Origin of the sequence: Arsukibacterium sp. UBA5043 (genome assembly GCA_002415085.1) — a bacterium.
Taxonomy (GTDB): domain Bacteria; phylum Pseudomonadota; class Gammaproteobacteria; order Enterobacterales; family Alteromonadaceae; genus Alishewanella.
In genome coordinates this window covers 1-57671 of sequence record DIBV01000011.1, presented here as the reverse complement: position 1 = coordinate 57671, position 57671 = coordinate 1, and the positions used below count along the sequence as shown (strand labels likewise).

At 47.3% G+C, this 57671-nt stretch carries 48 protein-coding genes (1 of these 48 running past the window's edge); 19 read left to right on the top strand and 29 right to left on the bottom strand.

Annotated features, from left to right (window positions below; all coding sequences use genetic code 11):
- The 11 genes from zapD to B2Q61_RS10635 all read right to left on the bottom strand — a co-directional run.
- On the bottom strand, positions 1-489 hold the 5' portion of the coding sequence (gene zapD / locus B2Q61_RS10685; RefSeq protein WP_290615407.1) for a cell division protein ZapD. 267 nt of this gene lie to the left of the window's left edge; the window shows 489 of its 756 coding nt (coding positions 1-489); it begins with the start codon at positions 487-489; the stop codon falls past the left edge of the window.
- Between the two features lie 30 nt (positions 490-519).
- Positions 520-1197, bottom strand: a complete 678-nt coding sequence (coaE, locus tag B2Q61_RS10680; RefSeq protein ID WP_290615408.1) for a dephospho-CoA kinase — start codon at positions 1195-1197, stop codon at positions 520-522.
- Between the two features lie 4 nt (positions 1198-1201).
- Positions 1202-2122, bottom strand: a complete 921-nt coding sequence (locus B2Q61_RS10675; protein WP_290615409.1) for a prepilin peptidase — start codon at positions 2120-2122, stop codon at positions 1202-1204.
- A complete protein-coding gene (locus B2Q61_RS10670; RefSeq protein WP_290615410.1) occupies positions 2122-3351 on the bottom strand; it encodes a type II secretion system F family protein in 1230 nt (409 codons plus the stop codon). The genes B2Q61_RS10675 and B2Q61_RS10670 overlap by 1 nt, the downstream gene beginning before the upstream one ends.
- Positions 3352-3422: 71 nt before the next feature.
- Complete coding sequence (gene pilB, locus B2Q61_RS10665; RefSeq protein WP_290615411.1) at positions 3423-5117, bottom strand: type IV-A pilus assembly ATPase PilB; 1695 nt, start codon at positions 5115-5117, stop codon at positions 3423-3425.
- A 223-nt stretch (positions 5118-5340) separates the two neighbouring features.
- Entirely contained in the window at positions 5341-5781 is a 441-nt protein-coding gene (locus B2Q61_RS10660) for a pilin (protein WP_290615412.1), read from the bottom strand.
- 448 nt (positions 5782-6229) lie between these two features.
- Positions 6230-7096 carry an aminotransferase class IV gene (locus B2Q61_RS10655; RefSeq protein ID WP_290615413.1) on the bottom strand — a complete coding sequence of 289 codons (867 nt, stop codon included), beginning with the start codon at positions 7094-7096 and terminating at the stop codon, positions 6230-6232.
- 121 nt (positions 7097-7217) lie between these two features.
- Complete coding sequence (locus B2Q61_RS10650) at positions 7218-8090, bottom strand: glutamate cyclase domain-containing protein (protein ID WP_290615414.1); 873 nt, start codon at positions 8088-8090, stop codon at positions 7218-7220.
- On the bottom strand, positions 8077-9108 hold the full coding sequence (locus tag B2Q61_RS10645; protein ID WP_290615415.1) for a biotin-dependent carboxyltransferase family protein: 1032 nt from the start codon (positions 9106-9108) through the stop codon (positions 8077-8079). The genes B2Q61_RS10650 and B2Q61_RS10645 overlap by 14 nt, the downstream gene beginning before the upstream one ends.
- On the bottom strand, positions 9105-9827 hold the full coding sequence (pxpB, locus tag B2Q61_RS10640; protein WP_290615416.1) for a 5-oxoprolinase subunit PxpB: 723 nt from the start codon (positions 9825-9827) through the stop codon (positions 9105-9107). Before pxpB ends, B2Q61_RS10645 begins: the two co-directional genes overlap by 4 nt.
- Positions 9828-9829: 2 nt before the next feature.
- A complete protein-coding gene (locus B2Q61_RS10635) occupies positions 9830-10564 on the bottom strand; it encodes a 5-oxoprolinase subunit PxpA (RefSeq protein ID WP_290615417.1) in 735 nt (244 codons plus the stop codon).
- 168 nt (positions 10565-10732) lie between these two features.
- Between B2Q61_RS10635 and B2Q61_RS10630 the strand changes: the two genes are divergently transcribed.
- Positions 10733-14785, top strand: coding sequence for a hypothetical protein (locus B2Q61_RS10630; RefSeq protein WP_290615418.1), 4053 nt, complete (start codon positions 10733-10735; stop codon positions 14783-14785).
- A 36-nt stretch (positions 14786-14821) separates the two neighbouring features.
- Here B2Q61_RS10630 and B2Q61_RS10625 read toward each other — a convergent pair whose 3' ends face one another.
- From B2Q61_RS10625 to B2Q61_RS10590, 8 genes are all read right to left on the bottom strand, one after another.
- The gene (locus tag B2Q61_RS10625) at positions 14822-15607 is read right to left on the bottom strand and encodes a putative hydro-lyase (protein ID WP_290615419.1); all 786 of its coding nucleotides are present in this window, start codon (positions 15605-15607) and stop codon (positions 14822-14824) included.
- Between the two features lie 84 nt (positions 15608-15691).
- Entirely contained in the window at positions 15692-17794 is a 2103-nt protein-coding gene (gene recG, locus B2Q61_RS10620; RefSeq protein WP_290615420.1) for an ATP-dependent DNA helicase RecG, read from the bottom strand.
- A gap of 66 nt (positions 17795-17860) precedes the next feature.
- On the bottom strand, positions 17861-18727 hold the full coding sequence (locus B2Q61_RS10615; protein WP_290615421.1) for a substrate-binding periplasmic protein: 867 nt from the start codon (positions 18725-18727) through the stop codon (positions 17861-17863).
- On the bottom strand, positions 18727-19119 hold the full coding sequence (locus tag B2Q61_RS10610) for a RidA family protein (RefSeq protein WP_290615422.1): 393 nt from the start codon (positions 19117-19119) through the stop codon (positions 18727-18729). Before B2Q61_RS10610 ends, B2Q61_RS10615 begins: the two co-directional genes overlap by 1 nt.
- 4 nt (positions 19120-19123) lie before the next feature.
- On the bottom strand, positions 19124-21244 hold the full coding sequence (spoT, locus tag B2Q61_RS10605) for a bifunctional GTP diphosphokinase/guanosine-3',5'-bis pyrophosphate 3'-pyrophosphohydrolase (RefSeq protein WP_290615423.1): 2121 nt from the start codon (positions 21242-21244) through the stop codon (positions 19124-19126).
- 116 nt (positions 21245-21360) lie between these two features.
- On the bottom strand, positions 21361-21636 hold the full coding sequence (gene rpoZ, locus B2Q61_RS10600) for a DNA-directed RNA polymerase subunit omega (protein ID WP_290610230.1): 276 nt from the start codon (positions 21634-21636) through the stop codon (positions 21361-21363).
- A gap of 48 nt (positions 21637-21684) precedes the next feature.
- Complete coding sequence (gmk, locus tag B2Q61_RS10595) at positions 21685-22317, bottom strand: guanylate kinase (protein WP_290615424.1); 633 nt, start codon at positions 22315-22317, stop codon at positions 21685-21687.
- A gap of 94 nt (positions 22318-22411) precedes the next feature.
- Positions 22412-22888, bottom strand: coding sequence for a DUF4442 domain-containing protein (locus B2Q61_RS10590; RefSeq protein WP_290615425.1), 477 nt, complete (start codon positions 22886-22888; stop codon positions 22412-22414).
- A gap of 178 nt (positions 22889-23066) precedes the next feature.
- On the opposite strand from B2Q61_RS10590, the gene B2Q61_RS10585 reads away from it, so the two are divergent.
- Positions 23067-26027 (top strand): diguanylate cyclase, encoded by a 2961-nt coding sequence (locus tag B2Q61_RS10585; protein WP_290615426.1) that lies wholly within the window; start codon positions 23067-23069, stop codon positions 26025-26027.
- A gap of 102 nt (positions 26028-26129) precedes the next feature.
- On the opposite strand, the gene B2Q61_RS10580 is transcribed toward B2Q61_RS10585, so the two are convergent.
- Positions 26130-29402 carry a VPS10 domain-containing protein gene (locus B2Q61_RS10580; protein ID WP_290615427.1) on the bottom strand — a complete coding sequence of 1091 codons (3273 nt, stop codon included), beginning with the start codon at positions 29400-29402 and terminating at the stop codon, positions 26130-26132.
- Positions 29403-29593: 191 nt separating this feature from the next.
- On the opposite strand from B2Q61_RS10580, the gene B2Q61_RS10575 reads away from it, so the two are divergent.
- Both B2Q61_RS10575 and B2Q61_RS10570 read left to right on the top strand, forming a co-directional pair.
- Entirely contained in the window at positions 29594-31522 is a 1929-nt protein-coding gene (locus B2Q61_RS10575) for a TonB-dependent receptor domain-containing protein (protein ID WP_290615428.1), read from the top strand.
- Between the two features lie 103 nt (positions 31523-31625).
- Positions 31626-32156: a PepSY-associated TM helix domain-containing protein gene (locus B2Q61_RS10570; protein ID WP_290615429.1), complete on the top strand. Its 531-nt coding sequence runs from the start codon at positions 31626-31628 to the stop codon at positions 32154-32156.
- A 42-nt stretch (positions 32157-32198) separates the two neighbouring features.
- Here the strand turns inward: B2Q61_RS10570 and B2Q61_RS10565 are convergent, their stop codons facing one another.
- Complete coding sequence (locus B2Q61_RS10565; protein WP_290615430.1) at positions 32199-33119, bottom strand: M14 family metallopeptidase; 921 nt, start codon at positions 33117-33119, stop codon at positions 32199-32201.
- Positions 33120-33576: 457 nt separating this feature from the next.
- Between B2Q61_RS10565 and B2Q61_RS10560 the strand changes: the two genes are divergently transcribed.
- Positions 33577-34695, top strand: coding sequence for a Fic family protein (locus tag B2Q61_RS10560; RefSeq protein ID WP_290615431.1), 1119 nt, complete (start codon positions 33577-33579; stop codon positions 34693-34695).
- Positions 34696-34864: 169 nt separating this feature from the next.
- On the opposite strand, the gene B2Q61_RS10555 is transcribed toward B2Q61_RS10560, so the two are convergent.
- The gene (locus tag B2Q61_RS10555) at positions 34865-35794 is read right to left on the bottom strand and encodes a hypothetical protein (RefSeq protein WP_290615432.1); all 930 of its coding nucleotides are present in this window, start codon (positions 35792-35794) and stop codon (positions 34865-34867) included.
- Positions 35795-36179: 385 nt separating this feature from the next.
- Here B2Q61_RS10555 and B2Q61_RS10550 point away from each other — a divergent pair, with 385 nt between their 5' ends.
- Positions 36180-36824 carry an inovirus Gp2 family protein gene (locus tag B2Q61_RS10550; RefSeq protein ID WP_290615453.1) on the top strand — a complete coding sequence of 215 codons (645 nt, stop codon included), beginning with the start codon at positions 36180-36182 and terminating at the stop codon, positions 36822-36824.
- Positions 36825-37101: 277 nt separating this feature from the next.
- Positions 37102-38190, top strand: a complete 1089-nt coding sequence (locus tag B2Q61_RS10545) for a hypothetical protein (RefSeq protein ID WP_290615433.1) — start codon at positions 37102-37104, stop codon at positions 38188-38190.
- 45 nt (positions 38191-38235) lie between these two features.
- Here B2Q61_RS10545 and B2Q61_RS10540 read toward each other — a convergent pair whose 3' ends face one another.
- Positions 38236-38796, bottom strand: coding sequence for a tyrosine-type recombinase/integrase (locus tag B2Q61_RS10540; RefSeq protein WP_290615434.1), 561 nt, complete (start codon positions 38794-38796; stop codon positions 38236-38238).
- 163 nt (positions 38797-38959) lie between these two features.
- Positions 38960-39436, bottom strand: a complete 477-nt coding sequence (radC, locus tag B2Q61_RS10535; protein ID WP_290615435.1) for a RadC family protein — start codon at positions 39434-39436, stop codon at positions 38960-38962.
- 153 nt (positions 39437-39589) lie between these two features.
- Between radC and B2Q61_RS10530 the strand changes: the two genes are divergently transcribed.
- The 4 genes from B2Q61_RS10530 to B2Q61_RS10515 all read left to right on the top strand — a co-directional run bounded on the left by B2Q61_RS10530 (position 39590) and on the right by B2Q61_RS10515 (position 41016).
- The gene (locus B2Q61_RS10530; protein ID WP_290615436.1) at positions 39590-39784 is read left to right on the top strand and encodes an AlpA family transcriptional regulator; all 195 of its coding nucleotides are present in this window, start codon (positions 39590-39592) and stop codon (positions 39782-39784) included.
- 131 nt (positions 39785-39915) lie between these two features.
- Complete coding sequence (locus tag B2Q61_RS10525) at positions 39916-40263, top strand: hypothetical protein (protein WP_290615437.1); 348 nt, start codon at positions 39916-39918, stop codon at positions 40261-40263.
- A gap of 98 nt (positions 40264-40361) precedes the next feature.
- Positions 40362-40643 carry a hypothetical protein gene (locus tag B2Q61_RS10520; RefSeq protein ID WP_290615438.1) on the top strand — a complete coding sequence of 94 codons (282 nt, stop codon included), beginning with the start codon at positions 40362-40364 and terminating at the stop codon, positions 40641-40643.
- Between the two features lie 22 nt (positions 40644-40665).
- Positions 40666-41016, top strand: a complete 351-nt coding sequence (locus tag B2Q61_RS10515; protein WP_290615439.1) for a hypothetical protein — start codon at positions 40666-40668, stop codon at positions 41014-41016.
- A gap of 67 nt (positions 41017-41083) precedes the next feature.
- On the opposite strand, the gene B2Q61_RS10510 is transcribed toward B2Q61_RS10515, so the two are convergent.
- Both B2Q61_RS10510 and B2Q61_RS10505 read right to left on the bottom strand, forming a co-directional pair.
- Positions 41084-41974 (bottom strand): helix-turn-helix transcriptional regulator, encoded by an 891-nt coding sequence (locus tag B2Q61_RS10510; RefSeq protein WP_290615440.1) that lies wholly within the window; start codon positions 41972-41974, stop codon positions 41084-41086.
- 72 nt (positions 41975-42046) lie between these two features.
- Positions 42047-42325 (bottom strand): hypothetical protein, encoded by a 279-nt coding sequence (locus B2Q61_RS10505; RefSeq protein ID WP_290615441.1) that lies wholly within the window; start codon positions 42323-42325, stop codon positions 42047-42049.
- A 439-nt stretch (positions 42326-42764) separates the two neighbouring features.
- On the opposite strand from B2Q61_RS10505, the gene B2Q61_RS10500 reads away from it, so the two are divergent.
- The 8 genes from B2Q61_RS10500 to B2Q61_RS10465 all read left to right on the top strand — a co-directional run bounded on the left by B2Q61_RS10500 (position 42765) and on the right by B2Q61_RS10465 (position 55625).
- A complete protein-coding gene (locus B2Q61_RS10500) occupies positions 42765-43076 on the top strand; it encodes a hypothetical protein (protein WP_290615442.1) in 312 nt (103 codons plus the stop codon).
- Positions 43077-43247: 171 nt separating this feature from the next.
- Positions 43248-44075: a restriction endonuclease gene (locus B2Q61_RS10495; RefSeq protein ID WP_290615443.1), complete on the top strand. Its 828-nt coding sequence runs from the start codon at positions 43248-43250 to the stop codon at positions 44073-44075.
- Positions 44076-44182: 107 nt separating this feature from the next.
- Positions 44183-44899, top strand: a complete 717-nt coding sequence (locus B2Q61_RS10490; protein ID WP_290615444.1) for a hypothetical protein — start codon at positions 44183-44185, stop codon at positions 44897-44899.
- Between the two features lie 27 nt (positions 44900-44926).
- Positions 44927-46570: a type I restriction-modification system subunit M gene (locus B2Q61_RS10485; RefSeq protein ID WP_290615445.1), complete on the top strand. Its 1644-nt coding sequence runs from the start codon at positions 44927-44929 to the stop codon at positions 46568-46570.
- Positions 46567-47754 carry a restriction endonuclease subunit S gene (locus B2Q61_RS10480; RefSeq protein ID WP_290615446.1) on the top strand — a complete coding sequence of 396 codons (1188 nt, stop codon included), beginning with the start codon at positions 46567-46569 and terminating at the stop codon, positions 47752-47754. Before B2Q61_RS10485 ends, B2Q61_RS10480 begins: the two co-directional genes overlap by 4 nt.
- 280 nt (positions 47755-48034) lie before the next feature.
- The gene (locus tag B2Q61_RS10475) at positions 48035-51970 is read left to right on the top strand and encodes a DEAD/DEAH box helicase family protein (RefSeq protein ID WP_290615447.1); all 3936 of its coding nucleotides are present in this window, start codon (positions 48035-48037) and stop codon (positions 51968-51970) included.
- 189 nt (positions 51971-52159) lie between these two features.
- On the top strand, positions 52160-54367 hold the full coding sequence (locus B2Q61_RS10470) for an McrB family protein (RefSeq protein WP_290615448.1): 2208 nt from the start codon (positions 52160-52162) through the stop codon (positions 54365-54367).
- Positions 54348-55625: an McrC family protein gene (locus B2Q61_RS10465; RefSeq protein ID WP_290615454.1), complete on the top strand. Its 1278-nt coding sequence runs from the start codon at positions 54348-54350 to the stop codon at positions 55623-55625. The genes B2Q61_RS10470 and B2Q61_RS10465 overlap by 20 nt, the downstream gene beginning before the upstream one ends.
- Positions 55626-55720: 95 nt before the next feature.
- On the opposite strand, the gene B2Q61_RS10460 is transcribed toward B2Q61_RS10465, so the two are convergent.
- The 3 genes from B2Q61_RS10460 to B2Q61_RS10450 form a co-directional block, all read right to left on the bottom strand.
- Complete coding sequence (locus B2Q61_RS10460) at positions 55721-56254, bottom strand: macro domain-containing protein (protein ID WP_290615449.1); 534 nt, start codon at positions 56252-56254, stop codon at positions 55721-55723.
- The gene (locus B2Q61_RS10455) at positions 56247-56777 is read right to left on the bottom strand and encodes a hypothetical protein (RefSeq protein WP_290615450.1); all 531 of its coding nucleotides are present in this window, start codon (positions 56775-56777) and stop codon (positions 56247-56249) included. Before B2Q61_RS10455 ends, B2Q61_RS10460 begins: the two co-directional genes overlap by 8 nt.
- A gap of 430 nt (positions 56778-57207) precedes the next feature.
- Positions 57208-57671 (bottom strand): hypothetical protein (locus tag B2Q61_RS10450; RefSeq protein ID WP_290622481.1); only part of this gene is annotated, 464 nt, incomplete at its 5' end.

Below are 57671 nucleotides of genomic sequence, written 5' to 3'. Positions count from 1 at the left end.
AATCTGCTGCAGCCAGTCTTCGGCCTGGGCCTGACGTTCGCTCAATGGCAAACTAAACCAGTATTGCAGCTGCGGCATATCAAAGTAGCAGCAGCCGCCAGGAATACTAAAGCGCTGGCGCAGTGGCGCTAAAAAGTTATCGTCTTTTAAGGCACCAAGCAACTTACCACTGCGTAATAGTTCAGATTGCATCCGCACGGCAGCTTGCAGCATAGTTTGTAATTTTGAGTCAGACACTGATGGATGTTGTGACCAGATCACCAGTTGGCTTTCGCAACGCTCAATATCTTTAATTAAATCTGGCCGCACATCATTGCGATCCATCACTTCAATTAGCGCAAACAGGTTGGTAAAAAAGCTTTGTTGCTGGTTCTCATCGGCCAGAGCCAGCTGGTTTTGCACCTGCTGAAACAAGAACTCCAGGCGCAAATAAGTACGAATCTTCTCATTTAGCGGGTGTTCGTAAATAATGTCGGTGGTATCCGTCATACTGTCCGTCATAATAATATTTGGCCTGTTTTAAACGTTTGCCGCCAGCGTTTTATAGCGGTGGTGTAATTGCTGTACCTGTTGCTGCAGCGAAGCGGCGTCGTTATGTTTAGTATCGCGTTCAACCGCGTGATCAACATTGTGATCAATATTATTATCAATAATATCATCAGCTAATGCTAAGCGTTCCGGCCGGCTAATCTGGCTGGCAATAATCGCCTGCACCTGCTTTGCATCGCTACCGGAAACCACAGCATCCCGGTTTAGAGTACGCGCCAACTGATTTTGTTCAGTAATATCTACTACCAACACCCGGTCAACCAGAGTCTGCAGGTTATTCTCCAGCAACAGCGGTGCTATCAGTAGCACATAAGGTGCTGCTGGCAACTGCTGCAGTTGTGTCAGCATTGCCGCCCGGATCGCCGGATGCATTAAGTTGTCCAGCCACTTTTTGGCAGCCGGGTCATTAAAAATTAACTGCCTTAATAAAGCCCGGTTCAAGCCGTTATCCGCGGTTAAAAGCTGCGGCCCAAAATGCTCAGTTATTTTTGTCAGTAGCGGGCTGCCAGGGGCAACCACTTCGCGGGCTACAATATCGGCATCTACCGCCGGTATACCCAGCTGATTAAACAGCCTGGCTACGGTCGATTTACCACTGCCAATACCACCGGTTAAACCAACAATAAAACGGCCTTTGTCAAAAACCATGGCATTAGCCACCAAGATAACTTAGGTAAGCGTTGGTAAGCTGTTCACCCCATAACAGGGCAATAAAACCGGCTGCGGCAATATAAGGGCCGAACGGAATAGGCGTGGCTTTATCACGACCCTGGATCGCCAGCATAGTCGCGCCAATAACAGCGCCTACCAGCGACGATAATAAAATAATCAGTGGCAGCTGTTGCCAGCCCAGCAGAGCGCCAAATATCGCCAGTAATTTAAAATCACCATAGCCCATGCCTTCCTTACCGGTTAATAGTTTAAAGCCCCAATACACCAGCCATAAACTCAGGTAACCGGCAGCGGCGCCAATAATGGCCTGGGCCGGATTAACTAACGCTGAACCGCTCAGGCTAAATACTAAGGCCAGCCATAGCAAGGGCAGGGTAAGGCTGTCGGGTAACAGCATAGTATCGATATCAATAAAGCTCAGCGCTATTAAGCCCCAGGTCACAAAAATCAGTACCAGTGCCAGTGTACCAAAGCCATATTGCCAGGCGACTAATGCCGACATTATTGCCGTTGACGCTTCCACCGCCGGGTAACGGCTACTTATCGGCGCTTTACAGTGACGACAGCGGCCTTTTAACAAAAGCCAGCTTAATACCGGAATATTATCGCGCGCTGCAATAGGGGTATTGCACTTCGGGCAGCGCGATCGCGGCACTGCCAGGTTAAAGCGCTCAGGTTTATCATTAGCAGCGGGTGCATTAGCAGCGCCTGCTTTATTAGTAGAAGCAACAGCATCTGGCTGAAAATAGGCCTGATATTCCTGCTGCCACTCCCGTTCCATCATTTTTGGCAGCCGGTACACCAGCACGTTTAAAAAGCTGCCAATCAGTAAACTAATTGCAGCCACAAGGGTAATAAAAAGCCAGCTATGCTGGCTTAAATAACTGGCAAATTCTGTCATTAAACTACAGAACCCATAGCGAAAATTGGCAGATACATGGCAATAATTAAGCCGCCAATTACCACACCCAGTACCGCCATAATCATTGGTTCCAGTAGCGCGGTTAAACCATCGACCGCATCATCCACTTCTTGCTCGTAAATATTGGCTACTTTTTCCAGCATACCATCCAGGGCGCCGGATTCTTCCCCAATCGACACCATCTGAATCACCATTTCCGGAAACTGGTCAGTTTGCTTCATCGCTAAATACATCTGGGTACCGGATGAAACTTCTTCCCTGACATGCATAATGGCATTGCGGTATATTTCATTACCCGAGGCGCCGGCAGCCGATTCCAACGCCTCAATTAATGGCACGCCTGCTGCAAAGGTTGTGGAAAGCGTGCGGGCAAAACGCGCTACTGCTGCTTTATTCAAAATATTACCCACAACCGGCGCTTTTAAAATCCAGCCATCTGCTAAAGTCCGAAACTTCAAATTATGACCGTAAGCTTTATTAACAACATAGCCAAAGGCAATAACACCGAATAAAACTACCCACCAATATTCTTGCATCATCTCAGAAATACCCAGTACAAACAGGGTAAAGGCCGGTAACTGAGCACCAAAGCCGGCAAAAATCTCAGCAAATTGCGGCACTACAAAAATTAATAAAATAGAAGTCACTATACCCGCCACTACTAGTACAGCAGCAGGGTAAAACATAGCTTTTTTAATTTTTGATTTTAGCGCTTCGGCTTTTTCTTTATAAATCGCGATGCGGTCAAATATCCGATCCAAGGCACCGGATTGCTCACCCGATTTGACTAAATCGCAATATAGCTCATCAAAGTATTTTGGGTGCTCGCGCAACACTTCTGATAGTGGCAAACCCGATTGAATTTTTACAGAAATTTTCTGCATTAAGGTACCGAGGCTTTTATTGTCTGAACCATTGGCAATTAAGTCGATACTTTGCACCAATGGCACGCCGGCGCCGAGCATAGTGGCGATTTGCCGAGTTACCACTGCAATATCGGCGGCGGTAATTTTACGCTCGCCACTAAATAATGATTTCGGTTTACGTTTTACCTTTGACGGGGTAATACCTTGCTGCCGCAATAAGGCTTTCACTTCGGCAATGCTCGCGCCCTTTAACTCGCCATCGGCTTTTTTACCGCGGCGGTTAACCCCTTTATATTGGTAAATTTCCAGCTCTTTAATTTTAAATTTTTGTGCCTGAGCCATTATTTTTATCCTGTTACTGCGCCACGGCGCTGGATTTATTAGTATTTATCATTTGTCTCTCTTTAAGCATGTTAGCCTTTAGTTACCCGGTTAACTTCGGCCAGGCTGGTGACTCCGGCGGCGGCTTTTATTAAGCCCGACTGGCGTAAGCTGTGAATACCTTCTATTTGTGCCTGGTTGGCAATATCCAACGAGTTACCATCGGCCATAATAATATCGGCCATTTTACCGCTTATCGGCATCACCTCATAAATACCGACCCGGCCTTTATAGCCGTTGGTACAGTTTTCACAGCCCACCGGTTTAAATATGGTAATACTACCCAGTTGCTCTTGGGTAAAGCCCTGACGCAGTAACTCCGGCTCGGGTAACTGCTCCGGTGCTTTACATTTCGGGCAGAGCCGCCGCGCCAGGCGCTGGGCAATAATTAAACTGACTGAACTGGCAACGTTATAAGCCGGTACGCCCATATTCAGCAGTCGGGTTAAAGTCTCCGGGGCCGAGTTGGTATGCAGGGTAGAGAGTACTAAGTGACCGGTCTGGGCCGCTTTAATGGCTATTTCGGCAGTTTCCAAATCCCGGATCTCACCGACCATGACCACATCAGGGTCTTGCCGCAAAAATGATTTAAGGGCAGTAGCAAAGGTTAAGCCGGCGCGCGGGTTAACCTGCACCTGGTTAATGCCGGTGAGGTTAATCTCGACCGGATCTTCGGCGGTAGAGATATTGGTTTCGCTGGTATTTAGTATTGCCAGGCCGGTATACAGTGATACTGTTTTACCGCTACCAGTGGGGCCGGTAACTAAAATCATGCCTTGCGGCTGTGCTAAAGCGGCTAAATAGCGCTGCTTTTGCACATCTTCATAGCCTAAAACATCAATTCCGAGCATGGCGCTGTCGGAATCAAGTATCCGCATTACAATTTTCTCGCCCCACAAGGTGGGCAGGCTACTTACCCGGAAGTCGATCGATTTTTTGGCAGAGAGTTTTAATTTAATCCGGCCATCTTGTGGTACCCGTTTCTCCGCAATATCTAAACGTGACATAACCTTTAACCGCGCCGATAACCGGCTGGCCAGCGCGACTGGCGGGTTGGCCACTTCATTTAAAATGCCATCTATCCGAAAGCGGATCCGGTACAATTTTTCATAGGGTTCAAAGTGCAAGTCCGAGGCGCCTTTACGAATCGCATCCAGCAGCATTTTATTAATAAAAGCGATAATCGGCTGGTCTTCTTTATCGGTACTTACCCCGCCTTCTTCTTCAACTTCTTCGGTAATGCCGAGCGAGCCTAAATCCCAGTCGCCGGCATCGCCAGCCAGGTTAAAGCTGCTATCAAACAGCTTTTCAATTAGTTTTTGCAATTTATCGAATTCAACCACGACCACTTCGGCATTGAGGCCAGTGTTAAATTCAAAGTCTTCAATCGCGGCAATATTGGTGGGGTCAATCACTGCCAGGTACATATTACGGCCGCGCTTGGCCAGTGGCAGCATATCGTTTTTACGAATTAATTTTTCGTTACGTAAATCTTCCGGCACCGACACCAGGTCGTAGTAATCAAGGTCAATACTCAGGGCATGGCTAACCTGGGTGGCCATTTCTGCCAGCCGGGCTGAGCCTATCAATTTTTCATTAATTAACAGTTCCGGCAATGTACGGTAATTGCCGCTTTTTTCGCTAATGGCTTTAGTGGCCTTATCGCTATCGATAATGCCTTGCTGCAATAAGCGTTTTAATAAAGTGGAGTTCGCATTAACCGCCATACAGCGTGGGTATCCTGATGATGCATTAAATAATTTGTGAATGCTTTGATTATGCCAACATTTAGCGGTTATTCAAGTTTTAGTAGCTCGGTGTTGAATATGTTGTAAAAATTAGTATTTATTTCAATAAATTACTTATCAAATACAAACTATGCAATGCTTAATAATATAAAAAGGCCAGCTTATGAGCTGGCCTTTCCAAACTATTCTTGGGTTACCATTATTATGGGCAATCGCCTGCACCAGAACGGAAACCACGAGTAGCATCGCAGCTTGTACCAGTGTTAGTCCAAACCATGTTGGCACCACCAACAGCTACTGTAGGAGTATTTACTATAGTTAAGCCTGTGCCTGAAGTATCGGTAGCACCGGTAGTAAGTGTAATAACACCGTCAGTTACAGATGTAACAGCAGTGATATTCTTAGTAACACCAATTGTCGGGATCCCACGAACACCAGCATTACAACCAGCAAATGTACCTGTTTCTTGGTGGCACATTGCTATCGCTGAACGGGTAGATGCCATTTCAGCTGCAGCACCTGAAGCATAAGCGCGTGAGGTATAATTGCTATATTGTGGGATAGCAATAGCAGCCAAGATACCGATAATCGCTACAACGATCATTAATTCAATTAAGGTAAAACCTTGTTGTGTACGTTTCATTTTTACATCTCCTGAGGATTCAATTAGCCTTGGGGGCTGACGTCTATTTTGGTGATTTTTCAGGCCAGCGCAAGCTAATTGTTAATAAATAAACGAAAAATAGCTAAATTATTATTTTTATTGGATAAATAGTTCTTTTAGATCGCTAATACCAGAAATTCATATAGTACAAAGGTATTAGTTATAAAATTTATTTTTTAAGTTTTTTATCAGTGTTTTGCGAAATCAGGCTGATTTTGATCGCAGGATCCTGTGATTTGACCGCTGCGAATCCCAAAAGAGCACAGTAAATTTGCTCGCTCGTCATACGTATAGTCGGTAAAGTGAATAAATTAGGGACAGGGCGCAATTAACTGGCCTGATATCAACGCCAATGCCCCTGTGGTTCCCCTTTGCTAAAGGGGGACGGATGAGTTTCCTCTTTTAACAAAGATGGGGTAGTAGGAATTCACTCATCATACTTATGAGCGCTAAATAGCTGTTGTGCCGCCAGCCAGATATCGCCGACTTCGCCGGTGCCTACCGTGTGTTCATTGACTTTTAGTACTGGCGCTATTTCCTTGCTGGAGCTGGTTAGCCAGATTTCGTCGGCGGCGAATACTTCCTGCTCAGAAATATCGCGCTCTTCTACTTTGACGCTGCTGTGTTTGCGCAGAATATTTAACAGCAATAAGCGGGTGATACCGGGCAGTAATTTAGTGGTTAGCGGCGGGGTGGCGATAACGCCGTCTTTTATAACAAACACATTTACTGCCGCGCCTTCGGTTAAGTTGCCATCTTTGTCAAACAGCAGTATTTCCTGGGCGCCGCTGGCGTAGCCTTGCTGGTAGTGCAACACATTACCCAGCAATGAGGTGGATTTTATATGGCAGCGCTGCCAGCGTAAGTCCTGGCCGGTTACCACATTAAAAGTAGTGGCTTTGCTTTTATCGGCGATGGGCTCTGGCGCAATGGCAAACGCATAGGCAAACACCGTGGCTTTAATATTGGCCGGAAACGCATGGTTGCGTTTGCTGTCGGTGCCGCGGCTAACCTGAATATACACCGCCTGATTATCGCCATTGATTTGCTGATTCTCGCTTAGCAGGCGCTGACAAATACGCTGCCAGTCGGCGAGGCTAAGCGTCGGATCTATCGACAGCTGGCTAAGGCCATCCTGCATACGGGCAATATGCGGCTTAAAGCCAACAAAGCGGCCACCGTAGCTGGGAATAACTTCGTAAATGCCGTCGCCAAATAAAAAACCGCGATCCATTGGCGAGATTTTTGCCTCTGCGGCCGGGATAAAATCACCATTTAAATACACTATGCTCATGCTGTTCTCACTTTAAAAACGGTTGTGCTGAACCTGATACAAACTATTGAAAACGAATCGATTTGCCCTCAGCCAACCGTTGAAGCCCTGGACGGGCGGAAACGAGCCTACAGGGATGTATTTACGGCGCGTTGGCGTGGGCAACTCGATTTAGTTTTTGCACCAGATCACGCAATTCAGTAATTAGCTGTTCTCCCTCGGTGTGGGGCAAACCATCTTCTGTCAAAGTATTTAACCGGGTAACGCCATCGACACTGCCGTGGGCCGATAAAAACTTAAGGATCTGCAGTGGGTTTGCGCTGGTTAGTAAATCACGGCCCTGCAACACTGACACCATAGCGATAATACCCCAGGTGGCCCAGTTAGACACGTCGGCTACCACCAGTTCGTCGCATTCGGTGACGGCCGGGGTAATATTTAGCTGATCTAAGAATGCGGCCATATTGCCCATACCTATTTCATTGCCGCCATCACCAATGCCAATAGTCGGGCAGCGGGCCAGATTTAAAAAGTGGTCGAAACTGGCGCAGCGCTCGGTAATATCCTCGCCGCGCATATTGGCGTAGCGGGCAGTAGCAGTAAAGCCGGGTCTTTCGATAGAAATAACCAGTTGTGGTTGCAGTTCGGTCAGCGCCTGGCTGGCAATAACCGGCAGGTTTTGCTGCTGGTTTACGCTGATTTGATAAGTACGGTAACGACTGGAAAGCACCGCACAGAGCGGATTGCCACTTACCAGCATTGGCCTGGCGCCAAGTTGCTCTAACAGCTGATACAAGGCAATAGCGCCAACCGGGCCGTCGGTTTCAAAGGTATCCAGTACCGGAAAACCGGTGCCAATTAATACCGTGCCCCGGCATTGGTTAATTAGCCTTGCGGCGCGCAGAATATAGCCCGGGCGCAGCTGTTGTTGCAGCAATTGCATGCCGCGCAGGTTGCGCTTCACCAGCTGTTGTTCTATCAGCCGGCTAACCTGCAGCAAATCAGCTGTTGTCATTGTTTGCTCCAGTGCGGCTATTTGGGGCTATGATGTTTACCTCTGCTAGCAGCCGTTGAAACCGGGCCTGGGCCAGTAACAGCGCATTATGAGCCTGCTGTGGGTCAATTTGTTCAAACCTCAGCACGGTACCGGCCGGTGCCTGGGCCAGTTGCCAGCAATCGAGCGACAGTACACTACCTATTTTTGGATAACCGCCCAGGGTCTGACGGTCATTTAGCAGCACGATTGGCTGACCGTCGGGCGGTATTTGCACCGCGCCATAGCAAATACCTTCAGATAACAGGCTTTGACTGGTGCAACTAATAGCCGGGCCGCTAAGCTTTACGCCCATCCGATCGGCTTTGGGTGTCACGGTGTAGTGGTTAAGGTAAAAGCGCTGGCGCGCAACGTTACTGAATAACTGGTGCTGATAGCCTTCAACTATCCGCAGGCTAAGGCCGTGCCTAACATTGTTGGAACAGACATCGCGGTTATCGCTGTGGTTGAAATTAAAGCCGGGCTGCTGCGCCGGCGTTAACCGGCGCAGTGGCAAGGGGGCACTGGCGAGCATCGGCAGTTTATCACCGGGTTGCAGCTTGGCACCGTTTTGGTAAAGGCCGCCAATGCCCTCGCGCATTACTGTGGCACTACTGCCAAAATGTGCCGTAATTTTTAAGCCTCCGGCTACTGCTAAATATGCACGCAGCCCCTGGTTTGCCATACCAAGTTCGATGGTAGCGCCTGCCTGGATACTATGGCTATGCCACATTGCCTTTTCCTGACCATTTATGGTCAGGCTAAGGCTGGCACCGGTTACACAAATAGTCGTAGCGCAGCGGGCTTTAAGTTGCAGGCCACCAATGCTGCATTCAATGAGGCTGGCATTCAGGGCATTGCCAACTAAGGCATTGGCCCAGCGGGCCGAGCCGGCGTCGAGCGGGCCGCCATTGGTTAAGCCCAGTGCGCCCTGGCCAAAGCGGCCCTGATCCTGAATAAGACTAAGCACGCCGGGGTTAATCACCTCAAAATAGCTCATGGTTTTTCACCTGACTGCTGAAGCAATGGTTTATCTAACTGGCCGCCGAGCTTAATAAACTCGCTTTTACTGATCGCGACAAATTGCACTTCATCACCTACCGCCACGGGCATGGCCGGTTCGTTATCCGGCTGAAACATTGGGGTGGGGCACAGGCCAATGATATTCCAGCCTCCGGGAGATACTGCCGGGTACACTGCTGTTTGCCGATCGGCAATGGCTACTGCGCCGCGCGGTACGTTGGCCCTTGGCGTAGCAAGACGTGGCATCGTCAGTTGTTCGGCCACTTCGCCAAGATAAGCAAAACCGGGGGCAAAGCCGATGGCATACACCCGGTATACCTGCTGCTGATGCAATTGTATTACTTCATTAATTGTCAGTTGCTTGGTTTTAGCAATCAGCGCTAAGTCGGGGCCGCTTTGTTCGCTGTAATACACCGGTAGTTCAATGCGCCGGCCAGCTGTAGCTTGCCCAATGTGAAGCTTGGCTAACGCGCCGTTAAGCAGGGTATTAAGGGTGAAATGATCACAACTGAAAGGGTTAAATACCACCAGCAGCGAAGCATAAGAGGGGAGCAGTTCTACCAAATGATTGGCCAGTGCCTGGCGAATAAGTGGTATGGCTTGCTGCACTAACCCGGCAATCTCAGCAGCCATTTTCTGCTCAAAATACACCATAACCGCGTTTTCGCTGGCAAGAGTAAGGCGATATAGCGGCATGCTCACAGACCGGCTTGCAGCAATTGCCGGATTTGCGCGACCTGCGCGACCGCTGCCGGGTTGTCACCATGCACGCAGAGGGTATCTGCTTGCAGCGCCAGCCGCTGGCCTGTGGCGGTGGTAACGCTGCCATCGTTGAGTAATTCTGTAACCTGGGTCAATACTTCTGCATCATGCAACACGGCACCGCTCTGGTTGCGTGGCGTGAGCTTGCCCTCGTCGGTATAACGGCGATCGGCAAAAGCTTCAAACAACAACTCCACTTTAAGCTCAGCAGCGTGCTGCTGATAAGTATGGCGGTTGTTGTCGGCCAGCAGCATCAGCTTTAACGGTTTATGGTAGCTGGCAATGGCCTGCACTACCGCCTGCCATACTGCTGGTTTGCTCATCATATCGTTATATAGCGCGCCGTGCGGCTTTACATAGCTCAGTTGCAGCCCCTGACACTGCGCCAGGCCGTCCAGAGCCGAAATTTGATAATGCATCAGGTTGATAATTTCATTGTGCGAGCACTGCATGCTGCGCCGGCCAAAACCATTCAGATCAGGATAGGCCGGGTGCGCGCCAATGGTCACGCCATGTTGTTTAGCCAGTTGCAGGGTGCGCTGCATGACATCCGGATCGCCGGCATGAAAACCACAGGCAATATTCGCCTGATCGATATAGGGCATAACCTGATTATCGAGGCCCATGTTCCAGCTGCCGAAGCTTTCGCCTAAATCGCAATTGAGTAGCATGCTGCCTCCGGGGTCCTTAGTGCTGCTGAGGAATAAATTATTCATGTTGTGCGACCAATAAGCAAGTGTTGTCACAATAGATCAAGCTGAACCGGGTTGGCTGGGCTGCCGGTTTGCAATTTGCCGAGATTGCGTTATTACTTAATTGTTAATATTCAGGCGAGCAACATGAGCAACAACCCCGCGCCAGAACAACGCAAGAGCAGAGCCGGCCCGAAACGGATTGCCGGGTTGCTTATGCTGATGGCGGCGTTACTGGCGTTGATGGTGTTCGGTTACTACCGCTACGCTCAGGCCCGCAGTAGTGTAATAAATCAGGATTATTTCAGGGTATTGGCGGAAGCCAGTAATACCTTTACTGAAAATCTGATTAAACTGCAAAGTTTGTATGATTATCAGGAAAGCGAAACCGCTATCAGGGCGTTATTTCCAAGTTATAAAGTAACCCACCGCCAACAGTTGCCCAAAGAATGCCCGCAGGCGCAGGAGACCGGCAATACCGGGCCTTGCCTAAGCTACCGCAATCGCTACTGGCTAACCCAGGATAAAGTGCAGCTGCGCTGGTATCAGCAGAATGACAATGACACCGTGAATTACCTTGAGGCGGAAATTCAGCATGCCGACTTTTTACCTGAACCAGAACGGGGTTTCAGTCAGTTGTTATTTGTCACTGAAGACAGCCAGGTACTGGCCAGTACCGGTGGCGAAACGACCATTTCTTTTGTTAATTTAACCAGCGTAACCGAAGCGTTAAGTAAGCAGCAGTACAATGACTTTTTCAGTGAAGTAACCGACAGTAGCCCGCCACCAGAGCCGCGACTGCCCAGTTACAGTGTGCACCTGGATATGAAGTTGTCTTATGGTGACTACCGGCTGTTTATTTATCCAATGCGACTGGCCGCCGGGCTGGTCGCAATAAACAATAACGCAGACGAACAGGCGGTATCACAGTTGTATCTGGTAGGCCTGCTGCCACAGCAACAGCTGGCAGAGCAGGGCAGTGGCTACTGGAATATACCTCTGCTATTTGCCACTTTGGTGAGTTTAACCTTTGTCTGGTCGGTACTACGGATGTATTTGCAGCCGAAAAATCAGTCGGTAAACCGGCTGTATGCCAGCTTTTGCTATCTGGTGGCCTATGGATTTTTTTCGGTATTGCTGGCGCTTATTTTCAGTTACATGACCGTGACCGTATGGCAGCAAAGCCGGCACCAGCAGGCACAAAATTATATTGAACAAATCCGGGCTGATTTAACGGCTGATATTCTTGCCGTATTTACCCAGCTGCAAAGCTATAGCAACTATTATCAGCAGCACTGGCAAGGAGGATTAATTGATACCCGTTTTTTGCCGGGGGCGGCCACGCTAAATCAAATTAATTATCAGCAATTATTTGCGCCCTGTCCGCAGACAGAGCTGGCGTTTGATTTTTATCCGCAGCAAATGCAGGTAGTGGCGGATGCAGAGTGCACCATGCAAACTTACTATCGTCAGCACAGTGCAAAGCCGCCTGGTAAGTTGTTATCGGTAAGCATGTTGGATGCAGCTGGCCGCTCCCGTTTCCCGTCAATTTATTTTCTGGAAAATAATGCCGCACCTAAGGTGTATGATTTATCACATCGGGATTATTTTAAACGGGTGCGCAATGGTAATGGCTGGCAGCTGACGCTGCAAGATCAGGGTTTTGAGAATGTTTACATTCAGCGCTTGCTTAATGTTAATAACGGCACTCGCGGTAGCACCATCGCGATGCCATTAACAGCGGAGCAACGCGACGGCGGGAGCGGTGATGCCGGTTTTGTGCTGGTAGCCGATGTCGTGTTTCCGTCGGTGAGCCTGGCGCCGCCTCCTGCTAACGGCCTGCAGTTTATGGTGGTGGAGCGTCGAACCGGTAAAGTGTTGTATCACAATGATAACAGCCGCACTTTTGTTGAGAATATTTACTATATTGGTAGTGAAAATAATCTGCTTAGTCAGACAATCAGATCCGGTGAGCCAACCGGCAGTACTGTCAGAACCGGCCTGGCCGGCTTTTATCATGGACAGCCGGGTAATTTTATTCTGGCCGGCTCGCCGGTGGATGAGTGGGCGTTGGTAGTGTTTTATCCGCAAGACCATGTCGATGCGATTATGAGCAATCAGTTTCTGATTTTCAGCGTCAGTATGATCGTATTCTTTTTGTTGCTGATCTCGGTATTGCAGCTGCTGCGACGACTGATTAACAGCAAGCTGGTAAAAAACCGGCTGGGGATCCCTCTTGGTTTTGACAGCCGGCGCCTGTTGCTGCTGGTGTCGCTGGTCTGGGGCCTGGTTTATGGTTTTTTTGCGCTGCGTACCGCACTGCAACTTACTATTCCGTCTACTCAGTTCAGTCCGTTATTGCCGTGGCTAAACGCGGTATTGTTTGTGCTGATTATTGGTTGTGTCAGCCTGTTTTTACGTCAGCGCAAACCACAGGCTCCGGTGATCAAACCTGCTGCCAAACTGATGATTGCCGGCAGTGTCGCCTTAATCAGTTTGCTACCTTTCAGTTATTTGTCTTATATCAGTAAGGTTCCACAACAGGCGTTGCAGGCACACTATGCCAAAATGCAATGCATTGAGTTCAACCGCGAGCGGGCAGAACTGCATGAGTTTGCGATAAACCGTTTTCCTAATTCCATTACGGAACAACGTTTGCAGCCAACACAATTGCTGCCTGTTAGCTGGTCTGTGGCGAGCTATCAGAAGCGCTGTGCGGCGGTTAGCAGTAGCGGCCTGCCAGATGATTACCCTAAACTCAGTACTATTATTGGCAATACATATTTGTGGCAGTGGATAAAAACCTTTTTGGTGCGGGTAGAGCCATTTGAAATGAGTAGTGAGGCGCTCAACCGTGCGCCAGAGACCAAACATAACGATGGTAATGGTGCCATGCAAAAACTGCATGATACCAGCAACAGCCCGCAAACACTGGCCCAGTTGTTAGTGGTAAGTTTGCAGTTTTTATTGCCTTTGTTGTTATTTTTAGTGCTGTGGCAGCTTTATGTGCGTCGGGTATTATGGCTGCGACTGGGTTATGACAGTGATTTTTTAAGGCATATTTATCAGTTGAGCACTAACACGCAACTGGCACCTGCTAAGCGGCTGGTGGCGGGGCTGCAGTTACAGTTGACGGCTTGCCCACCGGCCGGGGTTAATTTACTGATGCTGCTAAAACAAGTGCAGCTGGCCGACACTAGCAACGCGTTGCTACCGGGTTTTGAACAGCTTTACCGGCGCAGCGCTACCTTGCAGCAGTTTAACGACGAGTTGCAATTACATAATGTGTCGATAATGCTGCACCAGAGCGACGCAGACCAGCCGATGCAGGTTACCCTGAGCCAGATAGACACAGGGCTGAATGGTCCGCGGCGACGCCAGCTGTTACTGGCCCTGGTTACTGAGCTTAAGGCTCTGACCTTACTGGGCGAGCTCAGTCAGTTTACCCTGGTGATGGGGTTTAACAGTTTGCAGCGGCTGACAATTAAAGATGAGTTGGTGGCTGCTGGTGATAGCGCGCTGGAGCAATCTGAATATCTGGCCTGGTCAGAGTGTTTGCTCAACTTCAATGTACATATGCCGGCAACCCTGGCAGAGCCATTAGATGCCCAAATGTTACAGCAGGAAATAGCGGCTTACCCGTTACTAGGCCCGCTGCCCGCCACAGCAGAGCAGCTAAACAACACCGATACAGCGTTGCGATCAGGGCTTTGGCGCGGCAGTGATGGCCTGACAACCCGACAATGGGCGACGTTAAATTTTATCCTGAACCACGCCGATGCGTTATATCGGTATAAGTGGGAAAATTGCAGTAACGAAGAAAAACTGGCCCTGTTTAATCTGGCCAATGGCCACCAGCTTAACCCGCTCAATTGCCTGATGATTGAACATTTGGCTATTAACGGCTTGCTGCGGGTAAGCCGCGGCAAACTGACCCTGGTTAATCGCAGCTTTAGGCAATTTGTGTTGAATGCCGAACCGTCAGAAACCTTGCGCCAACTGGTAAAAGTAGGCGAAGCCGGCGTATGGAAAAATTACCGGCTGAGTTTCGCGGCGCTGGTGGTGGTGATTGTCGGTGGTATTGCCCTGACATCAGGGCAGTCACTGCATATCGTAGCGGCATCCATTGCCGGGGTGCTTGGCAGTATGCTCAGTGTGTTCAGCAGCGGCAGTTCGTTGCGCAGCTATTTCAAAAGTTAAGCCTGAGTGGCATCAGCGCTCTGCTCATAACCCCGTTCAGAAGACCGATAGTTTGCTGTTTGCAATATCTGTTACCAGCATATAGCCCGGGCTGTGGCTGATGCAAAAATCCACTTTGGCATTGGCGATTGCCACCTGCGGGGTAACGCCACAAGCCCAGAATACCGGCACTTCGCCCGGTTTTATACTGACAGCATCGCCAAAATCCGGTTTATTAATGTCACTGATCCCAATCGCAGCCGGATCGCCAAAATGCACGGGTGCACCGTGTACCTGGGGGAAACGCGAACAAATCTGAATCGCCCGGATGGCATCAGCCGGCAACATGGGCCGCATGCTGACTACCATGCCCCCGTGAAACACGCCGGCCGGGGTACAGGCAATAGTGGTGCGGTACATCGGCACGTTCACCTGCTCGGTAATATTGCGAATTTCCAGGCCATCAGCCAGCAATGCTTCTTCAAACGAGAACGAGCAGCCGATTAAAAAGGTCACTAAATCGTCGCGCCAGATATTCCGTACATCCGTTACTTCTTCAATCATGTGACCGGCACGGAAAATTCGGTATTTTGGTAAGTCGCTGCGAATATCTAAATCGTTGGCCAGAGCAGGCAGATCAATCGCGCCCGGAGTGGCTGCCATACCCAGCAATGGGCAGGGTTTGGGGTTAAAATGGCAAAACTGCAGAAAATCAGCAGCGTATTGTCTGGGTAATATCGCCATATTGGCCTGGACAAAGCCCGGTGCAAACCCGGAAGTGTTACCGCTAAATGCGCCACTGCGGCATTGCAGCCGTAATTGAGAAGGGGTAAGCGCTAACATGGTTGTCTCCGCATCAGATTATGGCAGCCGGTGTATTGCAGCCAGTGTACTGCAGCCTCGACCCTTTAAACAATGGTCGGCGTGTCAGGCATTACCGTAAATGTCTTTATTAGCCAGCCAGCGCCGGATAAGCTGCTGACAAGCGGTCTGATTGTTGTGCTGCTGTCCTTGCTCTTGCTGCCACAGGGTAGCAGCAAGTTGGCGGGCGTGCGGAATAAGGTCGGCGTCCCGGCTGATATTGGCAATTTTAAACTGCAGCAGTCCGGTCTGACGGGTACCGAGTAGCTCACCCGGGCCACGTATCTCCAGATCACGCTGGGCAATAACAAAGCCGTCGTTGCTGTCACGCAGCACGGCAAGACGCGCTTGGGCGGTCTTAGATAAAGGGGCATGGTACAACAGAACACAGTGGGACACCGCACTGCCACGGCCAACCCGACCCCGTAACTGGTGGAGCTGCGCCAGGCCGAGGCGCTCTGGATTTTCAATAATCATTAAACTGGCATTGGGTACGTCAACCCCCACTTCTATCACCGTGGTGGCGACCAGTACATCAATATCGCCACGGCTGAACCGTGCCATAATATCTTGTTTTTCTGTGCTCTTTAAGCGGCCATGTACCAGTGCTATCTGCAGATCAGGTAACGCTGCGGTCAGGCTGGCGGCAGTATCTTCAGCTGCCTGACATTGCAATACCTCTGATTCTTCAATCAGGGTGCATACCCAGTACACCTGACGGTTGTCCTGCAACACACCATTACGCACCCGCTCGATAATATCGCCACGGCGGCTGTCGGCAATGGCCACGGTAGTCACGGGGGTGCGGCCGGGTGGTAATTCGTCGATAACTGAAGTATCAAGATCGGCATAGGCGGTCATGGCCAGCGTACGGGGTATAGGGGTAGCGGTCATCACTAACTGATGTGGATAAACACCCGCCATGCCGCTTTTTTCGCGCAGGGCTAACCGCTGATGCACCCCAAAACGGTGTTGTTCGTCAATTATAATCAGTGCCAGCTTACAAAATGTGACACTTTGCTGAAACAAGGCATGGGTGCCCAATACCATCTGCGCGCTGCCATCAGCAAGTTTAGCAAGGGTTTGGTCCCGTGCTTTACCTTTGGTTTTGCCACCGAGCCAGGCGACATCAATACCCAGCGGGCTGAACCAGTTATTGAAATTAGCTGCATGTTGCTCTGCCAGTAATTCGGTGGGCGCCATCAGCGCTACCTGATACCCCTGAGCAATCGCTGTGAGTGCCGCCAGGGCGGCAACAAGAGTTTTGCCTGATCCTACATCACCCTGTACCAGACGCAACATGGGTAAAGGTCGGGCTAAATCGTGCCGCAGCTCGGCCACTACCCGTTGCTGTGCGTCAGTCAGCTGAAATGGCAAACTGGCTAAAAATGTCCGGGTAAGTGCCGGGTGATAAGCCAGGGCCACTGCATGCTGTTGCTGGCTCTGGCTGCGCAGCTGGTACATGCTAAGTTGCTGGGCCACCAGTTCTTCCAGAATTAACCGCTGCTGCGCCGGATGACGCCCCTGTTCCAGCAGGCTGAGCTGAGCATCTGGTGGTGGCCGGTGCAGGTAGGCCAGGGCATCAGCGAGTGACCAGGACGAACTAAGCAAAGTAACCGGCAGATATTCAACCGGCGCATAACGGTTCAGGTATTCCAGGGCGGTATCGGTGAGCTTTCGCCAACTGGCTTGCTTAATACCCTCGGTGGTGGGATAAACCGGGGTTAGCGTCTCTGCCACCTGCTGCAACTGCTCGTCCTGCTGCACCCGGTATTCCGGATGTAACATTTCAACGCCCCGCGGCCCGCGTTTTACCTCACCAAACAACCGTAATTTTACCCCGGGGGCTACCGCATTTTTCTGTGCTGCGCTGAAATGAAAAAACCGGCAGGTCAGAAAGCCGCTGCCATCGGTGACTTTTACCAGCCAGCTACGCCGTTTGCCAAACTGGATCTCGCTGCTTACCACGTCTGCCAGCACAGTGGCGTGAATAGCTGGCATTAAATCTGCGATGGCATAAATCCGGGTGCGATCTTCGTAGCGCAGGGGTAAATGAAACAGTAAATCCTGTACGCTGGCAATCCCCAGCTTTTCCAGGCGCTGTGCCACTTTGGCACCTACGCCCTTGATCAGGCTGATGCTGAGGCTATCCAGTCGGGTATGCGGCAAAAGGGTCTCTTACAATCACAGGAGCATGCTTGCAGTGTAAACCGGGAATGGGCAGAGGCAAAGCATTTAAGGTTGTTGAAGTTTCAGCTCGTTAACGTCAGGCCGGTTTTCCGGGTTTCGGATAAGCCGCGCTACCGTGCCATCGTCAATCATGGTTTGCAAATGTTGCTGCAGCAGCGGGGTCAGTACCGCATGCGGACTGTTTTTGGCAATAGCCAGATGAATATTATTTGGCGTAGCCCCACTGAAATCTAACGGGGCAATTTTAAAGCGATGCTGATATAAACTGGCAGCGTTAATGGCTTCAGTGGTGCTGATGGTGGGCGCCACCAGACCGTCAATCCGCTTACGCAGCAGCATTTCCAGGGCAACTTCTATGCTGTCAACCTGGGCGATATGGCGGGATTCTTCAGCGATAAGCGCCATAGTAGCAGGGTTATACAAAAAGTTACGTAAAGTAGCCAGGGTAAGGCCCCGTAACTGAGACTGGCTACTAATAACCCGCTCATCGTGCAACCTTACAAATAAACTTTCGGCAATATTTTTCTGGTACGGTAACAGATGCATATACTCACTGCGCTGTTCGCTATACCTCAGGTTGCTCATTAAATCGACTTTGCCCTGTTTCATTAACCGTAAACAGCGGGCGAGGTTGGTGCGTGGGGTAAAATGAAGCTCAAAGCCAGCCCGTCTGGCGAGCTCTTGCATTAGTTCGACTGAAGGGCCGGTTGGAGTAGTCGTGGCATCATAGTCATGAAAATATGGAAAGTGGTCCAGGCACCAGGTAAGTCGCGGTATTTTGGCGGCAGAAACATCAGCTGGTAGCGGCTTGGTCGCTTGCTTAGTCGGTGTTTCTGGCATAGCCAAAGTGGTCTGTAGCGGTAACCACAGGCTGACAAATATAACGCTGAGCAAAACGGTTTTTTTGTTCATTAGTGGGTAGATGGCACTTCCATTATGCCGTCTATCTCAATCTGAGCACCACGCGGCAATGCACTAACCTGGACTGCTGCTCTGGCTGGATAGGGCTCGGCGAAGTATTCGCTCATTACCTGATTAACGGTTGCGAACTGGCCCAGATCAACCAGAAAAATATTCAGTTTTGCCATGTTATTTAACGTACCACCGGCTGCCTCACACACGGCTGCCAGGTTTTTAAAAACCTGATGCGTCTGTTCAGCGAAATCTTCCGACACCATTTGCATGCTCGCTGGCACCAGTGGGATCTGGCCTGATAAATAAACAGTAGTACCAATTTTCACCGCCTGGCTGTAGGTGCCAATCGCAGCCGGAGCGGCTTCGGTGCGGATGATGACTTTTGACATAAAATTACTTCCTTCTGTAAACTTTTTGAACGTCTGGCAATACGCGGATTTTGCGCATGACATTAGCCAGATGCACCCTATCCTGCACGGAGAGGGTAATTTTAATCACGTATTCACCGGTATCCCGATCGTCGGTAACCAGATCCTGAATATTCGAGTTTTGACTGGCCAGCAGGGTTGTCAATTTCGCCAGTACTCCCTGGCGGTTAATAATAAACACCCGGATATCACATAAGAATTGCTTATCGCTGGTGTTGTCCCAGCGAATAGGGAAAAATTTAGCGGGATCACGCTCCCAGCCTTTAATGTTCCGACAGTCGCTGCGGTGCACATTTAAACCTTTACCCGGCGTGGCATTAGCGACAATTTCATCACCGGGTATCGGTCGGCAACACTTGGCAAACGTGACCAGCATACCTTCAGAACCAACAATGAAGGCGTTGCTTTTCGGTAACGGCGAGCTGTTTTTGCCACTGGTGTCATCGGCTTCAAATTCACCCAGCAAGCGCCGTGCTATGGCTACCGGCAACTGGTTACCCAGGCCAATTTCACTGCACAAGGCATCAAAAGATTGCTGATGGACATTTTTAAGCACCTGCTCAATGCGATCTACTGCAATATCTTCCAGTTTAACTTCACCCAGCGCCGAGGTTAGCAGCCGCTTGCCCAGGCTGATGGCTTCGTTTTGCTGCTGGCGTTTTAAATAATTGCGAATACCCAGTATTGCCCGGCTGGTGACCACATAATTAAGCCAGTTAGCATTGGGCTTACCGCCAGGGCTGGTAATGATTTCGACAGTTTGGCCGGTTTCCAACGGTTTACTGAGCGAGTAAGGACGACGATCGACTTTGGCACCGACACAACGGTTGCCGACATCGGTATGCACGGCGTAAGCAAAGTCGACAGCGGTAGCACCGATGGGTAACTCGACAATTTTACCTTTGGGGGTAAAGACGTACAGTTCTTCCGGATATAATTCCGATTTAACGTTCTCAACAAATTCGTAGCTGGTACCGGCACTTTGCTGTAATTCCAGCAGACTTTGCATCCAGCGATGCGCCCGGATTTGCGCGGTGGTATCTTTATGCTCACCATTTGATTTGTACATCCAGTGCGCTGCAATACCCTTATCGGCCATTTCGTCCATTTCTCGGGTGCGCATCTGAATTTCTACCGGAATACCGTGGGGGCCGATTAATGAAGTGTGTAATGACTGGTAGCCGTTTTGTTTGGGAATGGCAATGTAGTCTTTAAAGCGGATTTCAATCGGCTTATACAGATTATGCACCAGGCCAAGAATGCGGTAGCAATTATCTACAGAATTAACCACCACCCGAAAGGCGTAAATGTCCATGACGTCATTGAACATCAGCTCTTTGTTTTTCATTTTACGGTAAATGCTGTACAGATGTTTTTCACGGCCACTGACATCGGCTTCAATACCGGCATCACTGATCCGGCTGCGAATTTCATTCTGTACTTTTTCCAGCAGTTCGCGTCGGTTACCCCTGGCCAGTTTGACCGCACTGCCCAGTGCCCGGTAGCGCATAGGGTAAAGCGCCTGAAAACCTAAGTCTTCCAGCTCATTTTTAATGTTATGAATACCAAGCCGGTTAGCAATAGGCGCGTAAAGCTCAAGGGTTTCTTTGGCGATGCGCCGGCGTTTCTCTGGTCGAAGGGCACCCAGGGTGCGCATATTGTGGGTACGGTCGGCCAGCTTGATTAAAATAACCCGGATGTCCTGAGTCATTGCCATAAACATTTTTTGCAGGTTAGTGGCTTCAAATTCCTGATAATCTTTAAACTTAACTTTATCAAGCTTGCTGACACCCTGCACCAGTTCGGCCACAGTATCGCCAAACAGTCGGGCTAAATCTTCCTTGCTGTAATCGGTGTCTTCAATCACGTCATGCAGCAAAGCCGCCATTAACGTTTCGTGGTCCATCCGCATTTCAGCCAGAATACTGGTAACCGCTACCGGGTGGGTTATATAAGGTTCACCGCTGGAACGGGTTTGCGGGGCATGCGCATCGCGCGCAACCACATAGGCCTGCTGAACCAGACTTACCTGTTCTGCAGGCAGATAGGCGGAAATTTGATTTTTCAGGCCTTCAAATAGATACACAAACGCTCCCAAACTTCGACAGCAAAAATTTATAACGCTGGTTAGTTAAGAATATACGTCTAAAACACGCAGATGCCAACGGCTAAAGCGCCGCTGGCAATGTTTGGCAGGGGTTTTTACTGATCAGAACCGATAATCGCGGCAACGGCAGCCATTTCGGTCGCTTCTTGTTGCATCTGGTCGCGCTTTTCCTGTTCATCAAGAATGCTGTTGGTAATAAAACCTTGTTCAATTTCGCGCAGGGCAACCACGGTGGGTTTGTCGTTCTCACGATCAACCATAGACTCTTTGCCTTCTACCGCCAGTTGGCGGGCACGACGGGCCGCAACCAGAATTAAATCGAAACGGTTACCAATTTTATCTACTGCATCTTCAACTGTTACGCGAGCCATTCGCCACTCCGGAGTGTTCAGGTATATTACAAGACCGCCTAGTTTACGCTATTTTGCTGGTTTCGCCAACAGTTGTTGCATCAACTGGCCGTGCCGGCTTTGTTGCGATAACAAGCTATTGCGCTGGCTTAGCACGATGTGATTAAGTTCGCGCAATGCCTGCTCGAAATCATCATTGATGATCAGATACTCGTACTCATCGGCGTGTTGCATTTCGCTTTGTGCCTGGGCCATTCTTTTGGCAATAACCTCATCGCTGTCCTGACCCCGTTGCACCAGACGTTGCTGCAGCGCTGTCATGCTCGGTGGCAAAATAAAAATGCCCAGCGTGCCAGGTGCCTGTTGTCGAATTTGCCGCGCCCCCTGCCAATCAATATCCAGAAATACATCAGTGCCCTGCTGCAGATTACCAATAATTGCGCTACGGGAGGTGCCATAATAATTACCAAAAACTTCCGCCCACTCCAGAAATTCATTTTCCAGGATCAACTTTTTAAATTGTTCGACACTGATAAAGTGATAATGCACACCGTCTAGCTCGCCCGGACGGGGGGAGCGGGTGGTGTGCGATACGCTAACCTGCATATCAGCATGATTTTTTAACAGCGCATTAATAAGAGACGATTTACCCGCGCCACTGGGGGCTGAGACAATAAAAAGATTACCACTGAGTTCTTGCATCGTTTCTCTCAAAGGACCCGGGGCCAGCAGCCCGCAGCCAAAACCAACTAAACCGCAATTTTAGACTGTCCGCCTGCCGGGTGCAAACCTGAAATTAGCCTTTGATTTTTGCTTTAACGGACAGGGTCAGGGTGAACGTTGCCATAGGTTCTGAACCGTGCAGACTGGGACAGGTAACACTTACCGTTACCGGTTTGTTGACGCGCTCGCCACTGGCCAGAGACTCATCCAGCATCTGATCAATAGTTGCGCCATCATTACTGATAAAGTGCACGGTAGCCTCTGGCCGTTTTAAAAACTGGCCCTGTACGTCTTTAAAGGCAAAATTAGCATTAATGCCACGGGCTTTGGCTTTAGAAAACACCAGAAAGGCGCCGGCTAAGTCGGCACCAATTGCCAGCGCGCCAAAATAAACACTGCCCAGATGGTTTTTAGTGCGCCAGCTATGGGGCATGGTTACTTCCAGGGTGCTGTCGTTCATCCTGACAATTTTAGGTGAGCAGAAACCAATTAACGGAATATAGCGCCAGGCAAACAGCCTTAAGCCCAGATTAGCTTTGAACAAAGACATGATAAGCCTTTTCAGTTTCGGACAGTCTGTCGAGCTTAGCACTGGTAAGACCAATAGTGCAAGATGACCGCTGAGAGCTAAATATCTGCCACTCGTCAGTTTTTAATCAGAACCGACACGGGCTTTTAGTAAAGTAACAGCTATTATCAAACTGTAAACATACCAGGGAGCCAGCTGAGTGTTCAGAGATGTTATTGTGACAATGCTGTTTACCATGTTGTTGGCTGCAAGTGCCTGTTTGCAGGCTATGCCTGCTGTGCAGGGGAACCCTTCCACATTGTATCGTGGCTGGTCGGTAGATGGCGGGCTGCCACAGGTATCGGTTACTGCAATGGCGCAAGATGAGCAAGGCTATATCTGGCTTGGTACTCAGGGCGGTCTGGCCCGTTTTGACGGCCATCGGTTTACCGTTTTTAATACAGCCAATACCCCGCAAATTTTATCCAATTTAGTTACGGCGTTGTATCTCGATCGCAATAAACGACTGTGGATTGGCACTGTCAACGGTTTAAGTTATTTTGCCGATGGCAAATTTACCGCAGTGGATACCGGTAACTTAAAACCGGGAATGATAACCAGTTTTGCAGAGTTGTCTGATGGTCGTTTTTTTATTGGCGCGAATCAATTATATCAATGGCAGCATAACCGGTTAATGCCGGTTGCCGAGCACCCGACTGCGGTTTTTCAGATGTATCCGCAACAAGAGACCTTATGGATAGGTGGTCAGGACGGTTTTGCAAGCTATCAGAGCCAGCAGTATCGCTGGTACCCGACACCTGATACCGCTGAGGCTATTCAGGTTATTGAACTGGTTGTCAGGAACAATACAGTGTTTGTCGGCACCAACCAGGGGCTTTATCGCTGGCAGCAGGGCCGTTGGCAGCAACTGGACTTACCTGGATCTGCAGCGAACAGTCGTATTGAGCTATTGTATCTGGATAACCAGCGCCAGATATGGCTGTCTACAGTTGATGGTTTGTATCAAATTCAAGCCGGGCAGGTTGCGCGGGTGCAGCTGCCGGGTACGCCTGACCAACCGTTTAGCTGGGTCGAGAGTATGCTGGTAGACCAGCATCAGAATTTCTGGTTTGGCAGCCGCACTCATGGCGTGATGCGCCTGCGCTCAGCGCTGACCGAGCGCTATAGCACTGCGGCCGGCTTACCCGATTCCTATAGTTGGGCAGTGCAGCCCTGGCAACGTCATCTGATGGTAGGGACCAGCCAGGGGATGGCCTTACTCAAAGATGGCCAGTTTCAGCCGTTACTGGCCAACCAGCATCTGCCCAGCCCTGTTGTATATAGCATGCTGCAGCAGCAGGACGATTTTTGGGTAGGCACCCGCGCCGGGTTAAGTTTGCTGGATAGTAATACGCTGGCCTGGCAGAAAAATTATCCGCAAACCGCGCATTTACTGATCACCACGCTCGTCGCAGAAAACCAGCGGATATGGGTAGGGAGCAATGGCGGCCTGTTTAAGGTGGAGCAGGGTGAATTAAGCCAGCAGGGGGTGTCGGCGCCATTAACTGAAATCAGCATCAGGGCGTTGTTACATGACAGCGACGGGCGGTTATGGGTTGGTACTGAGTCTGGCTTATATGTGCGTGGTAGTGACGGACAGTTTACGCCAGTGCTTGATATGCCGCTGGCCGGTAAGTTTATCTCTGTGCTGGTTGAGTTTGCCGATGGCAATCTGCTGGTCGGAAGTTTCGACCAGGGATTTTTACTGGGGCAACCTGGTAATTGGCAGCACTTTAACCAACAAAATGGTTTGCCAGGTAACGGGGTTATGCATGCATCCCTGGTTAATGACAAGCTGGTTATCAGTAATTTTGAGGGGTTTTATCGCCTGGATTATCCGGCCTTGCAACAAGGAAAAGTCAGTCAGTTGTATATGTTGGTTGACGATCGTCAACCTGAGGCCGTTACCGATTCACATCGGTGCTGTAATGGTGCCGGTAGTAACAAGGGCACGGTGCATCAAGGGCGATTGTGGTTTCCAACCCTGGACGGCATTATTGCCCTGCGCTTAGATCGGTTAAATAGCTATGCCGCAGTACCTGTGCCGGTAATAGAGAGTTTAACCGCATTAAATCAGCAACTTGATGGTAATTCTGCCACGCTGTCGCCCGAACAACGTGACTGGCACTTCCGTTTCAGTGCGCCCTATTATTATCAGGCGTCTTCCATTAATACCCGATATAAACTTGAAGGCTATGAGCAGGACTGGATTGACGCTGGCAGCCGGCGTGAGGCGTTTTACACTAATTTGCCGCCTGGAGACTATCGATTTCAGGTGCAGGTAAAGGTTGCGGGTGACTACCGCTGGAGTGATGCCGCAGCGATGGATATTGTGCTGAAACCGTATTGGTATGAAACGATAACGGCGCGTTTGCTGGCATTGGCACTGCTTATCATGATGTTCTGGTTAGTATATCGTTTACGGTTGGCATCACTGGCGAACGCCCGCGAAGAATTAAGCCGGCAGGTGAAAGAGCGTACGCAGGAATTGTATCAGGCGAATCAAAAACTGCAGCAAATGAGTATGCAGGATGCGTTAACTGAACTGCATAACCGCCATTATCTTGATGTTAATATCGACGCCATGCTGGCCCGGGCCCAGCGCAACGAGCAACCTCTGACCTGGATTTTACTGGACCTGGATTACTTTAAACGGATTAATGATCAATACGGTCATCAGCTTGGTGACACGGTGCTTAAACATTTTGCCGCTATTTTGCAGCAGCATAGCCGCAGCAATGATCATCTGATCCGCTGGGGCGGTGAAGAATTTTTGCTGATCCTGGAGCAAAGCAGTGAGGTACAGCATTATATCGAGCGCTTACAGCAGCTGGTGCATAGTTACCCCTGGCAACAACAGCTGGGCGTCCCTGTCAGCATTACCTGTTCAATTGGCGCCACCGTTCAGCCGCCGGGCTGGGACTGGCAATACAGTCTGTATCTGGCTGACGCCGCCCTGTATAAAGTTAAAAACAGCGGCCGGGCTGACTACATGCTACTGCAACCAGAGCCTGATGCGCCTGCTAATATAGCGGCCAGCGATAAGCGGGTTGAGCTTGATGAACTGCTTGCCAGGAAGTGGCTGAGTGCCAGCCGCGGAAAAGTGCCGGCTGAAGTGTAAGCTGGTAAAAAGCCCGCGACATGCGGGCCAAACGGAAAGTATATCGGTTTTAATTACCTGTAGTGTTGCCCCCGTCTTTTTAGCAGACAGGGGCAAACTCTATTAACGCTGTGATTCAGCGATTACCTTAATACCGGGGGTCCAGGGGCCGCCAGCGTCGACAATCGCATTTTGCAATGATGGTAATACTGAACCTTGCAGGGTTTGAATGCGCGAGCTAGCGTTATCCAGCGCACTGAGGGCAAAACCAAGCTGCTGCTGGTGTTGGGTGGTTGGGCCATACGACGACCATGACGCAGACATGGCGTATCGCAGTCTGCTGACAATATTGGCCGGTTTAATACCCATTCTGTCACGCGACTGCAAGCCGAACATATCGGTTGAAATGGCGTTTAGTTCATCAGCTATGGCGGCATATTGCTGCTCCAGCTTAGCGATGTCTCCCGGGGTATGACTAATAGCTTCACGGACCAGTTTCAGGGTATTGCTCAAGTCTTCAAAAACGGCTTCGACCGAAGACAGACGTCTGTCCGCGGCGATTAACTGCTGGGTAAAGGCAATAGTCTGCGCTGAGGACGGCCCTTGCAGCGTCGGCTGGTAGATCGCTTCCAGCGTCAGCTCAACCGGGGCGGCCAGTTGCGAGATTTTGCTGCCGACCCGTTGAAACAAGGTTGCGGTGTAGGTACCCGGAGGCGCCATAAAGCCGTCGTCTTGCTCATCCTCTTTTTTGACCGTTACCACGGCGCTTTGCGGCGCGAAGGTCATATCCCAGCTAATGCGATGCAAGCCTTTTTTGGTGTCGCCGGCAACGCGGTTGACCACCTGGCCCTGGCTATCGGTGATCTCGATATACACCGCGGGCTTAGCGGCGTTATTCTCTGCTTCAATGGCCTCCCAGGCTGGATATTTCGGATACTTTTCATCCTTGACCATTTTCTTCTCGGCTTCCTGCCGTTTTTCCTGATCAGTCAGCAGGCTGTCTTTCAGATAGTAGGTTAGGGTTGCACCGTGTGCCGGGTTTTCAGCAACGAACCGATCATCGCCGTCGGTGTCAGTATGGTTATCATCAAGCCTGAACCACTTTACCGGCCGGCCCGGCGCGAACAGCAACGCAGCCTGTTCCATTGCTTTTGGGGTTAAGGAACGTAATGGCGTATAGTCGTCCAGAATGTAGATACCGCGACCAAAGGTGCCGGCAACCAAATCGTTTTCACGGCGCTGAATTTGGACATCCCGGGTAGAAATCGTTGGCATGCCGCCTGCCAGTTCCAGCCATTCTTTGCCGCCATCGACGGTAAAAAATACTCCAAACTCTGTGCCGATAAACATTAAATCTTTGTTGACATGATCTTGCACAATGCGCCACACCAGATGCTTCTCTGGCAAGGTGTCTGCCAGTGATGTCCATTTCCGGCCCAAATCGGTAGATTTAATTAAGTACGGTTTAAAATCACCGTATTTGTGGTTATCCAATGCCACGTAAATGGTGTTCGGATCGAATAAATCAGCACGAATATCGTTAACATAGGCGGTTGCAGGCACACCTTTTATATCGTCCAGCTCAATCTTTTTCCAGTTTTTGCCGCCATCGTTGGTTACCTGAAGCTGACCGTCATCGGTACCTACCCATAAAATATTCTCATCAACCGGGCTCTCTGCAAAATTGGCAATAGTGTGATACTCAGACATAGCATAGATGTCCCAACCCGCTTCTACCGACCAGGTGCGGCCCATAACAGGCAGGTGCATCCGATTGCCGTTTTTGGTCAGGTCAGCAGATACCGCCACCCAGCTATCGCCACGATCATCAGAGCGCCAGACGCGTTGTGACGCAAAATACAGCCGTTTTGGATCGTGTGCTGAGACATTAATCGGGGCATCCCAGTTATATCTCTCGGCTGGATCACCCGGCTGCGGTTGCGGCTTAATGTAGACGTTTTCTTTGGTTTTTAAATCCCGCCGCGCCAGGTTGCCCTGTTGCCATTGGGAATACATGATATTAGGGTTGCCGGGCTCAATGGCTGGCTGATGGCCATCGCCGCCGAGGGTTAAAAACCAGTCTTTATTTTTAATGCCTTCACTGCGATTCGTTTGCGAAGGGCCGCCCTGAGTCGAGTTGTCCTGGGTACCACCATAAATGGTGTAAAACGGCTTAGCATCGTCTACGGCAATTTTGTAAAACTGGGTAAGCGGCAGGTTGGCAATATAACGCCAGTTTGCCATCCGGTCATGTGACATATAAATGCCGCCGTCAGAACCCATCAGGACAAAATCGCGATCGGTCGGGTGAAACGCCATGGCATGATCATCAACATGTTTGCGTTTTGTGTTAATCGGTGTCCAGGTTTTGCCACCATCGTCAGATACTTTGCTGTAGTTACTGGCGATATAAACGCGATCAAACTGATGTGGGTCGGCGAAAATTTCCTGATAGTAATGAGGGCCGGTGCCGCCTCCTACCTCATCAGACACGCGCTGCCAGCTGGCACCGCGATTTTCAGAACGGTAAAACCCGCCTTTGCGATTATCGGTTTCTATGGTTGCGTACAATACGTCTGGCTGCATGGGTGAAATTGCTAAGCCAATTTTACCCATATTGCCCTCTGGCAAACCCGTTTTGAGTTTGGTCCAGGTTTTACCACCGTCGTCAGTAGTGTGAATACCGGCCGCTTCACCAGTACCAACGTAACTGGCAACGGTACGCTGGCGGGACCAGGTCGCGGCATACAGCTTATCGGGGTTACGTGGGTCAAGTAGCAATGACGTGACGCCTGTCCATTCGTCTGCAGGCGCTAATACTTGTGTCCAGTTTTCACCACCATCAACGGTTTTGTACAAACCCCGTTGCCCGCCCTTGGACCACAGCGGGCCTTGCGCTGACACCCAGACCACATCAGAATTTTGCGGGTGAATGATAATATCTGAAATGCGCTCAGAGTTTTTCAGCCCCATATTTTTCCAGGTTTTGCCGCCGTCCAGCGATTTGTAAACGCCATCGCCAAAACTAATGTGGCGCCCGCCGCTGTTTTCACCTGTACCTATCCAGATGATATTAGGATTAGACGGGTCTATGGTGACATCACCGATGGAGTATACTGACTCATCGTCAAAAATCGGGGTCCAGGTCGTGCCTGAATTAGTTGTCTTCCAGACACCGCCTGAACCAACGGCAGTGAACCAGGTAGAGGGGTTAGTTTGATCAACGGCAATATCGGCAATACGTCCCGACATATAGGCCGGGCCAATGTTACGAAATTCTAATGCGTTAAATGTTTTTTTACTGAATGCAGCTTGGTCGGATTCATCTGCAGCCAGACAGACCGCACTGGACAGACACAGGGTGCTGACCAAAGCGGCTTTAAAGAGAAAATTCATAGGATCCCCGGATTGTTTTTGTAATAGAATTATTTAGCATTAACCTGATTAAAGCGAATAACCAGGCTGTTCAACGGCTTTTCGTTAACCAAGCAGAAATATGCGGCAGAAAACATTCGGCATACTGCCGACTTGTTTATACTGCTGACTTAAGCATAGTCATTCTTGTTGTATAATAAATAGCCTGCTCAATGCCCAGATTTCTTTATTCTTTTTTACTGGTTCCCTGCTGCCTCAGTGCAGCAGAGGTTTACCCAGACAATGTGCAAGACATCCTGAGGATTGAAGTGATTGGCCGGGCGCCTGATGTTCAGCATCCGGCGACTGAGGTGTTGGCCGTCACCAATAGCATCGACCACACGCACGTTAGCACAGATAGTCTGGCTTCACTGCTGCAGGATTTACCGATGGTCAATCTCAGTGGCCAGGGCGGACTGATGCAAAGCGTTAATATTCGCGGATCGGCACGCTGGCGGGTGCAAACGCTGGTGGAAGGCATTCCGATCCACACCGAGCGACGTGCCGGCAGCGCGGCGGAGTTTCTGTCGCCCTCGATGGTGGGGCAGGTGAAGGTGTATCCGGCGGTTGCATCAACTCAGGTGGGCGCCGGTGCTATTGGCGGTAGCATCGACTTTACCTTGCGTACACCGCAATCACCCAGTCTTGCGCTACGCTATGGTACCAATAACGACTACCGTGAACTACTTGTCAGCGGCATACACGAAGCAAGCAATATCAGCTGGATGGTAAATCATCAGCATGCTAATAACAGTAAAGATGGTAGGGCAAACCCAATTGAGGATCGGTTTGAACAACAGAGCCTGGTTTTGCGCAAACAATCCGGACTTGGCGGGGTTCGCGAGGCGTTATTGCTATATTCTGCAGCAAATAATATTGCTAAAGCCAGTGCTGATGATCCGTCCAGCCGTTTTACCCTTTACCCGAGCAATGAGCACGCGCTGGCAAAAGTGGTGTTTAACTGGCATAACGCCACGGTATATGCCCATAACTCGCAACTGACGACTCATATTACCCGTCCATCACGACAATTTAACGCGCTCGACAGCACCGCACTGAATACCGGCATGCATGTTAGTAACAGCGTTGCCACTGTGGCTGCAGAAGACTGGGCTATACACTGGCGCACCGGTATTGATGCCCGCCTGGGTGTGCGGGTTGATGAGCGGGAAGCCATCTCAGCTGCAGCCCCCTCTGTGTTAGAGCAGCGCATTCTGGATGCGCAGCAATGGGAGCTTTACGGTGCACTCGACACCAGCAAAAGGGTGGCATCTGGGCTATTGGCGGCGGGAGCGCGGCTGTCGGCCACCACCCAAAGCAGCAATTTAACCGATAATACCGAACAACAAAGCAATGTTAGTGCCTTTGTCGGATATCGCTATTCGCTATCGCCAACCTGGGCGCTGTCTGGTTATCTTAGCCATGGCTATCGGGTGCCCAGCCTGACCGAGCGTTTTTACCGTGGAATAACACCCAGGGGGCAGGTGCTGGGTGATCCGGCTTTGCGCTCAGAGCTAGCCAACAATCTGGATGTATCATTACATTATCAGGGGAGATCGTATCAGGGGGCTTCGTATCAGGGGGTATCGTCAGCGTTTTATCTGTCAGTATTTCATCACGACATTAAGCACTATATCGAGCGCATTAGCGTGTCGCAAAGCCTGCAGCAGTATAGAAACCTTGATCGGGCAAAAATTTCCGGGGTTAATTATCAGCTAAGCCAGAGGTTCTCTGTTGTTGGCCTGGATGCTGAGTTTAAACTGGGCGGTCAATGGCTGACGGCTGAAAATAATGCCGGTGAGCCGATTGCCGATATTGTGCCGCCGCAGCATAGAATGTCGCTGTCAGTGTATGCCGGCAAGGCTGAGGGATTTGTTGCCCTAACGCATCGCAGCGCATCTGATGATCGCGTACCCGGAGAGCTGCCAACAAACAGTGTTAATGTACTGAGTATGGGTTACAGCTATGCGCTGACACCGGCATGGCAGCTGGCGTTAAATGTTAATAATATTACCGATACCTATTATGTGACATCCAGAGACGATTTGGCGCCGTATGCGCGCGGCCAGCAGTGGGTGTTAAGTACTGAGTACCACTTTTAAGTATTTTGCATGCAAGTATTTTGCATGTAAGTATGCTGCATGCTAAAGCATACTTTGTTGACCGCTGATAACGCGTTTACTTTCTAAAAAAAGGGCCACAGCAGTGAATCCTAAACTACGACAGGTTAGCCGCCAGCTTCATTTATGGTTTGCCTTGGCAATTATTATCCCATCCCTGATTGTGTTTGGCAGTGGCATTTTGCTGCAAGTTAAAAAGCAATTTGCCTGGGTGCAACCGCCGACAATGACCGGCGTCAGTGCCACGCCAGCTTTGAGTTTTCAACAAGTATTACAAATCGCGCAAACGGTACCTGAACTTCAGGTGAGCGAATGGCAGCATATTGATCGCATTGATGTGCGCCCCGGCAAAGGCATTATGAAAGTGGTAGCCAGTAACGACTGGGAAGCGCAAATTGATGCTCAGACCGGCGATATTCTGCATGTCGCATATCGCCGTTCAGATATTATTGAGGCGATCCATGATGGCAGTTGGTTTGCCGACTTTGCCAAGCTCTGGCTGTTTTTGCCTGCCGGCATTCTGCTGTTTCTGATGTGGTGCAGCGGTGCGGTGCTACTTTACACCACACTCAGCAGCAAACTGAAAAAACGTAACGCCCGCTCCGTACGCCCATAAGCTACGGACGTTTTTCAAGCGGGCAGCGTCTGGTTAAATAGCTCATTGTTTTAGTAAATAATCCAGTGCCCCAGTTATGGCTGCCACCTGAGCCTCAATACACTGCTCTGGTGTGGCGCTTGGGCTGTCCGGGTACACCTCTGTAGTACTGACCAGTAATGCATCTGTTACGCTGCCGCATAAGCCCAGTGTTGCTTTGGCATAATTAATTACCCCGCGCTGCTGGATCGGTTCGCCAATTAATTTACCTTCCTGATCGGGCTCGGCAATATGAGTGATTTTTGCAACGCTGTCGATAATTGCCTTTTGCAACGCAGGACAAGGATGCTCAGTATCATCTACCGTGTAATAGCCATCGGGGATATTCCAGTTATGGTTAACGGTACCATCCTGGGCTGCTTTAGCCGGGCGAAATTCGCTATTGTCACTGTCAGTCGTTTCATGCAGATCAATATGCAGCGTAAAATGAGTATTCAGGCTGGCTAAGTAATTGCGCACTTGCTGTGCTTCAGTAGCTGTGCCGGCAGGGCCAAAACTGCGGTTTGGATCAATTGCCTCTGGGTTCCAGCGGTTAATGGTTTCATAACCCCAGGGGCTGATACAGGGTAAAACCAGAATATTAAGCTGCTTAGCATAAGCTTTCGCTTTGGTTTGTATAAAACGCAGTGCGCCATGCACACCACTGGTTTCATAACCATGGACTCCGCCAGTAATCAGCACTGTGGGCTTACTGCTTTGCCAGTTGCGGCTTTTGACGGCATATAATGGATATCGCTTATCGCTGACAGCCTGGTAATCGAGCTCACCATACTGCTGCACATCAAAATCTGTTTTTAATGCCTCAATTGCCGGGTATACCTCAGTAAACACACTGCGTTTAATACTTTGCTCACTGAGCCATTGTGCTTTTTCTGCGTCGCCCCATGGCTGGCCGGCAGTGCCAATATGATAAATTTTATCCATGAAATAATACTCCGCTCATAATAATCAGATGACAGAACTATAGCATCGGAGCGCATAGGTAAAAATGCTAAATGCGGTGAGCGTGAGATAGAAAAAGATGGCAGCTGATACAAACACCGCAGGCGAGACCACTCTTCAATAAGTTGATTTATTCAATATTCTGGATCTGTTTATAGATTGTGAGTAATTAATTTTATAAAATCATTGGCATAGTTTTATTTTACCTGGTAATCAAGAGGTTTTACTCACTACTTTACCCACCGTTTATCGTATGCTTCACGCACCTAAGCAGAACGCTTTAAGCACATTTTATGTTCATATCGAAAACGAAATTTTCACGGCGCAGTTAATTCAAATTGGTTCTACATTTAGGTTTGAGGTGAATGTACTTGCTATTCACCTCACTATGTGAGTAGATTGCCTGGTGTATTCACCTCTATAAGTAGGAGCCTAGCCTATGTGGATCTGGCAACAACCGGACTGGCCCGGCCGTCAGCAAAAGCCATCGCATGTCTTTCGTTATGATCATGCGGTATTGACCCCTAAGTTACGTGAGCTGCATTTTTTGCAGGGGGTGCTGCTGGGCAAAATGGGCGTACAGGATAACCAGCAGGCGGCACTCGATACCATGCTAGCGAATATACTCACGTCTAGCGCTATTGAGGGTGAGCGGTTGAATCATAGTGTGGTGCGTTCATCATTGGCTCGCAAGCTGGGTATTGATGAGCAACAAAGCGTCGCAACGACAGCACAGTCTGATGGTCTCGCTGCGATGGTAACAGACGCCATTGGTAATTGGCAGCAGCCATTAACGCTAGAGCGCTTGCTGCAGTGGCATGCCTGGCTATTTCCGACTGACAGCTCATTAATGCAGAGAGTGCAGGGTGGACAGCTTCGCGGTAACGAGCCCATGCAGGTTGTCTCGGGTAGAATCGACCGACCTAAAGTGCATTTCGAAGCGCCACCGCGCGAAGTATTAGAAAACGAGCTTAGCTGCTTTATTGACTGGTTTAACCGCTCGCGAGATGACGCCAATTTGGACCCGCTACTACGCGCTGGCATTGCGCATTTCTGGTTTATAACCATTCATCCACTGGAAGATGGCAATGGCCGCTTGGCCAGGCTGCTGACCGACTTGGCACTCGCGCAGGCAGAGCATCAGTCCATCCGCTTTTATGCCATGTCGGTTGCTATCCTGGAGCGACGTAGCAGCTATTATGAGATCCTGGAACAAAGCCAAAAAGGCGATACTGACATCACTGCCTGGTTACTCTGGTTTCTCGACACCCTGGCCGTTAGCCTGCGCCAGGTGCTGGCTGATATCGAACAAACGCTGCATAAAACCAGGTTCTGGCAACGGGTTGATCAAACCCAACTGAATAAAGAACAAGTTAAAGTACTAAACCGGTTGCTGGATGGCGATTTCAGCGAAGGTATTAGCAACAGCCAATACGGCAAAGTTGCCAAAGTAAGCCCGGCAACGGCCAGCCGGCATTTGGCCCAGTTGGTTGAGAACGGGTGTCTGATGAAAACCGCTTCAGGGGGCAGAAGTACGAGGTATGTGATCTTTAAATAGCAGGTTCCTTATTGAACCTGCGATCTTAATCAGTGGCAGTGTAACGTTCTTCTACGTTTTGGATTTTATTAGGAAATGATGAATAACCCATGTAAATCAATATTATAAGTGGTTTGATTGGGCTTTTGAATGGCTTTTGCTCTACAATATACTCACTTATTCTTTCGCATTAAGTTTTGGGAAAGTGTTTAAAGAATTCAGATTCAATTATTTTCTCAACTATTTCGTTTTTACTCAGGTCGAGTTTTTTAGATAATACATCAAGTTTCTTAGCTAAGCCCTTGTTCATTATAAAGTTATATGGCTTCTTGCCTTCAAGCTTTTCTCTATGTTTTTTCTGACTCCATGCACGACGAATATCAAGTAAAAACAGCTTCTTAGAATCTATTAGTGCAGGCCAACAATCAAATATAGCTATTGTCGAAAAGTATTTTTCTTCTGAACTAATCGGATCAATATGTGATTCTATAGCTAGTCTCTTCCTGACATACATGTATGCCCAATCGCATTGGCCCTCTTTTTTGCTGTCCAGCCACCTGAATGATTTTTCAAATGTCTGAATAGTTTTGGCCAAGAGTTGTAAGCGGTCTAACACTTTTAATTTTTCAAGCCGGGGCCATTCCAGAAAATTAAAAAAACTTATCAAGTTCTCTCTTCTTTTCGAGCTGTTACTAGGATTGGGCTCCAGTGGCATCTCACTGTATAAATACTGTAACTTTCCATTGTCAGGGTTTTTCTCGCTGATATTTTTTACTTCGATCCAAAAAGCATTAATGATCCTGTCATTGACGCCCCGCAATAATCGCAAATCAATGGCAGAAAGTTTAGAGTTTTTATAACTTTCAGACATTTCCGCGACTTTAGCGCGCTTATTATTTTGAATGTTAGGAGGGATATGCCGGAAATATTCAAGTTGCTCTAGTGATGCAACTACTAGCTGAGCAAGTCGTTCGATTTGTTGTTCCATATTAACATCTTTTGGTTGCACCTCAGGTTCAGCCATTAGCCAACCACGACGTCTGAAATATGTGTAAGACCAATAGCAATGAAGCTCGTCAGTAATGGTGATTAGCTCTGATTTAGCAATGTGGTTTTTCATGAAATTAGCACTCTGTGGTCATTACCTAAATATAGGCTAAGTGACATTTTAAGTAAATTCTAAAATAACGTAATTAGTATAACTATTAGTAAATAAAATAGTAAAATTATTAGTGGCGTTACAAGTAATTAATAAACTTGTAAGTTGTTGATTAATATGTTTTGAATTTAACTTCAGAGTGATTTTTAATCGCTTCTTAATCGTTTTGAAGTAAGTTAGTCGATGCGAATTGGTGATATTGGTAATCTGATAAAGAAGATGCTGTCTGTATTAATATTATTATGTACGGTGTTAAGCACCAGGTATTGCTTTAAATAACTGTAGAGAAATACATACCACGTTAATCCCTTTGAGATAACAGCAATGAGGATTAATTGTGAGTGACATGAATTTAAATACATCGAGTAGAACCAGAGTACAAAACCATACTTGCTATCCAGTTTTAACAAGTATCGGGCCTTTGAGCCCTTATTACTTAGACCGGGTACTAACGGTATTAAACAGAGCATTAGCTGACCACCCCAGAACATTGGCGATAAGGTTTGATCTGCGTCTGCCTGACGGATATGGTGATGTTGGCTCAGACTTGATGACCAAATTTGTTGAATCGTTAAAAGCACAAATTAAAGCTGACTTACACCGAAGGACAGCACAAGGTAAGCGGGTGCATCTATGTAATATGCGGTATGCCTGGGTGAGAGAGCGTTGTGATTCGGATTCACCACACTTTCATGTCGCTATATTGCTGAACCATGATTCATACCACACTTTAGGTGTTTATGTAGATGATCAGGCTAGAAACATGGCTTCCAGGATCCGAAAAGCTTGGGCAAGTGCATTAAGGCGGTTGCCTGAAGAGATACTAGGACTAGTTCATTTCCCAGCAAATCCAACTTACAGCGTAAACGCCAACTCGCCTGATTTTTGGGCTATGAAAACTGACTTATTTTGTCGGCTAAGCTATTTTGCGAAGCTGGATACTAAAGAGCACGGTATTCATTCCCGTAGTTTTGGGTGCAGCATCAGATAGCCATTATTAACGTTTTTAGAAAGTAATATAGGTTTGAAATTTCTTCGGTACCATCAACGCGACAAATAAATCTTGCAAGCGATCTTGGAGCGGGTTAGCCTTTGGATAAGGCGCCCGCCTCACTTACATGCGAGTGAAAACAGGCAAAAAACGCTAACGCGTATCTATGTTATGTCTAAACAGAATTTACTAACTTAATTCCAGGTTGAGCTACCTGGCCTTAATCGCATGCGGTCATGGTTAATTGCCCACGGCACTCAGCCACCGGAGTTAATTTATGTACAATCTATCTTCAGCTGCGCATGCAGTTCTGCAACAACTTAAAAAACAAAACACGTCAGTGCCAACCCGAGCTCAGATACTTGAACTGCTGGCTGCGTATTTCGATTATAAAACCTACGCTTCTTTTAAGGCTGACGGTTCAATCAACCAAGAAAAGCTCAAGGCAGCAATTGCTGATGGTGCATTAGCGCATGCTCGTCTTTTAAACAGACTTTCTGAGTTAAGGCTACCAGCATCACTTGTTGATCTGCTTAAGCAAAGTTTTATCCAACAATTCCAATCAGCTAAGTTAGAGCCTAAAGTCAGCCTGCTCAGAATTGCGCAGCACTTAGGTATAGCACCTGGTCGAATCAGGCTTACGGCTAAAGAAGCGAAAGCCAGCTACGCACATCTGCTAACCAATCAAGAAGCTGACAGTGTATTGCTCAGATACGTATGGCAGCGCATGGAATTAGATGCCAGTTTGGACGATGATGATACAGGGACCGCTAGCAAGTATTGGTACGAGCAACGCCAGTCTGGAGCACAACTTTCTACCGCTACCTTAGAGTGGGCTAATCAATACGAGCGGTATTTAATTGTGCAGGAGCGCGAGCAGAACTTAATAACACAATTTTCAAACAAGAAGTTGGCGCGTCCAAATTTTACTGATGTAGTTCAGGGTAAATGTGAACCCAATATTTGCTGGTACGTTGATGCACTTTATTTATTGCATCTTTTAGGCGAAAGCATGCTTGAACAGATAACCGACGATAGCATCCTTGACTGGGGATACTTAGCATCACTTCAGCAACCTAATCATGAAAGTCTGGTCGAGTCGGTCTATGGCCTCGATGATGATGTTGAAGTGTGGGCCTGGTATCTGTTTGGGCTAAGCCAGAAAATCGATATTACAGCGAGTAACTACCGTTTAATAAACTCATATACTGGCGAAGAATGGGATGAATATGGCCCGGCTGAGCCAGTCGGCTACCATGGTATTAACTTGCCTGCAATATCAGACAGCCAAAAGCATGAAGCCAAGTTAATTGCTGATCGCATGCAAAGCCTGATGAACTTGGTAAAACAGCCAGCACAAAAATAAAACCACGGCATAAGGCTACCGCATATGCGGTAGCCTATATCTGCGTTAAATTTCCAGTTCAATAAAGTCTTTATCAATATCCTCCTGGGTAATGCCGATATAACGCAGCGTTACACCTTCTGAGCTGTGGCGTAGCATCTTCATTACCCTGGCAATGTCTTTGGTTGATTTGTATAAGTGGTAACCGCGGGTTTTGCGCATCGAGTGGGTGCCAAGATCAATCCCAACATCTTCACCAATCAGGGCAAAAGCCCGGCTAACATAACGGCGTGATAGTGGCGCCGGCGGCAAGTTACCGGCTCGCTGATTTCGATACGACTGAAACAGATAGGTATGATCCGGGTGTTGTCGTCTAATCCTGTTGGTAATTTCAATCGTCTTCTGGTTAAGTTTAATATTGGCCAACTTGCCGGTCTTACCTTCTTTAAGTAATAACCGTTGATCCTGGATATCGGTAAACCGAACTGACAGCAGATCGGTTATTCGCAGTGCCAGGTTTAAACCAATATTCCAAATATCCGCCATTTGTTGGCCATAGTGCCTGTCCAATAGGTGACTAATCAGTTTCACCGTGTCCAGGCTTTTGACCGCTTGTACCTCAGCCATAGTCAACTTCCTCTTTCCGATTAAAACGCAGTTTTGAGAACTTCAGCACAGTGCAAAAATTGAAAGTGCCGGTTTATAAGGCTTGGCAAGTTCCCAAAAGGCTAATTTGGGAACTTGGCCATTTATGCCGTTTTGCAGTACTTTGCTAACCTACTAAATAGGCTTACAACAGCCCACGTTCAGCGAATGAAACAGGGGTTTCGCCAACTACGATATGGTCCAGCACTTTTACATCAATTAACGCCAGTGCATCGCTTAATCGTTTGGTTATTCGTTTATCTGCTTCTGAGGGCTCGGCCACACCAGATGGATGGTTATGGGCAAAGATCACCGCACCAGCGTTATGCTCCAGCACAAGCTTCACTACCTCGCGCGGGTAAACCGGCGCAGCATCAATGGTGCCGAAGAATAACTCTTTGTACTCAATTAACCTGTGCTGGTTATCCAACAGCATAATGGCGAACACTTCACGCTCGTGGTGGGCCATCCGGTATTTTAAATAATCTTTGGTGGCATCAGGGTTGGTAAAGGCATCTTTACGAGCGTATTTTTTGGCAATCAGCGTAGCAGCTTTATCAAGTACTTCTAACGCGGCAACTGACCATTTAACAACGTCTGCAGTGGTAGGTTTTGGTGCCATGGTATATCTCCTAATAGGCATTTATTTGCATATGCTTATTAGTGATATAGGTCTGAGGTTTTTTCGATTTGGCAATTGCTGGCAGCGGATACCAGCTTTCAGTTAAAAAATACGCAACAGGCACATGGTCTGGACTAATACGAGGACCTGACCATGAAACTAATCAAATTAAAAGCCGTAATGGATTGCACCGGCCTGGCTCGCTCAACCGTTTATAAATTTATCGCAGAAGACCGCTTTCCAAAGCCGGTAAAACTGGGTACCAGAATGGTGGCGTGGGTGGAGGGTGAGATACAAGAGTGGATTCAGCAGAAGATTGAACATCGTGAGCACCTGGCAGCTAAGTAATGCACCTTTTGACACAAATATGAAATCTGTTACCCGTATCATTAACGTACACATCAAAAATATCCTAACTGTTCAGAGCTGTTTTCAGCCGCTAATCTGGCTACACTGAAATAGAGCATAAGGAGAAAGCTATGGATCATGATGTAATCCAACTTGAACAGCAGAGCCTGGAAGCACTGCGTCACAACTACCCACAATTACAACAACTCACCGGCAGTATCATGTTTTTAGCGGAAGCCGAATCAGCGATGCTAACAGCTACCGCATGGCACTTAACTGATGCTGATAACTTGATGCTTAGAAAGTTAGGCGTTAAAACCGCTATTCTGGAATTGTTGGATACGTTGGTCGAGCAGCGCAAGTCGCAACGCATCCGGCCAAACCGGGAAGGGCGATTGTTGATTGATAACGGTAACTTAGAGATCGAATGGCTAACCCAAGGCGTTACGCCATTATCGGTTTATGCAAAGGCTAGTTAAGTAAGCTCTTGGCGTGAATCCCCAAATTTATCCAGAAATACTATTTTTTTCAGCATATATATATATACTGTATATACACGTGGGCGTGGAGTAGATAAATGGCAGTTTACATTTCACCTGCAGTTAAGAAAAAGATTGAAGAAAAGCATTGTTTAACTCTGGATGAAGTGTACGAAGCTATATCGGGACGATTAGCTGGCTTTCTGGAGGACATCAGAGAACAGCATAAAAGTGACCCACCAACATTATGGTTTATTGGTAGTACCGATTTCGGTAAGCTCGTGAAAATAGCATTCATATTTAAAGATGGCACTATGATCATCAGAACAGCGTATGAGGCAAACCATAGAGAGTTAGCCATTTATAAAAAGTACGCTTAAGTACCACAACGGAGAGTAAAGAATGAAACAACCTACATATGACGAATCACAAGACGTCAAGTGGGATGACGGCACATACGGTACAAGCGAAGAGCATGTACGTAAAGCTGAGTTACCAGATGAAATGATGGCCCAGTTTGATAAAGCCGCATCTATGACATTAATTTCAATTCGCTTACAAGATGAGTTAATTACAGATCTAAAGGAAGTTGCTGCCTTGCACGGTATTGGCTATCAGCCGATGGTTCGGCAACTGCTTAAGAGATTTGTGGTGGCTGAAAAGAAAGTTCTGGCTGCCAGAAATGAGGCAATGCAAATTAAAGTCGACCCGCAACAGCAGTGTGATGAAAAATTAAAAACTGCTGTAGCATAAGTAGAAGAGCTGGCATCTGCCGGCTCTTCTTATTTAAAAAAATAAAAAGTAGCACTTTAAACAAGTCTTAAAACGCATGCCGTTTCACTTCATCCAAATTCGCTACCATTATCTGCTGCGCCTCCGGGCGCGCTTCTATTTTGGCTAAATCCAGGTTTAGCGCCTGTACGGCATAGGGTACCAGAGCAGATCGTACCGATATAACCCGCTTACCGTCGGTCATATTGTAATCTTCGGCAATAATAGCTTTCTGGTAGTCGCTTAACCGGGAGTCGGGTACCAATACGATATCAACCTTGGTGTTCCAGCGTTCATCCTGCTGTTTGGTCATATCGGCATCGCCTTCGATGCCATTTATGCCGCGAAACCGGCTTAACACAAAATCACGGAAATCCCGGTTTTTCTCGCAGTAAGCACGTACATGCCAGCGAAGTGGGGTACATACCAGAGTGTGCGGGGCGATAATGCGGCTTTCTTCATCTGGCGAAGTGAGTGACACATAGCCCATATCTATCTTTTTGCCATCGCGAGCCGCTTGAACCAGGGCTCGTAAAATGTCCGGATTAACCTGCCGTAGCGGTGGTGTTAGCATCTCAGTATGGGCAAAGCCTAAATCGAGCTGGCTGAAGGTGTGGGCAAAGTCTTTAATGCTGGCTAAGGCATGCAGATATTCATCTGCCAGGCCGCTTGTTAGCTTAGGTGAAAAATCAGCTGCGGGTTTATACCCTTTAAGCTTACCATCGTAGATCAGGTTACCCGGTGCCACATCGCGCAAATAAGCATTAATGTCCTTCGATGCTTGTTGGCGAGCAATACCAAAGCTGTTGCATAAATGGTTGGTAGTTAGACGGCCTTCCCATAATGCGACTATCTCAATTAACCGGTAGCGCATCAGCAGCTCCCAGCGAATGGGCCAGCCTTCAGTTTCACGCTGCGCAGTGTGTTCCATCGTTTTCATACGTACAATCCTTTAAATGTGTATGCAAAGCGTGCACGAGTATCCCACTACATATCAGTTACATATCCAGGGCTAGGCCGGCCAGGCCAAATGGTGCTGTTTTAAAATAGCTTGCTCTTGCTCCAGCCACTTTACAAAATTATGTACCGTTAATCCATAATTACGTGCCAGCACATAGTACTCATATGCCAAATAGACTAAGTCGGCGTAACACCAAATCTTCCCTTCACAAATCACCTTATCGCTGCGGTGCTCAGCTAAATGGGCAATTTTAGTCATTAGTTCACGCAGTTTACCTATCCTAATCAGCGCCGGTAAATCATCGCTTGTAACGTTAAAGTTTATGGCCATCAGTCAATTGCTCCCGTTTATGTAGCTTTATACCTGTCATCCTTGAAGCTGCAGGGGTGTTGGCTGCCTTCACTCACTGGTGCGCCAGCCCGGCCCAATCGCATAGATAGCTATGCTCATGGAGATTCATTCAGTTGCCGCCTACCTGCAACTTCAATGATTTTGGGTATAGTTATTCGCTCATATAAAAACTGTAGAGTAATTAAGCCAGGTACCCAACGCTTATTAAAGAATGCAAAAAAGCTCCTGCCTGAAAAACATACACTGAGCATCTGCACAGTATGGCGTGAATTTGGAAACTGCCTAAGATGTGCAGCAAGGGATGACATGTCGCTATCAGTGACATAGTGAATGGACAAGGCTGCAGGAAGCGGCCAACAGGATGTAACAAGGACAAGCTGGCAGGGATGCCAATTACTCAAAGGCCAGAGGGATAGCAATGAATTACGCACAACACGAGCTGTTTTTAATTAATTTACGCCAGCAGTTTGCAGATATTTTTTTAGTAAGTAAGGCTGGCAAAGATAATTCTGAACAGAGGCTACGCGCTCAGGGTTTTATCCACGCTGGTGAGCTACTTGAAATATGTGGTCGGCAGGAAGTGCAGCAGCTAATGGAACAGGTACACCTGGAAGTGTTTGGAGTAACTATAGCCGAGCGGAAACCCAGCGAATTGGCGCGCCGCCAGCAGGCACTAAAGCTAGGTGATTATGATTACTTTGATGAGCCGGCGTTTAATCGGCTGCGTTGATACGAATTATTACATATTGCAAACAAAATCACCTTACTCTAAAGTCGGTACAAATTGTGGTACGTAGTTAAGGATAACGAAGTTGAAAGATCAGGAAAAGACTGCTGAATTGGCTGGGGCTGTTTTAGTCAGGCCTTCAACGTTTTCGTTCCTAGTTATTGGCAATTACTAGTGGGCCGCCGTCGTAACTCCAGCTTGATAGAAGATCTCTATGGCATAGCCAGTTTCCTGCCGTGGTGGTTCAGTATTTCCATGGCAATTGGGTTTTATTTTTATCTGGATAGCCTGGCGGTAATGCCGGTAATTGATCCTCAAAAGCCAATGGCACATGTCACCGGTTCTTTGACCTATTACTTTGCTTACTGGGGGCGGTATTTACTGCCAGTAATTTTTGTCTTTGGCGCTGTGACATCACTCAAGGCAAAAGCCAAGCGGGTATCGCTGCTTAATAATGTCCGATACGACTCTGCACCACAGCAAGATTCGCTTGCGGCGATTAGCTGGCGTGAGTTTGAAATGTTGGTAGGGCAGTTTTTCCGTGAAAAGGGCTATAAAGTTACCGAAACGGCAGAGGGTGCCGACGGCGGTGTCGATTTACATCTGGCAGACAAGGATTTTAAAACATACTTGGTTCAGTGCAAACACTGGAAAGCCAGCAAAGTGCCTGTCAATGTGGTGCGAGAGTTGTATGGTGTCATGATGGCCAAGCATGCTGCAGGCGCTTTTGTGGTTACCTCAGGCCAATTTACTGACGATGCGCAGGCTTTTGCTAATGGTAAAAATATTCAATTGATTGATGGCCGGTTACTTGTCAGTGCAATAAAAGGGCAAGACACACAGCAAAATAAACCGAGAATTAGCACCGTGGCTTCTGCTATTAACTGCCCGGTTTGCAGCAGTGATATGGTGCTACGTACCGCTAAAAAAGGCCCTAATGCGGGAAACCAGTTTTTTGGTTGCTCAAGGTATCCTGCTTGTCGAGGCACTAAAGCAGCGTAGTTTTAAGAGATTGATATGAATAAATCGCAGTAAATTGATGAGCCAAAACCCGCTGTTCTTAGGGTTGCTGAGTATATTCTGGAGATGTCAGTGAACAGAATCAAAGTATGAACATGGATAAGTTAAACAGTAATGCTCCTATTTACCCGGCAGATGAACTGCGCACCCCAGTAAATGTGTTGGCGCCGGATCAGCGTAACTTTCATTTTAGTGTCACGTCGATTGAAGTGCTTTATGCGCAGATTTCGCAGTGCAGCCTGAATGCTATTGTGCCGGAAGATATTAGAGTTCAATTCGACACCGCCAGAAATCTGTTTTTACATTCATTCTACGTGTATCGCTTTTACGTTGTGGCTGAAAGCCAGGTGCTTACTACGTTAGAGCTGGCTCTTCGTGAGTGTATAGGCGATAAAACGCTGGCCGTGTTCCAAAAAAAGCTTAAAGCAAATGGCGTACATTTCACCAAAGGGTTAAGGCTGTATCTGGAGTATCTAGCCCAACATCAGCTAATACGGAATGAGGACTTCCCGCGCTGGCATCGCCGCAACAGAATGGCCGCTGAGGACGCATACCGGGATAAAATCTTTAAGTTGATGGACGAGCAAGGCTTGGAAGAATATGAGTTGGATGAAAGTGAAATAGACGAGAGCGCCTTTGATGTCGAATGGGACTATGTAAAGGTTTTATGTGAAACACTGCCAAAAATACGGAACATTCACTCACATGGCAGTACAATGTTGCACAATAGGGTGTCACTCAGCTTTGTAAATGTGTCTATCATCATCAATAAAATGTATGAACGCACGGCGTCAGAAAACAAATAACCGTTATTTATTAGGGTAAATTAGTACATGCTAACAGGTAAAATTAAGAACCAGGTCGATGAAATTTGGGAAGCATTCTGGACGGGTGGCATAGCCAACCCGATCTCCGTAATTGAACAGTTTACCTTCTTGCTGTTTATCCGCCGTTTAGACGAAATTCACACCCAGCGCGAGAAACAGGCAATGTTGCTGGAAACGGCTTTTACTAACCCTATTTTTGGCAAGAACGGTAACGATGACGAACTAAGCTACCGCTGGAGCAAGTTTAAAGACAGTGATCCCAAAGTGATGTTTGATTTGGTGAAAGATAAGGTGTTTCCGTTTATCAAAACCATACAGGGTGAAGACACGGCCTTTGCCAAGCATATGGAAGACGCCATCTTTATGATCCCCAAACCAGCGGTGCTGGATAAAGTGGTTACCATGATCGATAAAATCGATATGTCAGACCGCGATACGAAGGGCGATTTGTACGAGTACATGCTAAGCAAACTGCAATCGTCGGGTACTAATGGCCAGTTCCGTACTCCGCGCCACATTATTCAAATGATGGTTGAGATGACCGCGCCGAAACTGGACGGCGAAAAGTCTGATAAGATCTGCGACCCGGCCTCTGGCACCTGCGGCTTTTTAATGGCCGCTGAAGAGTATGTGCGAAGCACGCACAAAGACGCGTTGCTAAAACCGCTTAACAGCCAGCATTTTCACCAGAAGATGTTTAACGCCTACGACTTTGACCAACATATGCTGCGCATTGGTGCAATGAACTTAATGCTGCACGGCGTAGAGCAACCAACCGTAGAATACCGTGATTCACTTAGTGATTATGGCGATGCCAATATCAGCGAAAAATACACGCTGATATTAGCCAATCCACCGTTTAAAGGCAGTGTCGCGTACGATGAGCTGTCGCCAGATTTATTAACTGCGCTTGGCAAAACGCCGAAGAAAGTGCAGGCGAAAACCGAAACCGACGAAGACGGCAATAAGAAAAAAGCTAAAGGCCCGTCGGAAAAAACCGAACTGCTGTTTTTAGCGTTGATCCTGCGCATGTTACAGCCCGGTGGTCGGGCAGCGGTCATCGTGCCAGACGGCGTATTGTTTGGTTCTACCAATTCGCATCAAACCATTCGTAAAACCATAATAGAACAGCATAAGCTGGATGCCGTGGTGTCGTTGCCGTCTGGCGTGTTTAAACCTTATGCCGGTGTATCGACGGCGATTTTGTTTTTTACCAAAACCAATAGCGGCGGCACTGACAATGTATGGTTTTATGATATGCAAGCCGACGGTTTTTCACTGGACGACAAGCGCACGCCGTTGATTAAAGATCAGGAGTTAACCACCGAAGCCGATGCCATCGACACGAAAGCCGCGCATGGTGATACCGTGCCGTCTGAGCTACCAAACCATAAACTGAATAATATCCCTGATGTATTGTTCCGCTGGTTTAACAAGCAGGGTGAAGCGCAGCGTAAGCGCACTGAGCAAAGCTTTTATGTGCCGCTGCAGGAGATCATCGATAAAAACTACGATTTGTCGATAAACCGTTATAAAGAAGTGGTATACGCAGAAGTAAAATACGACCCGCCAAAAGTGATCCTGCAACGCATTAAAGAGCTGCAAGCGGCAATGGATAAAGGTATCGCCGATCTGGAGGCCATGCTGTGAGTTGGCCGATGGTAAAGCTTGGCGATTGCTGTGAAGTCGTATCGGGCGGAACACCTAAAAGGGAAATTGGCGAATATTGGGACGGTAGTATTTATTGGGTAACACCAAAAGATCTTTCACAGTTATCTAGTATTTACATAGATAGTACGCCAGAGAGAATAACTGATCTGGGATTAAAGAAATCATCAGCTACCTTGTTGCCTAAACACTCGTTGTTGTTTAGTTCAAGGGCGCCAATAGGACACTTAGCGATTACTACGACTGAAATGGCGACAAACCAAGGCTTTAAAAGTTTAATTCCTAAAAGCCAAGCTGACGTTAAGTATTTATTTTTCTGTTTGAAGTACTTCAGAGCCGAGCTAGAAAATCTGGGGAATGGGGCAACTTTTAAAGAGGTGTCAAAAAAAGTTGTAGAAAATTACCAAATCCCACTTCCCCCATTACCCATCCAAAAGCAAATAGCAGCGGTATTGGAAAAAGCCGATACCTTGCGTCAGCAATGCCAGCAAATGGAGCAAGAGCTAAACGCACTCGCCCAATCGGTGTTTTTGGAGATGTTTGGTGATCCGGTGAGAAATCCGAAAAGTTGGCAGAAAAAAAGCTTATCTACGGTTACCGACAGGATAATTGATTGTCCTCATACAACACCCCAATGGACAGCAGATGGGATCACTTGCTTGAGAACTACTAACTTAACTTATGGTGGATGGAATTTTGCAGACCACCGGTTTGTAGACGCTGAGCAATATAAAGAACGAACATCCCGATCTGAAATTGAGCCTGGCGATATAATTTTGAGTCGGGAAGGAACCGTCGGGGTTGCAGCAATAGTCGATGTTGGAATGAAGTTATGTTTAGGCCAACGTTTAGTTCAAGTTAGGCCCAACGTTATAAAAATTCATAGTGAATTTTTGTTGTATCAACTACTTTTCTTACTTACTCCTGAGAGATTAACGCAGGTTATGTCTGGATCTACAGTCAAACACTTAAATATGTCTGATATTCGATCACTCGGAGTTATTGTTCCACCAATAGAAGATCAAATTCAGTTTAAGCAGGTTTGGACATCAATAAAAAGCGAGCTGATTAAGACGGAACGACAAATTAGCAGTTTAGATGAATGTTTCTACTCCCTAATGCAGCGCGCTTTTAAAGGCGAGTTGGATTTAACAACCAACGCTTAAGGATAAGCTGATGAGCGAGCTGCAGATTTATCAAAATGAAGACGGTAGTTTGCAGCTAAATGTGTCGCACAAGATGAAAAACGCAGCGCGGCCTTCCAACTGTTGATTTCTTAAATAGAAACAAAAGTTTGTTTAATGAACACTATCAAGCTGTTATAAATGATACAGGTTTGGCTGCTATGACTTTATTAGTGGCCAAGCCTTCTTCGTAGGAAAAGCAGAATTTAATCCGGTTGATTGAGAATTTATTGGCAAAATAATAAATAGAACAGGAAGTTGCATGTCGAATTTTTTATTCTTATCTGAATGGCCTGAGTTACAGGAATATGCGCTAAAAGCTGAAGCAGTGGTTAATGCCGACCCACGCTCCAGCTGCTTTTACAGCCGCTATACCCTGGAACGTACAGTGCAGTGGATGTATGAATTCGACAAATGGCTGCAAAAACCTAAATACGACCAAAGCTTAAATACCCTTATTAACCAAAGTGACTTTAAGGCTGCGCTTGGCAGTACAATTTTCCCCAAAATTAAAGCGGTGCAAAAGGCGGGCAATAATGCGGTTCATAGTGAGCGCAAGGTCACAGAGCCGGAGTCGACCCAGGCACTGAAAGAGCTGCACCATATTCTTTATTGGTTTTACCGTACTTACAGTAGTGGCATACAACAAGGCCAGCCGCTGCAAGACCAGGTATTCGACCTGGCAAAGGTACCCAAAACCGTACAAATAAGCGCCGACTTGGTAATGCAATCTGCCAAGCAATTAAAGTTGTTACAAAAACAACTTACCGAGCGTGACGAAGCACATCAGCAAGCCCTGGAAAAAGCCCGCCAGCAAAATACCGCGCTACAACAGCAGTTACAGGCACTGCAAAACCAGTTGGAGCAGCAAAAGGCCAGTAATGCCAAAGTCACGCACAAGGTAAAAGACCCGCACAATTATAACGAGGCCGAAACCCGCGAATTTATTATTGACCAGTACTTAAAAGAAATGGGTTGGGTGCTTGATGCGCCGAACGTTAAAGAGTTTGCTGTAAAAGGCATGCCGCTAAGTATTAATAATAAATCGGGTAATGGAGCTATTGATTATGTGCTATGGGGTGCCGATGGTAAGCCGCTGGCAGTCGTAGAAGCCAAGCGTACTGTGCTCAGCGCCAAAGAGGGGCGCCAGCAGGCCATTTGTTATGCGGATTGTCTGGAAAAAACCTTTGGCCAACGCCCGCTGATTTACTACACCAATGGTTACGAAATTCATTTTTGGGACGATTGCCAATACCCACCCCGTTTGGTGCAGGGCTTTTTAAATCAGGATGAAATGCAGCGCCTGATAAACAGGCGCCCCCAGAAAGGTCAGGAGAAAAAGCAACTCTCAGTAGACTTGGACACCAATATTGCTGGCAAGGGCAGGCCTTATCAGCGTTTAGCTATAGAATCGGTATGCCAACAGTTTGATGTAGAAAAACAGCGCAAAGCCTTATTAGTTATGGCTACAGGCACCGGTAAAACCCGCACCACTATTGCCTTGGTTGACGTACTCATGCGCGCCGGCCTGGTAAAAAACACCTTGTTTTTGGCCGACCGCAATGCGTTGGTGAATCAGGCAAAAAAGGAGTTCTCTAAATTACTGCCAAAAAGCTCGCCGGAGATTCTATCCGGCGGTACTTCGCAGCTAAAAGGGCGGGTATATCTTTCTACTTACCCAACTATGATGGGGCTGCTCAGTGCGGCACCCGATAGCCGGTTGTTTGGTGTCGGCCATTTCGATTTGGTAATAGTCGATGAAGCACACCGCTCGGTATATAAAAAATACCGCTACATTTTCGACTATTTTGATTCGTTGTTATTGGGGTTAACGGCGACCCCAAAAGCGGAGTTAGATAAAAATACCTATGATATTTTCGAGCAGCCGGAAAATGACCCCACATTTGCTTATGAGTTAAATGAAGCTATCGCCGACAAGGTGTTAGTGCCTCCAAAAGATGTAAAAATAGAGCTGGGCTTTATTCGTAAAGGCATTAAGTACGCAGACTTATCTGTAGCAGACAAAGAAGAGTGGGAAAGCAAAGAACAGTTGGAGGGCAAAGAAGAAGTACTGCCATCTGAGGTAAACAAGTTTCTGTTCAACAAAGATACTGTTGATAAGGCGCTGCAGGTGCTGATGGAGCGTGGGGTTAAGGTTGCTGGCGGTATCCGTTTGGGTAAAACCATTATATTTGCCGCTAATAACGATCACGCCGAGTTTATTGTTGAACGTATTAATGCCAATTACCCCAGTTACAAAGGTAAGTTTGCCCGGGTTATAACCTACAAAGAAAAGTACGCCGATACGCTGATTGATAAGTTTAAAGGTGAAAAGAAACCAGCAGATCCCAACTTGCCGTTAAGCATTGCGGTGTCGGTAGATATGCTTGATACCGGTATAGACGTGCCGGAAGTGGTTAACCTGATGTTCTTTAAGGTGATCAAATCTAAAGTTAAGTTTATGCAGATGCTGGGGCGTGGTACCCGTTTATGTGAAGACTTATTTGGCCCCGGTGAACCCAAACAATTTTTTAAGGTGTTTGATTGTTGTAAGAACTTTGAATACTTTGAAATGAACCCCGAAGGGGCAAAAGACAACCTGAGTAAAAGCTTGTCGCAAGCTATTTTTGAAAGCCGCTTGCAGTTGTCGCAACGGCTTAAAGATAAACCTGAATTTGGTGACTTTGGTAGCAACTACCAGCAGTACAATATTCGCATCTTACAGCACCGCGTTGCCGGCATGAAACTGGATAACTTTATTGTGCGTGCTAAACGCCAGTTAGTTGAAAAGTATCAACAAAGTGCAATATGGCATCATTTAACTAATGAACATTTGGCTGAGCTGGAAAAGCAAATTGCGATATTGCCCAGTGAAGCTACGCCGCTGATCCCCGAGGAAAAAGAAGAGGAATTGTCACTGCGGTTTGACCAATTGCTGCTTACCATGCAATTGGCACTGGTGAATAAAACCGGCATTTCGGATTTTTATCGTGACAAGCTGAATCAAATAGCGGCAAAGCTGGAGAGCAAAGCCAGTGTGCCTGCAGTAATGGCGCAGCTGGAATGGATCCAGTATGTACAGAGTGCCAACTTCTGGACCGATGTATCACTGCAAGATTTAGAAAAGACCCGGCTAAAGCTGCGCTTATTAATGCGTTTTATCGAAAAAGAAAGTACCGGCATTGTATTTACTAACTTTCAGGATCAATTGCTGGAAGTGCATGAAAATGATGGTGTGTATGAGTTTTCTACTGATTCAAGTCTGGCCCTGTATCGCAAAAAGGTTGAAGCCTATATCCGCGCGCATGAAGATGACTTAACCATACAGCGAATTAAGCGCAATCAAGCAATCACCAGGCTCGATTTGCAGCAGCTGGATTACAAGCTATTTGAAGCCAGCGGCATAGCCGATTTAGATCAGTACAATAAAACCATTCATCCTGATAAAAGCGTTGGTGAATTTGTGCGGGAACTGGTGGGGCTGGATCGTGGTGCCGCCAAAGCGGCCTTTGCTGATTACCTCGATAGCGCCAGATTTAACCCGCAGCAGCAGCAGTTTGTAAACACTATCATCGATTATCTTACGCAGAACGGCGTGATGAGCCCGGCGCAACTGGCAAAGCCGCCATTTTCAGATATTCACTTCGAAGGTGTGTTTGGCTTATTCGATACACCTAATGTTAGTGACATTAGAGATCGCATTAAAGGCATATCGGATGTATCCGCTTTGGTGGTTGATCCGGACTTTCAAATTGAAAAATTAGCCATTGGCTCGGCCAAACTAGTGCTTGATGAAGAGTTTGGCGCTTGGTCGGAAGAGTTCGCCATTGACCTTGTAACTTCAATCAATCATCAGCTGGTTGAATATCTTCCGGTGGCAGCAAACTCGTTGAAGGTTCACGTAGATGTCCTTGAGATTAAAGCGGGTAGTATCGATATTGATCTGCTGATTAAATGCGGTGGTAGTGTCAGCGCATTTTTCACCGTGTATCCAGTGTTAAGAAGCGGATTTTTGTGCTTTTGGGATGACGTAGCCAAAGTGTACGCTAAATTAGTGCCGCAACTTCAAAGGAAATACCAACGCAATTTAAAAACTAATATCAAAGGTAACGAGCTAAGACTAAAGACGGATGAGGAGCTGCTTGAAAGTATTAAACAGGAAGCCCGCAGATCAGCCAGTAATAGAAAAACTGGCTAGCCATGAGCAAAACCGTTGATATCTACCACCAGGGCGCCGCAATAATTGCTGCCTACCAAGGTGTGCTTAGTTGCGAACCGAGGTAAGGTTGCTGGCAAGACTTGGTTGAAATCGCTCTGATTTTGCTAGTGCTGAAGTATTACATCACTAATATTGTTCTTATTATTGAATTAGTTTTTTAAGGAACCCATGGCCAGATTTTGTGGAGAAATGAACTCAACGCATCTGATTGCAAACGCAAAAGAGTTTCAACAGCGCTGTTTGTTGCAAGGTAAATCGCTGTTGACCGATAACGTAGTCTGGACCAGTGAGTATTGTGCTGAGCTTATTCACTGCTTTATTGATAACCCAGATGCAGGGAACGGTGACTTTTTTGGAAAGCTTGAAGGCCAGCTTGCCAGTGTATCTTCCGAGGTAAAAGTATTGGCAGCGGAAATGCTGTGGTTTATGTTTTTATGTCCTAGCAATACTGGCCCGGCTTCAAAACGACAAAGTATTGAACGTGTATTTTCCTGGAGTGGTTTTCAGATAGATCCTCAGAGAAGTGCACAGTATTTATCAGATGATGCACTTACAGGTGTTGGCAGCGCCGGAACGGCCTATAATACCGGACGTTGGCGCGAGCTCGTTTACTGCATTCGTATTACTGAAGCACTTTTAAAGCTTAATCAGCAACAGCGGTCTGAGTTATTTAACGATCACCAGCGTTTTGCAGAGTGGCTAGAGTCCATTCCTGAGAATGAAAACCGGCAGTTACGCCATATGCTGCTGTTTTTATTCTTCCCCGACTTTAATGAACGCATTTTTGGTAAAACAGACCGGCGCTCAATTCTGCTGCACCTTGGACATGTCAGTACTAAGCAGTATTCATCAATGTTGGCGAGTGAGATAGACGCGAGGCTGTTAGCACTTAGAAAGCAATTTCAGGTTGAATACGGCACTGCAGATCTCGACTATTACGTAGAGCCGCTAAAGACCAAATGGAAGAAAGCCGTGCCAAGCACCATTGATGTGGTGGAAGAGCCAAAACAGGGGTATACCGTGACTAAGGAAGGTCAGAATTTTAAGAGCCTTAATAAAATTCTGTACGGGCCACCAGGCACCGGCAAAACCTTTAACACCATTGACGAAGCCCTTGCCATTATTGACCCTGGCTATCTTGCAGAGCATTCTGATAACCGTAGCTTATTAAAGGCAAGGTTTGACGAGCTGGTTGCCAGCCATCATATTAGCTTTGTAACCTTTCATCAGAGCTTTAGCTATGAAGACTTTGTTGAGGGCTTAAAGGCGGGCAGTGAAGGCAGCGCATTGTCTTACAGTGTTGCGCCTGGCGTATTTAAAACCATATGTGAGCGGGCGAGTTCAAGTTATTCTGATGCCATATCTGTAGATGATTTTGAAGCCGCCATATTGGGGTTGCAGCAGGCCTCTGAAGAAGCCGATGAGCGTATTCAAATGGAAACTGTCAGGGGAAAGAAATTTGAAATTGAATACTCTGGTGGTTTAACGTTTAGGGTATTCCCTCACGCAACAGAAAGCACTGACCCAAAATATGTGGCGTCAATTGCCAACGTAAAGAAGCTATATCTTACCGGTTCAAAACAGGAAATTTATAACACGTCTTATGTTGAAGGGTTTCTGCTTTATCTGAAAAAACATTTTGGTTTAAAAGCCTATTCTGATGATGTAGTGAAAAGAGAGCCAATAGCCAACCCTGAACCCTATGTACTGATAATCGATGAAATTAATCGCGGTAATATTTCAAACATCTTTGGTGAGTTAATTACCTTAATCGAACCTACAAAGCGGGCTGGTGCTAAAGAATCCCTGTCGGTTAAGTTGCCCTATTCAAAGGAGCCTTTCACGGTGCCATCGAACCTTTATATTGTTGGCACCATGAATACCGCAGACAAATCCTTGGCCCAGGTCGATATTGCTCTTCGTCGCCGGTTTGAATTTAAAGAAATAATGCCACAACCTGAGTTGCTGGCAGGTATCGATGTTGAAGGAATAGATATCACCAACATGCTGCACACTATTAACCAGCGTATTGAATTACTGTATGACCGTGAACACACTATTGGTCACAGCTTTTTCATGCCTTTAAGGAACGATCCAAAGATAGAGCGCTTGGCGCGAATTTTTGAACTGGAAATTTTACCTTTGCTGGAAGAGTATTTTTTTGAGGATTGGGAGCGGGTAGGACAAGTGTTAGGCGATCATCTGAAGACTGATGCTACGTTAAGGTTCGTCAACGAAAAGTACTCAGATGCCACAGTGTTAAAACTGATGGGCAATGACTGGCAGGCAAATGGTTTTCGGCCTTTTCAGCGTAATATTGCAGCGTTAATGACACCAGAAGCATACATTGGCATTTATGATTCAGTCGAAAGTTAATAATGTCACTGTGCGGGAGTTTGGCCTTTTAATTAATGGCGGTGACTTTAGCAATATTGATTGCCATTCAATTCCCAAAAGTGCTTTTGACTGGTTGATGGTAAACGGTATCGGCAATGGCGACAGCCAGCTGGACTTGGTGAAAGTAAAACGCCATGGAAGAGCACTTGCTTTGCAAGTGTTGAACTATGTTGGGGTGCTTGAAACGCCGTGTTTTACTCGTATTGAAGTTTTACCTAAAACATCTACTGATAGTAGTGACACAGTGAGTGGGCGTAAAGTACTGCTGAAAATGTTAGCCAGTGTTGAAGGCTTGAAGTTGCAAGAGTTTCAACAGTCGCATCTGCAATTGTTACAACAGCCGCTGTACGAGTTATTGATTAGTCACTTTTTGCATGCTGTCGCTAAGTTAGTTAGGCAAGGCATTAGAAATGAGTATCAACGGGTTGAGCGTGAATCACCTTTCCTTAAGGGCCAGTTACATGTGTCTAAGCAAATAAGGCAGCGGCCTGGTCGGCAACATTACTTCCATGTTTCGCATGACGTTTATAGCCCCGATAGAGCTGAAAATAGATTATTGCACTCTGCGCTTAAGCAAGTGCTCAAATGGTCCAGCTCAAATGCGAATCAGCGGCTAGCCAGAGAACTGTTATTTGTGTTCCATGACATCAAAGAATCGAGCAACTTTGCGCTAGATTTTAGAGCTTGGAAGGATGATCGAAGTATTGCCCATTATCGTCCTTTAAAACCCTGGTGTGAGCTTATTCTTAGTTATCAATCACCAATCGCGATGGTGGGCAATTATAAAGGCTTATCCTTTCTGTTTCCGATGGAGCAGCTGTTCGAGCGATATGTCGCGAAGCAGCTTGCTCGTAAATTGCCTGCGGGATTTCGTTTGAGATCGCAGGTAGCCAATCTGAGCCTGGTCACACATAGAGATGAAAAATGGTTTAAGTTGAAGCCAGACATTGTTGTGTATGACCAAGCCCGCGTTGTAACTGTGATGGATACAAAGTGGAAGTTGCTTGATCAAAATCAGGACAATACAAAACAGAAATATAATTTAAGCCAAGCCGACATGTACCAACTTTTTGCTTATGGCGAGAAGTATCTACAAGGCAAAGGTGAGCTGTATTTGATCTATCCACGGCATCACATGCTCTCGGTCCCGTTACCGTGTTTTGAGTACCATGCCAGCTTAAAATTGCATGTGGTGCCTTATGATTTAGTTACCGATATTTGCTCAATAAACCTTTAAAGAAATACTTGTTTACCGCCTCTTTGCTGACCATCTTGATGAATACGACTTCATCTGTAATTAATTACGCGAAATTACTGCGCTTGTTATATGCTTTATTCGATTGAGCTTAATTTATTTAAATATTTTAGGTATAAGTCTCTATCAAATACATAAAAGTAAACTTGAATACCACGACCTAAATATGGATTTAATGATGAAAAAGCTATATCTATTGCTTCGTCATGAGGATAGCCATACTTCCCACATGAAATAGCAGGAAACGCAATAGATTTACACTTGTGTTTTAAAGCTAGCTCTATGCTGTTTATATACGACTGCTTAAGAAATGCTTCTGGTTCTCTGCAATCTTTGTAAATAGGACCAACAGTATGAATTATAAACTTGCACTGAAGCTGACCAGGACCAGTGATTCTGGCCTCTCCTACAGGACAGCGAATACCACCATGTGGTTTTAACGCTATACACTCTTGCAATACATCAGGTCCGGCAGCTTTGTGAATAGCGCCATCAACACCACTCCCCCCTGTTAAGGAAGGCTTAGCAGCGTTCACTATTACATCAACATTAGCGCCCGTTATATCACCCAGTATTACTTTAAATTCAGTCATAATGGCTTTACTACTCAACACCGAAATCCTTTGACAAAGCAGCCATTAGCTTATTATTTACTTGATCAAGTTTCGATTCATCGAAACTACCATCATAGTAATCTATGAATTCATCTTTCCACGAATCCAACTCTTGATATTTTACTACTTCAGCAACAATACCTGCGTTTATTTTATGACCACGGTTTGTCACAAAACATACATCCATAAAATCTTTATAGGCATCTCGCATTCCCTTTGACCAAAAAGGTCTCGTAGCATGCATCTTTTGATCTACAAGCCTTTTTCGTTCTATTACTTCTTCTGGAGTAATAGTTTTCCATTTGCCTACACGCTTGATATAACAGTAAATGTCGTTGAGAGAATCTTGTATTTCAGTATAAATTTCAGAACGCTTTTGAACTATCGCCTGACTTGTTTGTAATCGACTTTTTAGTTTCTCTAACGATTTATTGAACCAAAGACCAGACAATAATATCACTACGATGGGTGACAATACTGCTAGTAAAGGAGCAAGGTCATTCCAAGTTGTTAAATCCATAAACTCTCTCAATTAGTATTATCCATCAACGGCATATATCGTTTTGCTAATTGGCTGCCGCAGCGTAGGCAGTCAAGTGGAGGCCACGCTTTTTTGTGGCTGGAACGAAATTAAGCAATTTGTTAAATGGCTACTCTCGGGGTAGCCAACCATTTTCATTTCTATCAGGAACTTTAATTCCACTTCTTTCAAGGTGACTAAGTATTTTTTGTTCGTAGTGTGGTGCCCAACCGTCATGATTACCGTTAAAACATGTACTGCAAACAGTTAATTTATAGGTGGGGATAAACTTACCATCATAAACATGACGTCCGAACTGAAACTGTTGGCTGCAAATGTCACAAGGGAGCATTATTATGTCTGGATTATTCATTTTTTACCTCTATAGCGAGCAATTTTGCGCCTCGCGAATAAATTGGCTTTTAAATGGCTATTTGTTCCCGCCAACTGATTTCCAGCCAAGCTCTTTCCTGATTTTTACTATTTGCTGCACAAACGCATGATCTGATCGTTCAGACTCAATTCTGTCTGGGCTTTGCCCAGCCCAGCGATAAATTTGTTCAATGCTTCCGTGCCCTCTTTTTAAAGCTTTCGATAGAAGCATCACGCTATCACGGATTGGAGCCATATTTAGTACAAGCCGTAACTCATGATCAGACCATGGTTTACCTTTATTTTCAGGTTCAGCATTGCGTTCAATATCCAATTTCAATGCTTCTGAGTTAATTAAGGCAAGTTTCTCTTCCCAACTAAAGCCCTCAACGTCCTGATCTAACAAGCTGCGCAACTTTCTCTGAAACTCAGTCTTTTTAATTGGGGGTAATAAATCAGACAAATCGACGGTCATGTTAACTCCGATGTTCGTGTAGCCATTGTTCTTACCCATAAAAAGTA

Coding starts and splice junctions, on each gene's coding strand:
- B2Q61_RS10520 (WP_290615438.1), top strand. CDS start 40,362: ATGGCAGTTTACATTTCACCTGCAGTTAAGAAAAAGATTGAAGAAAAG.
- B2Q61_RS10545 (WP_290615433.1), top strand. CDS start 37,102: ATGTACAATCTATCTTCAGCTGCGCATGCAGTTCTGCAACAACTTAAA.
- B2Q61_RS10510 (WP_290615440.1), bottom strand. CDS start 41,974: ATGAAAACGATGGAACACACTGCGCAGCGTGAAACTGAAGGCTGGCCC.
- B2Q61_RS10515 (WP_290615439.1), top strand. CDS start 40,666: ATGAAACAACCTACATATGACGAATCACAAGACGTCAAGTGGGATGAC.
- B2Q61_RS10645 (WP_290615415.1), bottom strand. CDS start 9,108: ATGAGCTATTTTGAGGTGATTAACCCCGGCGTGCTTAGTCTTATTCAG.
- B2Q61_RS10670 (WP_290615410.1), bottom strand. CDS start 3,351: ATGGCTCAGGCACAAAAATTTAAAATTAAAGAGCTGGAAATTTACCAA.
- B2Q61_RS10660 (WP_290615412.1), bottom strand. CDS start 5,781: ATGAAACGTACACAACAAGGTTTTACCTTAATTGAATTAATGATCGTT.
- B2Q61_RS10485 (WP_290615445.1), top strand. CDS start 44,927: ATGCTAACAGGTAAAATTAAGAACCAGGTCGATGAAATTTGGGAAGCA.
- B2Q61_RS10635 (WP_290615417.1), bottom strand. CDS start 10,564: ATGCTACTCAATTGCGATTTAGGCGAAAGCTTCGGCAGCTGGAACATG.
- B2Q61_RS10655 (WP_290615413.1), bottom strand. CDS start 7,096: ATGAGCATAGTGTATTTAAATGGTGATTTTATCCCGGCCGCAGAGGCA.
- B2Q61_RS10465 (WP_290615454.1), top strand. CDS start 54,348: ATGATTCAGTCGAAAGTTAATAATGTCACTGTGCGGGAGTTTGGCCTT.
- B2Q61_RS10615 (WP_290615421.1), bottom strand. CDS start 18,727: ATGAACAAAAAAACCGTTTTGCTCAGCGTTATATTTGTCAGCCTGTGG.
- B2Q61_RS10625 (WP_290615419.1), bottom strand. CDS start 15,607: ATGTTAGCGCTTACCCCTTCTCAATTACGGCTGCAATGCCGCAGTGGC.
- gmk (WP_290615424.1), bottom strand. CDS start 22,317: ATGCAAGAACTCAGTGGTAATCTTTTTATTGTCTCAGCCCCCAGTGGC.
- B2Q61_RS10505 (WP_290615441.1), bottom strand. CDS start 42,325: ATGGCCATAAACTTTAACGTTACAAGCGATGATTTACCGGCGCTGATT.
- B2Q61_RS10555 (WP_290615432.1), bottom strand. CDS start 35,794: ATGAAAAACCACATTGCTAAATCAGAGCTAATCACCATTACTGACGAG.
- pxpB (WP_290615416.1), bottom strand. CDS start 9,827: ATGCCGCTATATCGCCTTACTCTTGCCAGCGAAAACGCGGTTATGGTG.
- B2Q61_RS10610 (WP_290615422.1), bottom strand. CDS start 19,119: ATGTCAAAAGTCATCATCCGCACCGAAGCCGCTCCGGCTGCGATTGGC.
- B2Q61_RS10530 (WP_290615436.1), top strand. CDS start 39,590: ATGAAACTAATCAAATTAAAAGCCGTAATGGATTGCACCGGCCTGGCT.
- B2Q61_RS10560 (WP_290615431.1), top strand. CDS start 33,577: ATGTGGATCTGGCAACAACCGGACTGGCCCGGCCGTCAGCAAAAGCCA.
- B2Q61_RS10540 (WP_290615434.1), bottom strand. CDS start 38,796: ATGGCTGAGGTACAAGCGGTCAAAAGCCTGGACACGGTGAAACTGATT.
- B2Q61_RS10650 (WP_290615414.1), bottom strand. CDS start 8,090: ATGACAACAGCTGATTTGCTGCAGGTTAGCCGGCTGATAGAACAACAG.
- B2Q61_RS10565 (WP_290615430.1), bottom strand. CDS start 33,119: ATGGATAAAATTTATCATATTGGCACTGCCGGCCAGCCATGGGGCGAC.
- radC (WP_290615435.1), bottom strand. CDS start 39,436: ATGGCACCAAAACCTACCACTGCAGACGTTGTTAAATGGTCAGTTGCC.
- B2Q61_RS10675 (WP_290615409.1), bottom strand. CDS start 2,122: ATGACAGAATTTGCCAGTTATTTAAGCCAGCATAGCTGGCTTTTTATT.
- B2Q61_RS10470 (WP_290615448.1), top strand. CDS start 52,160: ATGGCCAGATTTTGTGGAGAAATGAACTCAACGCATCTGATTGCAAAC.
- B2Q61_RS10455 (WP_290615450.1), bottom strand. CDS start 56,777: ATGGATTTAACAACTTGGAATGACCTTGCTCCTTTACTAGCAGTATTG.
- B2Q61_RS10525 (WP_290615437.1), top strand. CDS start 39,916: ATGGATCATGATGTAATCCAACTTGAACAGCAGAGCCTGGAAGCACTG.
- pilB (WP_290615411.1), bottom strand. CDS start 5,117: ATGGCGGTTAATGCGAACTCCACTTTATTAAAACGCTTATTGCAGCAA.
- B2Q61_RS10475 (WP_290615447.1), top strand. CDS start 48,035: ATGTCGAATTTTTTATTCTTATCTGAATGGCCTGAGTTACAGGAATAT.
- B2Q61_RS10630 (WP_290615418.1), top strand. CDS start 10,733: ATGAGCAACAACCCCGCGCCAGAACAACGCAAGAGCAGAGCCGGCCCG.
- B2Q61_RS10550 (WP_290615453.1), top strand. CDS start 36,180: ATGAATTTAAATACATCGAGTAGAACCAGAGTACAAAACCATACTTGC.
- coaE (WP_290615408.1), bottom strand. CDS start 1,197: ATGGTTTTTGACAAAGGCCGTTTTATTGTTGGTTTAACCGGTGGTATT.
- B2Q61_RS10490 (WP_290615444.1), top strand. CDS start 44,183: ATGAACATGGATAAGTTAAACAGTAATGCTCCTATTTACCCGGCAGAT.
- B2Q61_RS10500 (WP_290615442.1), top strand. CDS start 42,765: ATGAATTACGCACAACACGAGCTGTTTTTAATTAATTTACGCCAGCAG.
- rpoZ (WP_290610230.1), bottom strand. CDS start 21,636: ATGGCTCGCGTAACAGTTGAAGATGCAGTAGATAAAATTGGTAACCGT.
- B2Q61_RS10575 (WP_290615428.1), top strand. CDS start 29,594: ATGCCCAGATTTCTTTATTCTTTTTTACTGGTTCCCTGCTGCCTCAGT.
- B2Q61_RS10590 (WP_290615425.1), bottom strand. CDS start 22,888: ATGTCTTTGTTCAAAGCTAATCTGGGCTTAAGGCTGTTTGCCTGGCGC.
- B2Q61_RS10580 (WP_290615427.1), bottom strand. CDS start 29,402: ATGAATTTTCTCTTTAAAGCCGCTTTGGTCAGCACCCTGTGTCTGTCC.